Annotated in this window: 56 protein-coding genes (1 of these 56 running past the window's edge); 20 read left to right on the forward strand and 36 right to left on the reverse strand. The window is 71.4% G+C overall.

The genetic code is table 11. The annotated features are described in order from the left end of the window. Positions 1 to 122 precede the first annotated feature (122 nt). From EWH70_RS10790 to pafA, 8 genes are read right to left on the reverse strand one after another with little or no spacing between them, the layout of a single operon-like run. Entirely contained in the window at positions 123 to 1,001 is an 879-nt protein-coding gene (locus EWH70_RS10790) for a diacylglycerol/lipid kinase family protein (RefSeq protein ID WP_130475501.1), read from the reverse strand. Then, entirely contained in the window at positions 998 to 1,969 is a 972-nt protein-coding gene (tatC, locus tag EWH70_RS10795) for a twin-arginine translocase subunit TatC (RefSeq protein WP_240686921.1), read from the reverse strand. The genes EWH70_RS10790 and tatC overlap by 4 nt, the downstream gene beginning before the upstream one ends. A 33-nt stretch (positions 1,970 to 2,002) precedes the next feature. Next, positions 2,003 to 2,368, reverse strand: coding sequence for a Sec-independent protein translocase subunit TatA (gene tatA, locus EWH70_RS10800; protein ID WP_130475190.1), 366 nt, complete (start codon positions 2,366 to 2,368; stop codon positions 2,003 to 2,005). Positions 2,369 to 2,401: 33 nt separating this feature from the next. Then, the gene (locus EWH70_RS10805) at positions 2,402 to 2,620 is read right to left on the reverse strand and encodes a bacteriophage holin (RefSeq protein ID WP_130475191.1); all 219 of its coding nucleotides are present in this window, start codon (positions 2,618 to 2,620) and stop codon (positions 2,402 to 2,404) included. Positions 2,621 to 2,629: 9 nt separating this feature from the next. Continuing rightward, positions 2,630 to 3,589, reverse strand: coding sequence for a helix-turn-helix transcriptional regulator (locus tag EWH70_RS10810; RefSeq protein WP_420809052.1), 960 nt, complete (start codon positions 3,587 to 3,589; stop codon positions 2,630 to 2,632). Positions 3,590 to 3,606: 17 nt separating this feature from the next. Beyond that, positions 3,607 to 4,590 (reverse strand): helix-turn-helix transcriptional regulator, encoded by a 984-nt coding sequence (locus EWH70_RS10815; protein WP_130475193.1) that lies wholly within the window; start codon positions 4,588 to 4,590, stop codon positions 3,607 to 3,609. 30 nt (positions 4,591 to 4,620) lie between these two features. Then, on the reverse strand, positions 4,621 to 5,652 hold the full coding sequence (locus EWH70_RS10820) for a WD40/YVTN/BNR-like repeat-containing protein (RefSeq protein ID WP_130475194.1): 1,032 nt from the start codon (positions 5,650 to 5,652) through the stop codon (positions 4,621 to 4,623). Then, positions 5,652 to 7,010 carry a Pup--protein ligase gene (gene pafA, locus EWH70_RS10825; protein WP_130475195.1) on the reverse strand — a complete coding sequence of 453 codons (1,359 nt, stop codon included), beginning with the start codon at positions 7,008 to 7,010 and terminating at the stop codon, positions 5,652 to 5,654. Before pafA ends, EWH70_RS10820 begins: the two co-directional genes overlap by 1 nt. A gap of 183 nt (positions 7,011 to 7,193) precedes the next feature. On the opposite strand from pafA, the gene EWH70_RS10830 reads away from it, so the two are divergent. Then, entirely contained in the window at positions 7,194 to 8,570 is a 1,377-nt protein-coding gene (locus EWH70_RS10830) for a bifunctional phosphatase PAP2/diacylglycerol kinase family protein (protein WP_420809053.1), read from the forward strand. A 324-nt stretch (positions 8,571 to 8,894) separates the two neighbouring features. Here EWH70_RS10830 and prcA read toward each other — a convergent pair whose 3' ends face one another. The 4 genes from prcA to dop form a co-directional block, all read right to left on the reverse strand. Continuing rightward, positions 8,895 to 9,698, reverse strand: coding sequence for a proteasome subunit alpha (gene prcA / locus EWH70_RS10835; protein WP_130475197.1), 804 nt, complete (start codon positions 9,696 to 9,698; stop codon positions 8,895 to 8,897). Positions 9,699 to 9,737: 39 nt separating this feature from the next. Further along, a complete protein-coding gene (gene prcB / locus EWH70_RS10840) occupies positions 9,738 to 10,589 on the reverse strand; it encodes a proteasome subunit beta (protein ID WP_130475198.1) in 852 nt (283 codons plus the stop codon). A 56-nt stretch (positions 10,590 to 10,645) separates the two neighbouring features. Further along, positions 10,646 to 10,840 carry a ubiquitin-like protein Pup gene (locus EWH70_RS10845; protein WP_130475199.1) on the reverse strand — a complete coding sequence of 65 codons (195 nt, stop codon included), beginning with the start codon at positions 10,838 to 10,840 and terminating at the stop codon, positions 10,646 to 10,648. A 73-nt stretch (positions 10,841 to 10,913) separates the two neighbouring features. Continuing rightward, a complete protein-coding gene (gene dop, locus EWH70_RS10850; protein WP_130475200.1) occupies positions 10,914 to 12,419 on the reverse strand; it encodes a depupylase/deamidase Dop in 1,506 nt (501 codons plus the stop codon). Positions 12,420 to 12,487: 68 nt separating this feature from the next. Between dop and EWH70_RS10855 the strand changes: the two genes are divergently transcribed. Next, entirely contained in the window at positions 12,488 to 13,000 is a 513-nt protein-coding gene (locus EWH70_RS10855; protein ID WP_420809054.1) for an NUDIX hydrolase, read from the forward strand. On the opposite strand, the gene EWH70_RS10860 is transcribed toward EWH70_RS10855, so the two are convergent. The 5 genes from EWH70_RS10860 to arc all read right to left on the reverse strand — a co-directional run bounded on the left by EWH70_RS10860 (position 12,997) and on the right by arc (position 18,169). Next, complete coding sequence (locus EWH70_RS10860; RefSeq protein ID WP_130475201.1) at positions 12,997 to 13,620, reverse strand: hypothetical protein; 624 nt, start codon at positions 13,618 to 13,620, stop codon at positions 12,997 to 12,999. The genes EWH70_RS10855 and EWH70_RS10860 overlap by 4 nt on opposite strands. Before the next feature lie 79 nt (positions 13,621 to 13,699). Further along, positions 13,700 to 14,608 (reverse strand): aldo/keto reductase, encoded by a 909-nt coding sequence (locus EWH70_RS10865; protein ID WP_240686922.1) that lies wholly within the window; start codon positions 14,606 to 14,608, stop codon positions 13,700 to 13,702. A 73-nt stretch (positions 14,609 to 14,681) separates the two neighbouring features. Beyond that, a complete protein-coding gene (locus EWH70_RS10870; protein ID WP_130475202.1) occupies positions 14,682 to 15,761 on the reverse strand; it encodes a glycoside hydrolase family 5 protein in 1,080 nt (359 codons plus the stop codon). Positions 15,762 to 15,937: 176 nt separating this feature from the next. Continuing rightward, positions 15,938 to 16,270 (reverse strand): hypothetical protein, encoded by a 333-nt coding sequence (locus EWH70_RS10875; RefSeq protein ID WP_130475203.1) that lies wholly within the window; start codon positions 16,268 to 16,270, stop codon positions 15,938 to 15,940. Between the two features lie 90 nt (positions 16,271 to 16,360). Beyond that, positions 16,361 to 18,169 (reverse strand): proteasome ATPase, encoded by a 1,809-nt coding sequence (gene arc, locus EWH70_RS10880; protein ID WP_130475204.1) that lies wholly within the window; start codon positions 18,167 to 18,169, stop codon positions 16,361 to 16,363. 245 nt (positions 18,170 to 18,414) lie between these two features. Here arc and EWH70_RS10885 point away from each other — a divergent pair, with 245 nt between their 5' ends. Further along, positions 18,415 to 19,161 carry a flagellar basal body-associated FliL family protein gene (locus tag EWH70_RS10885; protein ID WP_130475205.1) on the forward strand — a complete coding sequence of 249 codons (747 nt, stop codon included), beginning with the start codon at positions 18,415 to 18,417 and terminating at the stop codon, positions 19,159 to 19,161. 4 nt (positions 19,162 to 19,165) lie between these two features. After that, positions 19,166 to 19,702 (forward strand): hypothetical protein, encoded by a 537-nt coding sequence (locus tag EWH70_RS10890; protein WP_130475206.1) that lies wholly within the window; start codon positions 19,166 to 19,168, stop codon positions 19,700 to 19,702. 385 nt (positions 19,703 to 20,087) lie between these two features. On the opposite strand, the gene EWH70_RS10895 is transcribed toward EWH70_RS10890, so the two are convergent. Beyond that, a complete protein-coding gene (locus EWH70_RS10895; protein ID WP_130475207.1) occupies positions 20,088 to 20,924 on the reverse strand; it encodes a tRNA (adenine-N1)-methyltransferase in 837 nt (278 codons plus the stop codon). 52 nt (positions 20,925 to 20,976) lie between these two features. Further along, positions 20,977 to 22,128, reverse strand: a complete 1,152-nt coding sequence (locus EWH70_RS10900) for a site-2 protease family protein (RefSeq protein WP_130475208.1) — start codon at positions 22,126 to 22,128, stop codon at positions 20,977 to 20,979. 161 nt (positions 22,129 to 22,289) lie between these two features. On the opposite strand from EWH70_RS10900, the gene EWH70_RS10905 reads away from it, so the two are divergent. The 3 genes from EWH70_RS10905 to EWH70_RS10915 all read left to right on the forward strand — a co-directional run bounded on the left by EWH70_RS10905 (position 22,290) and on the right by EWH70_RS10915 (position 25,001). Then, positions 22,290 to 23,186: a RecB family exonuclease gene (locus EWH70_RS10905; protein WP_130475209.1), complete on the forward strand. Its 897-nt coding sequence runs from the start codon at positions 22,290 to 22,292 to the stop codon at positions 23,184 to 23,186. Between the two features lie 3 nt (positions 23,187 to 23,189). Next, complete coding sequence (locus EWH70_RS10910) at positions 23,190 to 23,975, forward strand: thioesterase family protein (RefSeq protein ID WP_130475210.1); 786 nt, start codon at positions 23,190 to 23,192, stop codon at positions 23,973 to 23,975. Positions 23,976 to 24,065: 90 nt separating this feature from the next. After that, the gene (locus EWH70_RS10915; RefSeq protein WP_130475211.1) at positions 24,066 to 25,001 is read left to right on the forward strand and encodes a ParA family protein; all 936 of its coding nucleotides are present in this window, start codon (positions 24,066 to 24,068) and stop codon (positions 24,999 to 25,001) included. On the opposite strand, the gene EWH70_RS10920 is transcribed toward EWH70_RS10915, so the two are convergent. The 4 genes from EWH70_RS10920 to EWH70_RS10935 are packed head-to-tail and all read right to left on the reverse strand — an operon-like array spanning position 24,990 to position 27,892. Next, positions 24,990 to 25,802: a DUF3626 domain-containing protein gene (locus EWH70_RS10920; RefSeq protein WP_130475212.1), complete on the reverse strand. Its 813-nt coding sequence runs from the start codon at positions 25,800 to 25,802 to the stop codon at positions 24,990 to 24,992. The genes EWH70_RS10915 and EWH70_RS10920 overlap by 12 nt on opposite strands. Further along, positions 25,802 to 26,740: an AEC family transporter gene (locus tag EWH70_RS10925; protein ID WP_130475213.1), complete on the reverse strand. Its 939-nt coding sequence runs from the start codon at positions 26,738 to 26,740 to the stop codon at positions 25,802 to 25,804. The genes EWH70_RS10920 and EWH70_RS10925 overlap by 1 nt, the downstream gene beginning before the upstream one ends. A 4-nt stretch (positions 26,741 to 26,744) precedes the next feature. Next, on the reverse strand, positions 26,745 to 27,590 hold the full coding sequence (hisG, locus tag EWH70_RS10930) for an ATP phosphoribosyltransferase (RefSeq protein WP_130475214.1): 846 nt from the start codon (positions 27,588 to 27,590) through the stop codon (positions 26,745 to 26,747). Between the two features lie 38 nt (positions 27,591 to 27,628). Further along, entirely contained in the window at positions 27,629 to 27,892 is a 264-nt protein-coding gene (locus EWH70_RS10935; protein ID WP_130475215.1) for a phosphoribosyl-ATP diphosphatase, read from the reverse strand. A gap of 173 nt (positions 27,893 to 28,065) precedes the next feature. On the opposite strand from EWH70_RS10935, the gene EWH70_RS10940 reads away from it, so the two are divergent. After that, positions 28,066 to 28,872 carry a class I SAM-dependent DNA methyltransferase gene (locus EWH70_RS10940; RefSeq protein WP_130475505.1) on the forward strand — a complete coding sequence of 269 codons (807 nt, stop codon included), beginning with the start codon at positions 28,066 to 28,068 and terminating at the stop codon, positions 28,870 to 28,872. A 376-nt stretch (positions 28,873 to 29,248) separates the two neighbouring features. Here the strand turns inward: EWH70_RS10940 and EWH70_RS10945 are convergent, their stop codons facing one another. Together EWH70_RS10945 and metH are read right to left on the reverse strand one after the other, a co-directional pair. Then, positions 29,249 to 29,935 carry an HAD family hydrolase gene (locus EWH70_RS10945; protein WP_240686924.1) on the reverse strand — a complete coding sequence of 229 codons (687 nt, stop codon included), beginning with the start codon at positions 29,933 to 29,935 and terminating at the stop codon, positions 29,249 to 29,251. Beyond that, on the reverse strand, positions 29,932 to 33,495 hold the full coding sequence (gene metH, locus EWH70_RS10950; protein WP_130475216.1) for a methionine synthase: 3,564 nt from the start codon (positions 33,493 to 33,495) through the stop codon (positions 29,932 to 29,934). Before metH ends, EWH70_RS10945 begins: the two co-directional genes overlap by 4 nt. Before the next feature lie 51 nt (positions 33,496 to 33,546). Between metH and EWH70_RS10955 the strand changes: the two genes are divergently transcribed. The 3 genes from EWH70_RS10955 (at position 33,547) to EWH70_RS10965 (ending at position 36,664) form a co-directional block, all read left to right on the forward strand. Beyond that, a complete protein-coding gene (locus EWH70_RS10955; protein WP_420809049.1) occupies positions 33,547 to 34,431 on the forward strand; it encodes a PAC2 family protein in 885 nt (294 codons plus the stop codon). 75 nt (positions 34,432 to 34,506) lie between these two features. Beyond that, positions 34,507 to 36,084 carry an MFS transporter gene (locus EWH70_RS10960; RefSeq protein WP_165436233.1) on the forward strand — a complete coding sequence of 526 codons (1,578 nt, stop codon included), beginning with the start codon at positions 34,507 to 34,509 and terminating at the stop codon, positions 36,082 to 36,084. Continuing rightward, a complete protein-coding gene (locus EWH70_RS10965; RefSeq protein WP_130475218.1) occupies positions 36,071 to 36,664 on the forward strand; it encodes a class I SAM-dependent methyltransferase in 594 nt (197 codons plus the stop codon). Before EWH70_RS10960 ends, EWH70_RS10965 begins: the two co-directional genes overlap by 14 nt. A gap of 100 nt (positions 36,665 to 36,764) precedes the next feature. Here the strand turns inward: EWH70_RS10965 and EWH70_RS10970 are convergent, their stop codons facing one another. The 3 genes from EWH70_RS10970 to EWH70_RS10980 are packed head-to-tail and all read right to left on the reverse strand — an operon-like array spanning position 36,765 to position 39,356. Next, entirely contained in the window at positions 36,765 to 37,589 is an 825-nt protein-coding gene (locus EWH70_RS10970; protein WP_130475219.1) for a metallophosphoesterase family protein, read from the reverse strand. Then, complete coding sequence (locus EWH70_RS10975) at positions 37,477 to 38,772, reverse strand: MFS transporter (protein ID WP_130475220.1); 1,296 nt, start codon at positions 38,770 to 38,772, stop codon at positions 37,477 to 37,479. Before EWH70_RS10975 ends, EWH70_RS10970 begins: the two co-directional genes overlap by 113 nt. Then, positions 38,769 to 39,356 (reverse strand): helix-turn-helix domain-containing protein, encoded by a 588-nt coding sequence (locus EWH70_RS10980; RefSeq protein WP_130475221.1) that lies wholly within the window; start codon positions 39,354 to 39,356, stop codon positions 38,769 to 38,771. Before EWH70_RS10980 ends, EWH70_RS10975 begins: the two co-directional genes overlap by 4 nt. A gap of 160 nt (positions 39,357 to 39,516) precedes the next feature. On the opposite strand from EWH70_RS10980, the gene EWH70_RS10985 reads away from it, so the two are divergent. Next, positions 39,517 to 41,127, forward strand: coding sequence for an ABC-F family ATP-binding cassette domain-containing protein (locus EWH70_RS10985; protein WP_130475222.1), 1,611 nt, complete (start codon positions 39,517 to 39,519; stop codon positions 41,125 to 41,127). A gap of 8 nt (positions 41,128 to 41,135) precedes the next feature. Here EWH70_RS10985 and mshC read toward each other — a convergent pair whose 3' ends face one another. The 3 genes from mshC to EWH70_RS11000 are packed head-to-tail and all read right to left on the reverse strand — an operon-like array spanning position 41,136 to position 43,793. Next, positions 41,136 to 42,374 carry a cysteine--1-D-myo-inosityl 2-amino-2-deoxy-alpha-D-glucopyranoside ligase gene (gene mshC / locus EWH70_RS10990; protein ID WP_130475223.1) on the reverse strand — a complete coding sequence of 413 codons (1,239 nt, stop codon included), beginning with the start codon at positions 42,372 to 42,374 and terminating at the stop codon, positions 41,136 to 41,138. A 52-nt stretch (positions 42,375 to 42,426) separates the two neighbouring features. After that, a complete protein-coding gene (locus EWH70_RS10995; protein ID WP_240686925.1) occupies positions 42,427 to 43,203 on the reverse strand; it encodes a MerR family transcriptional regulator in 777 nt (258 codons plus the stop codon). Beyond that, positions 43,200 to 43,793, reverse strand: a complete 594-nt coding sequence (locus EWH70_RS11000) for a TetR/AcrR family transcriptional regulator (RefSeq protein WP_130475224.1) — start codon at positions 43,791 to 43,793, stop codon at positions 43,200 to 43,202. Before EWH70_RS11000 ends, EWH70_RS10995 begins: the two co-directional genes overlap by 4 nt. An 82-nt stretch (positions 43,794 to 43,875) precedes the next feature. Here EWH70_RS11000 and EWH70_RS11005 point away from each other — a divergent pair, with 82 nt between their 5' ends. From EWH70_RS11005 to EWH70_RS11025, 5 genes are all read left to right on the forward strand, one after another. Next, positions 43,876 to 45,219 (forward strand): cytochrome P450, encoded by a 1,344-nt coding sequence (locus EWH70_RS11005; protein WP_130475225.1) that lies wholly within the window; start codon positions 43,876 to 43,878, stop codon positions 45,217 to 45,219. Positions 45,220 to 45,290: 71 nt separating this feature from the next. After that, complete coding sequence (locus tag EWH70_RS11010) at positions 45,291 to 46,466, forward strand: S8 family serine peptidase (protein ID WP_130475226.1); 1,176 nt, start codon at positions 45,291 to 45,293, stop codon at positions 46,464 to 46,466. 44 nt (positions 46,467 to 46,510) lie between these two features. After that, complete coding sequence (locus tag EWH70_RS11015; protein ID WP_240686926.1) at positions 46,511 to 46,699, forward strand: hypothetical protein; 189 nt, start codon at positions 46,511 to 46,513, stop codon at positions 46,697 to 46,699. A 94-nt stretch (positions 46,700 to 46,793) separates the two neighbouring features. Then, positions 46,794 to 47,168, forward strand: a complete 375-nt coding sequence (locus EWH70_RS11020) for a hypothetical protein (RefSeq protein ID WP_130475228.1) — start codon at positions 46,794 to 46,796, stop codon at positions 47,166 to 47,168. Next, positions 47,168 to 48,283: a hypothetical protein gene (locus EWH70_RS11025; protein ID WP_130475229.1), complete on the forward strand. Its 1,116-nt coding sequence runs from the start codon at positions 47,168 to 47,170 to the stop codon at positions 48,281 to 48,283. Before EWH70_RS11020 ends, EWH70_RS11025 begins: the two co-directional genes overlap by 1 nt. An 8-nt stretch (positions 48,284 to 48,291) precedes the next feature. Here the strand turns inward: EWH70_RS11025 and EWH70_RS11030 are convergent, their stop codons facing one another. Next, a complete protein-coding gene (locus EWH70_RS11030; protein WP_130475230.1) occupies positions 48,292 to 50,268 on the reverse strand; it encodes a vWA domain-containing protein in 1,977 nt (658 codons plus the stop codon). Then, a complete protein-coding gene (locus EWH70_RS11035; RefSeq protein ID WP_130475231.1) occupies positions 50,265 to 51,662 on the reverse strand; it encodes an ATP-binding protein in 1,398 nt (465 codons plus the stop codon). Before EWH70_RS11035 ends, EWH70_RS11030 begins: the two co-directional genes overlap by 4 nt. A gap of 66 nt (positions 51,663 to 51,728) precedes the next feature. Between EWH70_RS11035 and EWH70_RS11040 the strand changes: the two genes are divergently transcribed. Beyond that, positions 51,729 to 52,526: a hypothetical protein gene (locus EWH70_RS11040; protein ID WP_130475232.1), complete on the forward strand. Its 798-nt coding sequence runs from the start codon at positions 51,729 to 51,731 to the stop codon at positions 52,524 to 52,526. A 7-nt stretch (positions 52,527 to 52,533) separates the two neighbouring features. On the opposite strand, the gene EWH70_RS11045 is transcribed toward EWH70_RS11040, so the two are convergent. The 3 genes from EWH70_RS11045 to fabG are packed head-to-tail and all read right to left on the reverse strand — an operon-like array spanning position 52,534 to position 55,128. After that, complete coding sequence (locus EWH70_RS11045) at positions 52,534 to 53,577, reverse strand: ferrochelatase (protein WP_130475233.1); 1,044 nt, start codon at positions 53,575 to 53,577, stop codon at positions 52,534 to 52,536. Positions 53,578 to 53,621: 44 nt separating this feature from the next. Further along, positions 53,622 to 54,389 (reverse strand): enoyl-ACP reductase FabI, encoded by a 768-nt coding sequence (gene fabI, locus EWH70_RS11050; protein WP_130475234.1) that lies wholly within the window; start codon positions 54,387 to 54,389, stop codon positions 53,622 to 53,624. A gap of 34 nt (positions 54,390 to 54,423) precedes the next feature. Beyond that, positions 54,424 to 55,128 carry a 3-oxoacyl-ACP reductase FabG gene (gene fabG, locus EWH70_RS11055; RefSeq protein ID WP_130475235.1) on the reverse strand — a complete coding sequence of 235 codons (705 nt, stop codon included), beginning with the start codon at positions 55,126 to 55,128 and terminating at the stop codon, positions 54,424 to 54,426. Between the two features lie 147 nt (positions 55,129 to 55,275). Between fabG and EWH70_RS11060 the strand changes: the two genes are divergently transcribed. Together EWH70_RS11060 and EWH70_RS11065 are read left to right on the forward strand one after the other, a co-directional pair. Continuing rightward, a complete protein-coding gene (locus EWH70_RS11060) occupies positions 55,276 to 55,926 on the forward strand; it encodes a response regulator transcription factor (protein ID WP_165436234.1) in 651 nt (216 codons plus the stop codon). A gap of 3 nt (positions 55,927 to 55,929) precedes the next feature. After that, positions 55,930 to 56,708: the 5' portion of a sensor histidine kinase gene (locus EWH70_RS11065; RefSeq protein WP_130475237.1), read on the forward strand. Its footprint extends 604 nt past the window's final position; the window shows 779 of its 1,383 coding nt (coding positions 1–779); the start codon lies at positions 55,930 to 55,932; its stop codon lies beyond the right edge, outside the window.

Consider the following 56,708-nt stretch of genomic DNA (forward strand, 5'->3'; position numbering starts at 1 on the left):
TCGAGCCAGACCACCACCCCGCCAGGATCCCCACCACCGCAACAGCGGCACACCCACCCTGACACTGACGCGAGTTCTACGCTCGAGACCAGGCCTTGACGGCCCGGCGTGACCCGGGCGCGTCAGCCGACCAGCGACAGGGCCTTGGGCACGCAGCCGATCTCCACCGGCAGCCTGCCCAGCGGCTCGCCGTCGGCGTAGACCGGCCAGTCGGTGCCGTCCAGGCGCACCGCGCGGGCCCGCAGCGTGCGGACGGCGGGGTGATCGACGTGCCGCCCGGCCCGCAGGCTCGGCAGCATCCGCAGCAGCTCCCGCCTGCCCGCCCTGCCCACCAGCGTGACGTCGAGCAGGCCGTCGGCGGGGTCGGCGGCCGGGCAGATCGGGACACCACCGCCGTAGAACGGCGTGTTGCCGACGGCGACCAGGGTCGCCTCCAGCTCCAGGTCGCCGTCGTCGGTCAGCACGGTCAGCGGCCGGGTCCGGAAAGACGCCAGTTCGGCGAGGATCGCCAGGTCGTAGCGGCGCGGCCCGGACGGCCAGCTCATCCGGTTGGCCCGCTCGTTGACCAGCGCGTCGAACCCCGCGCACAAGACCGTGCCGAACCAGGTGTCGCCGACCCGGCCCAGGTCGATCCGGCGGGCGGCACCACCGGCCAGAGCGGCGACCACGCCGTCGGCGGCCGCCAGCGGGTCATCCGGCACGCCGAGTGCCCTGGCCAGGTCATTGCCGGTACCGGCGGGGACCACGCCGAGCGCCACGTCGTGGGCGGCGCAGAACTGCACCGCCTGGTGGACCGCGCCGTCACCGCCGAGCACGACCAGCAGGTCGAGCCCACGCGCGCGGGCGCCGGTCATCAGGGCGCGGGACTCCTCGACGGTGTTGGCCGCGACCAGCTCCAGGTGGGTCACTCCCGCCCGCAGCCGCTCCGCGACCCGTCCGGCCACCCTGGCGGCCGCGCCGTGACCGGAGTCGGGGTGCACGGCGAGCGCCGCGCGGGTCAGGTGACGTCCTCGGTGCCGGACTTGGCCGCTGGCTTGGCCGGCTTGGCTTCCTCGCCGTCGATCGTGGTGGGCGTGTACTCGAACGGTGCCGCCTCGTCGTCGGCGAGATCCTCGATGCCCTCGGCCTTGCGTTCCCGCGCCTTGCGCCGGTCGTGGATCCGGGCGACCTGGATGGCCAGCTCGCACAGCACGGTCAGCGCACCGGCCAGCGCCAGCATGGAGATCGGGTCGTTGCCGGGCGTGGCGAACGCGGCGAACACGAACAGGCCGAAGATGATGCCGCGGCGCCACTTCTTCAGCATCTCGTACTTGAGCACGCCGACCCGGTTCAGCATGACCACCAGCAGCGGCAGCTCGAAGCTGACACCGAAGATGATCAGCAAGGACAGGACGAACGAGATGTAGCGGTCACCGGCCAGCGCGGTCGAGAACGAGTCACCGCCGAAGCCGATCAACAGACCCAGGGCACCGGGGATGAGGATGAACGCCAGGTAGGCACCGGCCGCGAACAAGATGCTGGCGAAGCCGACGAAGATACGCGCGTACTTGCGCTCCTTCGAGTACAGCCCCGGCGCGATGAACGCCCAGAACTGGTACAACCACACCGGCGCGACCAGCACCATGCCCGCGGCGATACCCACCTTCAACCGGATCATGAAGGCTTCGAACGGCTGAGTCTGGAGCAGCGTGCAGGCTCCAGCCTCCAGCGAGACCCGACCCTCGCTGCTGACCGGCAGTGCGCAGTAGGGCGCCAGGATGATCTGACCGAGCGACGGGATCGGCCCCAGCCGATGGGCGAACCAGAAAAACCCGAAGATGCCACCCACGACGATCGCGAGAAGGGCATAGCCCAGCCGGCGCCGGAACTCGTAGATGTGCTCGATGAGCGTCATCGTGCCGTCGGGGTTGTGTCGCCGGCTGCGCTTGCGCCGCTTCCCGCGACGGGTCTCCGGTTTCGGGTCCGCCACTACAGGTCCGTTTCTGCTGTGCTCTGCCGCTGATCAGCCCGCGTTGGCGTTCTTCTGCGCCTGCTCGGCCGGGGTGGCGGCCTGCTGCTTCTTCAGCTCGTCCAGCTGCCGCTGCAGGTCCTCGACCTGCTTGCTGGTGGCCTGGTCACTCGGCGCGGGGGCAGGCGCCGGCGCCGGGGTGGCGGGAATCTGCTTGGCCTCGGCCTGCACCGTCGGCGCGGTGGGCTCGGCGGGCGGCTGCTCGCCCTCCTCCTTGTTGCGCATGTCCTTGGTCTCGGCCTTGAAGATCTTCATGGACTTGCCGATCGACCGGGCCGCGTCGGGAAGCCGCTTGGCGCCGAACAGGATCACGACGACCAGGACCAGGATGATCAAGTGCCACGGCTGCAGTGCACCCATATCTGTGGCCTCCTCACTCGTTCGGGTTCGATATTACTTCGCCGGCGCACCGCGCGAAGGCCACCGCTGCGTCACGGCGACGCGCACGGCGGCGTAGCGGGCACGCAGCAACCCTGCCCGGTCACTGGCATCCGTAGCCACCATGCTGCTGGTACGGCGAAGTGCACGCAAGCCTCGAACCAGACGAATCAGCAGGACGACGAGCAGGACGAGCCCGGCGACGGCGAGCGCAATGCTCGGCAGGTACGACACGCGGTCAGCTTACTGTTCCGAGGTGGCCGCCAGGTGACGTGCCCGCTCCAGCGCGTCGGCCGCCTTGCGACGAACGGCCGACGCCAGCTCCGCCGGACGCTCCACGGTCGCCGACCCGCCCAGGCCCAGCACCAGGCGGGTCATCCAGGACTCGTCGCCGTACCGCATGCGTACCCGCAACCGGCCGCCGGGCAGTTCGGCCAGCTCCTCGCACGGGTAGTACTCGGCAGCCCACCGGACGTCGGGGTCCAGGACCAGCTCGGCCACCTGCTGTTCCGGCCGCTCCCGGAACGCGCCCTCGCTGATGTCGGCAGGCTCGGCGTTCGACGGCACGGACGCCGGCTCGTCGAGCACGGTCAGCTCGTCGATGCGGTCCAGCCGGAACAGCCGGACGCCCTCGGCACGGCGGCACCAAGCCTCCAGGTAGCTGAACGCCTGGATGATGACCAGCCGCATCGGGTCGACCGTACGCTCGGTGACCTGGTCCTTTGACGCGGTGTAGTAACGCATGTGCACGGCGCGACCATCCCGCAGTGCCTGCTGGAGCGTGCCGCGGGTGCGGGCCGTGGTCTCGGCCTCGCGCACGTTCAGCCCGACGACGACGCCGGACGGGCGGGCCTCCCCCGCCGCCGCCTCGATCTTGGCGATGGCCCTGCGTACGGCGTCGGTGTCGACGACGCCCGGCGTCTCGGCCAGCGCCCGCAGCGCCACCAGCAGGGCGGTCGCCTCGCCGCCGGTGAGCCGCAACGGCCTGCGCATCCCGGCGTCGTAGGTGACGGTGACGCTCTCGTCCTCGAAGGACAGGTCGATGAGGTCACCCGGGCCGTAGCCGGGCAGGCCGCACATCCAGAGCAGCTCGAGATCCTTGCGCAGCTGTTTCGGGGTGACCTCGAAGTCCCGTGCCGCCTCCTCGATGCCGATGCCCGGCCTGGCCAGCAGGTACGGCACCAGTGCGAGCAGGCGGGGCATGCGCTGGGACGCACTGTTCACGCCGTCACCCCAGCACCGTGCACGATCAGCTCCAGCCGGTGCCGCACCGCCTTGGCCAGCACGTCCGGCTCCAGGACGAGCACGTCGGGCGCGTGGCCGGCGATCCAGTCGGCCGCGCCCTCCGGGAACCGCAGGTCGATCTCCATCACGTCGCCGGCGACACCGGCCACCGTACGGGCGCCGACGTGCCTGGCCTGGCGCCGCACACCGTGGGCGCGGTCCTTGGCCACCCACACCTTCGCCGTCGATGCCGGCCCGGTCTCGCGGTCGCCGGTGCCCGCGACGAGCTCCAGCAGGTTCACGTTGTCCGGCCTGCGTACCTCACCCGCCCGGCCGGCCGAGCGGACGTCGCCGATGATGCGGGACAGCCGGAAGCACCGCGGCGCCGCCCGGTCCCGGTCGTGGCCGACCAGGTACCAGCGGGCCCGCCAGGACACCACACCCCACGGCTCGACAGTGCGGGTCATCCGCTCCGGCGACCCGCTGCGGCGGTATTCGAACCGCACCACCCGCCGGTCCTGCACGGCCGCCAGCAGCGGCGAGAACGCGGGCTCGGTACGGACCCGCGGCTCCACGACGGGCTGCGCGCTCTGGTCGACCTCGACGCCCGCCGCCCGCAGCTTCACCAGCGCACCCCTGGCCTGCCCGGTCAGTTCGGGCGAGTCCCACAGGCGGACGGCCAGCCCGACCGCGGCCGCCTCGTCCGGGGCCAGTTCGATCTCGCCCAGCTCGTAGTCGCGGCGGGCGATCCGGTAGCCCTCGATCGAGTCGAAGGACGAGTTGCGACCCGTCTCCAGCGGGATGCCCAGCTCCCGCAGCTCGGTCTTGTCCCGCTCGAACATACGGAAGAACGCCTCGTCGCTGGTGGCGTCGGCGTACCCCGGCACGATCCCGCGAATCCGTTCCGCGGGCAGGTACTGCCGCGTGGACAGGAGGGCCAGCACGAGGTTGACCAGCCGTTCGGCGCGGGCAGTGGACACCCGCCCAGCCTAGCTGAGGGGCATCGGAGTTCAGCGCACCAACGTCGCCGCGCGCCCACCCGCGCCCGACGCCCAGCACGCCCCGCGGGCGGTGCAGTCGACGGTGTCGAAGCTGCCGGTGTCGAACGAGCGCCAGGTCCGGCCGCCGTCGCGGCTCAGGTCGCTGCCCGTCGGGCCGACGGCGATCGCCGTGCCACCCAGCCAGGACAGGCCGGACCGGTAGCCACGCGGTGCCTGCGCGGGCTGCCGCCAGCTGCGGCCACCGTCGCCGGACACGGCCAGTGCGGGCACCACCTCGGCAGGCCGGGCGTAGTCGCCGCCGATGGCCAGGCCGTGCCCGCGGTCGCGGAACGCCACGGCGAACACGCCGGCGGACTGGCTGCTCAGCAGCGGGGTGTCGACCGCGGTCCAGGTGCGGCCGGCGTCGCCGGAACGCAGCACCCGGGCCCGTTCGCCGCCCCCGGTGGCGATCCACGCGGCGTCGCGCCCCTCGGTCGCCACGCACTGGCCGCTCGCGGCGAACCCGGCCTCACCGGGCAGGGCGGGCGGCATGCCCTCCGGCGGGACGACCTGCCAGCTGCGGCCGCCGTCGCCCGTGGTGAGCACCCGGAACCGGCCGTCCACCGGGTCGCTCATGGCCAGGCCGCGCCGGTCGTCGAAGAACGCCATGCAGTCGTAGAACGCGGCAGGCTCGGCGTTGCGGAACACCAGGTCCCAGGAGGCGCCGCCGTCGCGGGTGCGGTAGATGCGCGACGCGTCACCGGGACCGATGGACAGCACCACGGCGCTGTGCGCGTCGAAGGCCTGCACGTCGCGGAAGTCCAGCGTCGCCGTATCCGGCGGGCCGACCCGCTGCCAGCTACGGCCCGCGTCGACCGTCCGCAGCACGGTGCCGCCGCTGCCGCCTGCCCACGCGACCGTCCCGCTGACCGCGGACAGCCCGCGCAGCTGCGCGGTCACGCCGGTCGGGGTCAACCGCCAGGACGGTCCCCGGTCCGCGGCGGCCGGAGCCGCGGTGGCGACCAGCAACGCGGCCGCGACCAGCGCGGTCAGCCGGCGCATCACAACGAGCTGATCAGGCGCTCGACCCGCTCGTCCACCGAGCGGAACGGGTCCTTGCACAGCACGGTGCGCTGCGCCTGGTCGTTCAGCTTCAGGTGCACCCAGTCGACGGTGAAGTCGCGCTGCGCGGCCTGCGCGGCGGCGATGAAGTCACCACGCAGCTTGGCGCGGGTGGTCTGCGGCGGGGTGTCCTTGGCCAGCTCGATCTCGCCGTCGTCGGTCACCCTGCGCACCAGGCCCTTGCGCTGCAGCAGGTCGAAGATGCCCCGGCCGCGGCGGATGTCGTGGTAGGCCAGGTCGAGCTGCGCGATCCGCGGGCTGGACAGGTCCAGGTCGTGCTTGGACCGGTAGCGCTCGACCAGCCGGTGCTTGATCGCCCAGTCGATCTCGGTGTCGATCTTGCTGAAGTCCTGCTCCTCGACGGCGTCCAGGGCGCGGCCCCACAGCTCGATGACCCGCTCCGCGGTCGGCCCCGAACCGTTGGTGCGCACGTGCTCCACGGCGCGGGAGTAGTACTCGCGCTGGATCTCCAGCGCCGAGGCCTCCCGGCCGCCGGCCAGCCGGACCTGCCTGCGGCCGGTGAGGTCGTGGCTGATCTCCCGGATCGCGCGGATCGGGTTGTCCAGGGTGAAGTCCCGGAACTGGACACCCTGCTCGATCATCTCCAGCACCAGGTTCGCCGACCCGACCTTCAGCAGCGTCGTCGGCTCGGCCATGTTCGAGTCGCCGACGATCACGTGCAGCCTGCGATAGCGCTCGGCGTCGGCGTGCGGCTCGTCGCGGGTGTTGATGATCGGCCGCGAGCGGGTTGTGGCGCTGGACACACCCTCCCAGATGTGTTCCGCACGCTGGGACAGGCAGTACACGGCACCGCGGGGCGTCTGCAGCACCTTGCCCGCGCCGCACACCAGCTGCCGGGTCACCAGGAACGGCAGCAGCACGTCGGCGATCCGGGAGAACTCCCCTGCCCTGGTCACCAGGTAGTTCTCATGGCAGCCGTAGGAGTTGCCCGCCGAGTCGGTGTTGTTCTTGAACAGGAAGATGTCGCCGCCGATGCCCTCGTCGCCGAGCCGCCGCTCCGCGTCGACCAGCAGATCCTCCAGGATCCGCTCCCCCGCCTTGTCGTGGGTGACCAGCTGGGTCAGGTCGTCACACTCGGCCGTCGCGTACTCGGGGTGCGAGCCCACGTCGAGGTACAGGCGGGAGCCGTTGGACAGGAAGACGTTGGACGACCTGCCCCAGGACACCACGCGCCGGAACAGGTACCTGGCCACCTCGTCCGGCGACAACCTGCGCTGCCCGTGGAAGGTGCAGGTGACGCCGAACTCCGTCTCGATGCCAAAGATCCGCCGCTGCATGTCACAAGAGTAGGCGTAACCGGCCCAGAGACGGTGCGCCGTTCGGGCGTCGGCGTTGCGTCGGTTACGTTGCACCTTGTGTTCAGGCACATCAAGCGCCCCCTCCGGCAGGTCGGCGCGACCGACCGGGAGCTGGTGCGGCGCAGCGCGCAACTGCCCCCCACCGTGGCCGACAACGTCCTCATGGTCCTGACCCGCTCGGCCAACCACGGCAAGCTGTGGTGGCTGGTCGCGGCGGCGCTGACCACCAAGAAGGGCGCCACCCGGCGGGGCGCGATGCGGGGTGTCGCCGCCATCGCCGGAGCCAGCGCCACGGCCAACCTCATCGGCAAGCCGCTGTTCCCCCGCCGCAGGCCCGCGGCCGAGGAGGTACCCGAGCACCGCAGGCTGGAGCGCAGGCCCACCTCGTCGTCGTTCCCGTCCGGGCACGCCGCGTCGGCGGCCGCGTTCGCCACCGCCGTGACCATGGAGTCGCCCCGGGCCGGCCTGTTCGTCATCCCGGTGGCGGCCGCGGTGGCCTACTCCAGGGTGCACACCGGGGTCCACTGGCCCAGCGACGTCGGCACCGGGGCGCTGATCGGCATCGGGTCGGCGCTGGCGACCCGGCACTGGTGGCCGCTGCACCCCGACGTCCCCGCCGACACCGAGCACCGCGCCGAGGCACCGTTCATGCGCGACGGCGAGGACATGCTGGCGCTGGTCAACCCCGGTTCGGGGACCGTGACCTTCGACCCGACCGAGGAGGTCCGCTACGCCTGGCCGAAGGCCACGCTGGTCTACCCCGACCCCGGCAAGGACATCCGCAGGCAACTGGCCGAGGAGATCGAGCGGCGCGGCACCGTGCGGGCGCTGGGCGTGGCAGGCGGTGACGGCACCGTCGCGGCGGTCGCCTCGGTCGCGGCCGACTACGACCTCCCGCTGGCGCTCATCCCGGCGGGCACGCTCAACCACTTCGCCCGCGACGTCGGCGTGAAGTCCATGCCCGACGCCGACGCCGCCACCGAGGCGGGTGCGGCCGTCGGCATCGACCTCGGCGAGGTGAGCATCACCGGCAGCGGCGGCACCGAGCGGCGGTGGTTCGTCAACACCGCCAGCATCGGCGGTTACCCGGAGATGGTCCGCATCCGCGAGAAACTGCAGGACAAGCTGCCGAAGTGGCCCGCGGCGGTCATCGCCCTGGTCCGCAGCCTGCGCAGGGCCAAGCCGATCGACGTCGTGCTCAACGGCAAGAAGACGTCCATCTGGTGGCTGTTCGTGGGCAACAGCCCGTACCTGCCCAAGGGGTTCGTCCCGTCCCGCCGGCCCGCGCTGGACACCGGCCTGCTGGACATCCGGTACCTGCGCGCGGACGTGCCGTACTCGCGGCTGCGGTTCATCCTGGCGACCATCACCAACACGCTGGGCACCAGCCACGTCTACCGCGAGTACGACCTGCCGACGCTGACCATCCGGCTGCTCAGCGGCAACCGCCGGATCGCCACCGACGGCGAGGTCGGCCCGCTGGGCAATGAGTTCTTCTTCCGCTCCCGCCCCAGCGCGCTGACCATCTACCGCCTCTGAATGCCGTGAAGGCCACCTTCACCACCTCTCACGTCAGGGGCCCGGCAAAGTCCGGTGACCGCGGCCGCGGCGCTGCTGCGAAGGGCACCTTGGTTGCGAGATTCGCCAGGATGGTGCCGTTGGCTGCGAGCATGCGCATCCCGGCCCGGGTCTCGCCGCCTCGGCGAGCACAGCGTGCACAACAGGCACAACGGGCTCAGCAATCCCACCGGCCACCACGAACGAGACCCTCGCGCGTCGGGCACAACCACGTGAAGGCCACCTCCACCACGTCTCACGTAATAAAGGTGGCCTTCACGAGCTTCGCGGCCCCGGCCGACCCGGTCAGTCCTTTGCGGACTCGCCGGAGTCCTTGCCGTTCCCGGCCTTCTTCGCGTCGTCGGCCTTGTCTCCGTCGTCGGCCTTGTCTCCGTCCTTGCCGCCCTTGTCCGGCTTGGGCAGCAGCGCCTCCAGCGCGGCACCGTTGATCCGGCGGAACGCACGCCGCGGCCGCGACCGCTCCAGTACCGCGACCTCCAGCTTGCTCACCTCGGCCTTGCCGCCACCGTTGTTGCCGCTGGAGCTGGCCTGCAGGGCCTCCACCGCGACGCCCACCGCCGCGGCGAGTTCCATGCCGTCGGCGAAGGTGTCCTTCAGCTTGGCGTTGATCGGCTCGGTCTGCCCGCCCATGGCCACGTACTGCGGCTCGTCGACGATCGAGCCGTCGTAGGTCAGCCGGTACAGCTGGTCGGTCTCCGGGCCGGCACCCACCTCGGCGACGCAGATCTCCACCTCGTACGGCTTGAGCTGCTCGCTGAAGATGGTCGCCAGGGTCTGGGCGTAGACGTTGGCCAGCGCGCGGGAGTTCACGTCCCGGCGGTCGTACTGGTAGCCCTGCAGGTCGACGTACTTGATGCCACCGCGCCGCAGGCTCTCGAACTCGCTGTAGCGGCCGACCGCGGCGAAACCGATCCGGTCGTAGATCTCCGACACCTTGTGCAGCGTCGTGGACGGGTTCTCGGCGACGAACAGCACGCCACCGGCGTACTTGAGCACGACGACACTCCGGCCCCTGGCGATGCCCTTGCGCGCGAGCTCGGAACGCTCGCGCATCAACTGCTCTGGTGAGGCGTACAGCGGCATCGTCACAGCGTTGGCTCCGCTTCTACTCGAAGGATGGGTATCGGGTCAGGCCAGCCGGCCGGGACGGGCGGCGCGGTCGTTCACCACGGCCTCGGCCACCGCCGCCAGCTGCTCCTCCGGCAACGCGACCGCGCCTTCCTCGGCCGTGATCGTGACGACCGTGGGGAAGACCCGGCGCACCAGGTCCGGCCCGCCGGTGGCGGTGTCGTCGTCGGCCGCGTCGTACAGCGCCTCGACGGCCACCCGCACGGCGCGGTCCACGTCGGAGTCGGGGTCGTAGAGCTTCTTCAGCGCCGACTTGGCGAACAGCGAACCGGAGCCGATCGCGTGGTAACCGGCGTACTCCTCGTACCGGCCGCCGCTGACGTCGTAGGACACGATCCGGCCCGCCCGCTTCGGGTCGTCCACCTCCGTGTCGTACCCGACGAACAGCGGCACGACGGCCAGGCCCGCCATCGCCACCTCGAGGTTGGCCTTCACCATCATCGCCAGCTTGTTGGTCTTGCCGTCCAGCGACAGCGACACGCCCTCGAGCTTCTCGTAGTGCGCCAGCTCCACGGCGTAGAGCCGAACCATCTCCAGCGCCAGCCCCGCGGTACCGGCGATGCCCACCGCCGAGTAGGAGTCGGTCACGTGGACCTTCTCCATCTCCCGGTGGGCGATCAGGTTGCCGGTGGTGGCCCTGCGGTCACCCGCGATCAGCACGCCACCTTCGAACGTGACGGCGACGATCGTGGTGCCGTGCGGCACGTCCACGCTGCCCGCCTGCCCGGAGTACCTGCGCCCGGGCAGCAGATCCGGCGCGTGGGCGCGCAGGAAGTCGGTGAACGAGGAGGTGGTCGACGACAGAAATGCCGCGGGCAGGGCTGAGCCCAGGTGGTTCGACGTGTTGTCCATGCGTGCTCGTGGTTCCCATCAACGAAGGTCAGCGGGCGCGGGTACTGCGGGGCAGGCTACTGGCCGCCCTTCTGCACGTACGCCCTGACGAAGTCCTCGGCGTTCTCTTCCAGTACGTCGTCGATCTCGTCCAGGATGGTGTCGACGTCCTCGCCGAGCTTCTCCCGGCGCTCCTGACCGGCCGGGGCGCCACCCTCGACGTCCTCGTCGGAGTCGCCGCCGCCGTGCCGCTCGATCTTCTCCTGCGCCATCATCGCCTCCCGGTGTGGCCGTTACCCTCAAGCCTACCCAGCCCGCCCGACATCCGATGCGACCAAGCGGGCCTCACTCCGCCGGCCCCGTCAACGCCTCGACCAGCTCCTCGGCGGTCGCGGCCTCGTCCAGCAGCTTCCCGACGTGCGCCTTCGTGCCCCGCAGCGGCTCCAGCGTCGGAATCCGCACCAGCGACTCGCGGCCCACGTCGAAGATGACCGAATCCCAGGACGCCGCCGCGATCGACGTCGCGTACTTCTCCAGCGTGCGGCCCCGGAAATAGGCCCGGGTATCCGACGGTGGCGTCGTGATGGCTTCCTGCACCTCCTCCTCGGTGACCAGGCGTTTCATCGAACCCCTGGCGACCAGGCGGTTGTACAGGCCCTTGCCCATCCGCACGTCGGAGTACTGCAGGTCGACCAGGTGCAGCCGCGGCGCGGCCCAGCCGAGCTGGTCGCGGGCCCGGTAACCCTCCAGCAGCCGCAGCTTCGCCGGCCAGTCCAGCCGGTCGGCGCACTCCGCCGGGTCGCGGGCCAGCGCGTCCAGCACCTCGCCCCACACCCGCAGGACGTCCTTGGACTGGGCGTCGCCGCCGTGCTTGTCCAGATGCTCGGCGGCCCGCTCGTGGTAGGCGAACTGCAGGTCGAGGCCGGTGAACTTGCGCCCGCCCGCGACGTCGACCTTCGTCTTCAGCGTCGGGTCGTGGCTGATCCGGTGGACGGCCCGGACCGGCTCGTCCAGCTTCAGGTCGTCGAACCGCACCCCGGCCTCGATCATGTCCAGGACCAGGGCGGTGCTGCCCAGCTTGATGTAGGTCGAGTACTCGGACAGGTTGGCGTCGCCGATGATCACGTGCAGCCGCCGGTACTTGTCGGCGTCGGCGTGCGGCTCGTCGCGGGTGTTGATGATCCCGCGCTTGAGCGTGGTCTCCAGCCCGACCTCGACCTCGATGTAGTCCGAGCGCTGCGACAGCTGGTAGCCGGCCTCCTCACCCTGCGGGCCGATGCCGACCCGGCCGGAGCCGGTGACCACCTGGCGGGACACGAAGAACGGCGTGAGACCGGCGATCACCGCGGTGAACGGCGTCGACCTGGCCATCAGGTAGTTCTCGTGGGTGCCGTAGCTGGCGCCCTTGCCGTCGACGTTGTTCTTGTACAGCTGCAGCGCCGGCTGACCGGGGACGGTGGCCGCCCGCATGGCGGCCTCCTCCATCACCCGCTCACCGGCCTTGTCCCAGATGACCGCGTCCCGCGCGTTGGTCACCTCGGGGGCCGAGTACTCGGGGTGCGCGTGGTCGACGTAGAGCCGCGCGCCGTTGGTGAGGATGACGTTGGCCGCGCCGAGGTCCTCCACATCCGGGTCGTGCCCGGGACCGCCCGGGCCGGCGAGGTCGAAGCCCCTGGCGTCCCGCAGGGGCGACTCCACCTCGTAGTCCCACCGGGCACGCCGGGCCCGGGGGATGTCGGCCGCGGCCGCGTAGGCCAGCACCACCTGGGTGGACGTCAACACCGGGTTGGCCGTAGCGTCGCCCGGCACCGCGATGCCGTACTCGACCTCGGTTCCCATGATCCGCCGCATGTGTCACACCCTACGGGTCCCATGTGACACACGGGTATCGCGGCGCGCGGGAGCGAAGGAGCAAGATCATCAGCGGAGACGAGCTGGTCGCCGTCTACGACGAGACGGGCGAGGTCACCGGCACCGCCACCCGGGCCCAGGTGCGGGCGCTCGGCCTCTGGCATGCCGCCGGGGTGGTGCTGGTCCGCTCCCCCGACGGCTCGCAGGCGTACGTGCACCTGCGGGCCCCGGGCAAGGACGTCTTCCCGAGCACCTACGACTGCTGGGCGGGCGGGGTCGTCGCGGCCGGTGAGACCCCGGCCGAGTGCGCCGCCAGGGAACTGGCGGAGGAGCTGGGCGTGCGCGGGGTCACACCGGTACCGCTGTTCACGCTGGTCTACGACAAGCCACCGATCCGCTGCCACAACTTCGCGTTCGAGGTGCGCTGGGACGGGCCGTTCGTCCACCAGCCCGAGGAGGTCGTCGACGGCCGGTGGCTGCCGCTGGAGGAACTGCGCCGCTGGGCGGAGGACCCGGCCTGCCGGTTCGTCCCGGACGGCAGGCTCGGCATCCTGGAGTGGTTCCGCCGGCGGGACGCCTAGGGGCGGGCGCGGTCCAGTGCCGCGCCGGCGATGGGGGCCAGGCGCCGGGCGGCGTCCGCGGAGCGGCCCTGGCTGGCCGCCGCCACCCACAGCACGGAGACGATGCCGCCCTTGGTGAGCAGCACCGTGCACGGCGTCGAACCCGACCGCTGCGGGCCGCACCAGCCGCGCGCCGCGTCCGCTCCCCTGGGGACGGACACGGTCATCGGGCTGCCGTCGTCGCAGCGCACCCGGTCGACGACGGCAGCGGCGTCACCGGAGTAGGCCAGCACCTGCTGGGTGAACGTCGCCCCGGACGGGTAGCGCCAGCCGGTCACCCGGCGCTGCTCGGCGGGCGGAAGCCCAGGGCACCCGCTCGGCTCGTCGGCGGCGGCGCGCTCAACGCCCTCACCTGCCACGTCGGCCTCGGTGAGCAGGGCTTCGGTCAGCCGGTCGGGCGCGGCGGGCGGTGGGACGGGCGCCGGTGGCGGGGGCGACTGGACCGGGACGGCCTTCGGCTCGTCGGGTGCGCTGGGCGCCGGGTCGTCGTAGTAGGTGTCCAGGTCGTTGGGCCGGTCCGAGCAGCCGCCCGCCAGAAGTAGCGCGACGGCCGAGACGACGACCAACTGCCGTTGACGCACCGAACGGTCCCCTCAGGTGTTCCGCGTTTTCCGTTTGACACGCCGGGAAACCCGGCGCGAGGGCACCGACCCTAGTCGTTCAGTGCCACGGCAGTGCCGACCGGGTGGCCCAGTACCGCTCGGGCGGTTCGGCGAGATCGGCCGGGTAGCCGGCGGTGGTCTCGGCGAGGTTCGCGGCGAGCTGCGCGGGACTGGCCGGCCCGAGCAGGACGCCGTCGGCGAACGGCTGCCGCGCGGCGGCGCACACCGCGAGCGCGTCCGGCGTGACGCCCGCGTCGCTGGCCGCCGCGGCGAACGCGGCGGGTGGGTCGACGGCCAGCCTGCCGTTGGCGAGGACTTCCTTCAGCAGCACGGTGTTTCCCGCGCGGTGGGCCTCGTCCAGCGCGGCGCCCGCCGACGGTTCGAGCACGTTCCACGTCGACTGCACCAGGCTGAACACCCGCTCCCCCGCCGATTCCAGCTCGAACGCGCGGCGCACGGTGTCGGCCTGCGCGGGACCGGAGGTGGAGAAACCCACCGTGACGCCCTCGGCCCGCAGCCCGGCCAGCGCGTCGAGCAGCGGGGGATCGGTGAACAGCGGGCTGTCCGGGGTCAGCGAGTGCACCTGGTAGACCGAGACGGCCTGCCCGAGCAGGGCGCGGGTCTGCGCCCACTGCGTGCGGAAACGGCCGAGCGAATGCTCCTTGACCTCGTGCACCTCGGCGTCGGGCCGCCAGTCCGCGGTGTAGCGGTAACCCCACTTGCTGGAGACCCGGACGCCGGTGTGGCCGCGGTCGGCGAGCCAGCCCGCGAGGAACTCCTCGGCCCTGCCGTAGGAGCGGGCGACGTCCACCCAGCGGATGCCTGCCGCGTAGGCCGCGTCGAGCACTTCCCAGCTGGCGGCGCGCATCGCGTCGACGCCGCGGTCCGCGGGCAGCGCGCCGTCGCGCCCGATGTTGATGTAGGCGGGCCGGCCCAGCGCGGCCAGCCCGAGAACGTAGTCCGCCACACCCGGACCCTAGACGGCCGATGCCGCACCGGATCTTCCGGTGCGGCATCGGCGGTCAGCGGGGCTGGAACCGTCAGCGGTTACGGATGCGCTCACGCACCCACTTGCCCGCTTCCTTCAACACACCCTCGCCCGCGAAGCTGTTGCCCGCGCACGTACCGGACTTGAACACAGCGCCGGTGCGGTGGTCGTCGGAGAAGTTCCAGTTGGTCCAGCTGATCTTCTTCCGCGCCATCAGATCGATGTACTTCTGCGACTGGGAGAAGTTGTTCCCGCCGTCGCCCGAGGCCGTCTGGGTTCCGAACTCGGTCACGAAGACCGGAACCTGATCGGCCACAGTGGACAGGACGTTGAGGTAGTCGTCCTTGTGCGAGGCGGCATAGAAGTGGAACGTGTACATGATGTTCGAGGCGTTGATCTTGTTGTTGATCACCTCGGACGGGCTCTTGCCGTCGGAGTGGCCGAACGTCGACCAGCCGTGGGTACCGACCAGCACGAGGCTGTCCGAGTCCTCGGCACGAATCACCGGGATGACCTGCTCGGCGTAGCTCTTCACGCGCGACCAGGACACCTTGTTGGGCTCGTTGGCGATGTCGTAGATGATGTTGGTCTTGTTCTTGTGCCTGCTGGCGATCTCCTTGAAGAACGTCTTCGCCCGCGAGGTGTTGTAGTTCGGGTCGCCCGGCGTGAGCTGGTGCCAGTCGACCAGTGCGTACATCCCGCGCTTGGTGGCCTCCTCGATGTAGCCGTGCACCATGTCGGTGAACTTGCGCGGGTTGCTCTCGTAGCCGCCTTCCTGGATGTACATGGCGATGCGCAGGACATCGGCCTTCCAGTCGGTGGCCAGCGCGTCCAGCGAAGCGGACTTCACGCACTGGGAGAACCACTGGATGCCGTGGGTGCTCATGCCCCGCAGCTGGATCTCCTTGCCGTCCTTGTTGCACAGCCGGACGCCGCAGACCCGGAGCTGGCCGTTGACCGCCGCGGGTGAGCCCGGCGGCAGTGCCGCTGGTGCTGCCGCCGCGTCGACGGCGGGAGCCGCCTCAACGGCCGGCGGGGCGGCCTGCGCACCACCGGCGGCGACCAGCACGGGCGCGGCCACCACCGCGGCCACCACCGCTCCTGTCCGGCGCCAGAGCCTGTCCCATCTCATGCAGCTTCTCCTTCCGAAACGGGGGTGGGCACGCATCGGGCACGCGTCCACCCTCGAACTGGGGCGCTGGCGGCGGAATTAGATAGGAAAGTTTCCTTACTAATGAGAGAGGACTGTAGTGAGGGCGCTCACAGCTCGTCAAGGGTTCACCGTGAGTCAAGAGCCGAAGGTCGGGTTCAAACACCCTTACGCCGCAGCAGTTCCAGGAACTGATCGGAGTTGAGGACCTGCCGGTGCAGCTTCTCCAGCCGCGCGGCGGGAGCCCGTACGTACCCCTTGCCGAACACTGGCGCGATCTGCCGCAGGCTGGCGCCGGCCTCCCTGGCCGCGAGCAGTGTCCAGTCCGAGGCGTTGGCGAACGCCGTCGACGCGGACCGCAACTGCCCGAGCAACTCGATCAGCTCATCCGGGCTCACCTCGCCCCGCCGGACGGCCACGGCCACCGTCTCCAGCCATTCGGTGACCTGCGCTGACGTGATCGGAGCCGACACCGGCGACGATTCGCTCATGGCCCCGCAGTATAGGGCGTTATACACCAGTCGGTGTCCGGACACGCCGAAGTGGCCCGCCCCGACGGGAGCGGGCCACCCTGGCTTCGGTCAGAGGTACTGGCCGGTGTTCGTGGCCGTGTCGATCGCCCTGCCGGAGTCCTGGTTCTTCCCGGTGACGAGGGTGCGGATGTAGACGATCCGCTCCCCCTTCTTGCCCGAGATGCGTGCCCAGTCGTCCGGGTTGGTGGTGTTGGGCAGGTCCTCGTTCTCCGCGAACTCGTCGACGATCGCGTCCAGCAGGTGCTGCACCCGCAGGCCGGGCTGCTTGGTCTCCAGCACCGACTTGATCGCCGCCTTCTTCGCCCGATCCACGATGTTCTGGATCATCGCGCCGGAGTTGAAGTCGCGGAAGTACAGGACTTCCTTGTCCCCGTTGGCGTAGGTGACCTCCAGGAACCGGTTCTCGTCGCTCTCCTCGTACATCCGCTCGACGGTGTGCTGGATCATCGCGTCGAACGTCGCCTTCGGATCGCCGCCGAACTCGGCCAGATCGTCGGCGTGGATGGGCAGGCCCTCGGCCAGGTACTTGGAGAAGATGTCCTTCGCACCCTCGGCGTCCGGACGCTCGATCTTGATCTTCACGTCCAGCCGGCCCGGCCGCAGGATGGCCGGGTCGATCATGTCCTCCCGGTTGGAGGCGCCGATGACGATGACGTTCTCCAGGCCCTCGACACCGTCGATCTCCGACAGCAGCTGCGGCACGATCGTCGTCTCAACGTCGGACGACACACCGCTGCCCCGGGTACGGAAGATCGAGTCCATCTCGTCGAAGAACACGATCACCGGCGTTCCCTCGGACGCCTTCTCGCGTGCCCGCTGGAAGATCAGGCGGATGTGCCGCTCGGTCTCACCGACGAACTTGTTGAGCAGCTCGGGGCCCTTGATGTTGAGGAAGTACGACTTCGCTTCGGCTCCGTCGTCGTCGCCCCTGGCCAGCGCCACCTTCTTCGCCAGCGAGTTGGCCACGGCCTTGGCGATCAGCGTCTTACCGCAACCGGGCGGGCCGTACAGCAGCACGCCCTTCGGCGGCCGCAGCTGGTACTCCTGGTACAGGTCGGCGTGCAGGAACGGCAGCTCGACGGCGTCGCGGATCTGCTCGATCTGCCTGCCCAGGCCACCGATGTCCTCGTAGCTGACGTCCGGGACCTCCTCCAGCACCAGGTCCTCGACCTCGGCCTTCGGCACCCGCTCGTAGGCGTAGCCCGCCTTCGAGTCCACCAGCAGCGAATCCCCCGGCTTCAGCGGCTGCTCGGCCAGCGGGTCGGCGAGGAACACCACGCGTTCCTCGTCGGCGTGCCCGACGACCAGCGCCCGTGAGCTGCCGCCCTCGACGGACGGCGCCAGGACCTCGCGCAGCGCACAGACCTCGCCGGTCCGCTCGAAGTCGCCACCCTCGACGACGGTGAGCGCCTCGTTCAGCCGCAGTGCCTGCCCGCGCCGCAGAGTCTCCACCTCGACCGCGGGCGACACCGACACGCGCATCTTCCGGCCCGCGGTGTAGACGTCGACCGTGCCGTCCTCGTACGACTCGACGAAGACGCCGTATCCACTGGGTGGCTGCGCGAGCCTGTCGACCTCCTCACGCAGAGCGAGCAGCTGGCCGCGTGCCTCGCGCAGCGTCTCGACCAGTTTGTTATTCCGCTCGGTGAGCTGGTTCACTCGCTCCGATGCTTCGGCGAGCCGCTGCTCGAGCACCCGGTTCTGACGTGGAGACTCGGTGAGCTTCCGGCGCAGCAGGGCGACTTCCTCTTCCAGGAAGCGAACCTGTCGTGCCTGGTCATCGGGCCTGACGTCGGGTCCATTCGGATCGGTCGGGTCGGCGTCCTCAGGCCGACCTCCGGGAAGGTTGTGTTGCATGTCGGCACCTCCTCGGAGTGCTTTTCAGTCCACGGTACCGGCGATCACCGACATGAGAAGCCCTATCCGCATCACAGGATCGGCGCGTCGCGAACAAGATCGGTCTCAAGCACGGACTCCGTCGAAGCGCAATGGTCCAACCCGGTACAGGCCACGGGGAGCAAACCGCTACCGTGCGTTCATGGCAGCAGCCGGGTACCCCACCGCGGCTGCCGCAACCGTCACCAGACTTCCAGGGGGCTTCGATGACCTACCCACCGCAGCAGCCGGGTCCCTACGGCCAGCAGGGACCGTACGGCCAGCAGGGCCCCTACGGTCAGCAGCCTCCACAGCAGGGCTTCCCGCCCAGCGGCCCGCAGCCCCAGCAGGGCTGGGGCCAGCCGCAGCAGCAGGGCTGGGACCAGCAACAACAGCACGGCGGTTATGGCCAGTACCCGCAGCAGGGCGGCGGGTTCGACCAGGAACCGCCCAAGAAGAGCAAAACGGGCCTGATCGTCGGGCTGTCGGTGCTCGGCGTGCTCCTCGTCGGCGGTGCCGTCACGGCGATCCTGCTGCTGACCGGGGACGACGAGGGCAACGGCAACCAGACCGCCGCCCAGCCGCCGAACCCCAGCAGCTCCGCCCCCGCCGCGCCGGGACCGAGTTCCGGCAAGAAGTCGAGCGCGCCGACCAGCGACGCGCCCGGCGCTGACACCGGTTCGCCCGAGGACGTGTCCGCGCTGCGGACGCTCGCCGAGACGTTCTCCGACGGCCTGCTCAAGGGTGACCGGGACAAGGTCGCCGGCACCGTGTGCACGCCGGACAAGATCAAGCCGACGCTCACCCCCGCCCCGCCCGGCTCGTCGATCAAGCTGGACGGCGACCCCAAGGTCGTCGCGGGCAAGGGCAAGATCGCGCTGGTCCTGACGTCGGAGGGCAAGACCCAGAAGCAGAACCTGGACGCCGAGCGCAAGAACGGCAGCGACTGGTGCATCACCGTCCCCGGTACCTGACGCGATGACCTACCCCTGGGAGACCCGGCCCGAGGAGAAGTCCCGGGCCGGGCTGGTGGCCGCACTCGCCGGGGCCGGGCTGGCCGTGGCGGCGATCGTCGTGCTCGCCGTCCTGCTCCCGGGTTCCAGCGCGGTCGCGGGCAAGGCGGTCCCCGCCGACGCCGGACCACCGCAGCCCAGTCCCGCGCCGCTCAGCTCGGCGGCGCCGTCCAGCGCGGTACCGTCGAGCACCCGGCCGCCCGCCTCCGGCCGGGGCGAGGCCAGCCCCGAGGCGGCCGCGCAGGCCATCATCGAGGCGATGAACGCCAGGGACGCCAGGCGTTACGCCGCCATCACGTGCGTCCAGCCCAGCGAGACAGCCATTGCCAAGCTGCAGGAGACCTGGAACAAGGCGGGCGACTACCAGGCCGCACTGGTCAAACCGCCCGCCGTCCAGGACGCGACCGCGATCGTGAGCGTCCGCGTCACCGTCGGCAGCAACCACCGGGACACCGACTTTTCCCTGCTGCGCCAGTACAACCGCTGGTGCATACCCGGCTGAGCATCCTCGCTCCGTTCAAGGCACGTGAAGGCCACCTTCACCACGTGAGACGTCAGGGCCCCGGCAAAGTCCGGGGCGGGGTGATCGTGCGTGAGCGTGGAACTCGCGTGCCGGAACGCAGAACTCGCGTGCACGAGCGTGGAGTTCATAGCGTGAGACACGCCTCCCACCCCGTGGCCCCGCGAGTCCCACCTTCCTGCACGCGAGTCCCACGCTCCCGCACGCGAACTCCACCTTCACGTACACCACCCGACTGCCGGGACCGCGCGGGAACGTACAACTCGCGCGCCAGAACCTACGACTCGCGCCCCAGAACGTACGACTCGCGCGAACGGGCCGTTCACGCAGGCGATCGGCACAACGTGAGAACCCCGGTCCACATCGTTCAGGCGCCGGGGTTGGCCTTGTTCGGCCGCCGCTGGGGACGCGGCGGGGTGACGCCGTCGGCCAGGCGGCGTGCCGTCAGCAGGAACGCCGTGTGCGCCACCATGCGGTGCTCCGGCCGGACGGCCAGCCCGACCACGTGCCACGGCCGCAGCAGCGTCTCCCACGCCTGCGGCTCGGTCCAGTTCTGCTGCTCCCGCAACGCCTCGGTCACCTTTGACAGCTGCGTCGTGGTCGCCACGTAGACCACCAGCACCCCGCCGGGCACCAGGTGCTCCCGCACGGTCGGCAGCACGTCCCACGGCGCCAGCATGTCGAGCACCACGCGGTCGACCTCGCCGGTGTGCTCCGCGACGTCGCCGACGGTCAGCGACCAGTTCTCCGGCTCCTCGCCGAAGAACCGCCGCACGTTCTTGCGGGCGTGGTCGGCGTGGTCGTCCCGCACCTCGTACGAGGTAACGCTGCCGGTCGGCCCGACCGCCCGCAGCAGCGAGCAGGTCAGCGCACCCGACCCGGCGCCTGCCTCCAGCACGCGCGCGCCGGGGAACACGTCGCCCCACATCACGATCTGCGCCGCGTCCTTCGGGTAGATGACCTGCGCGCCCCTCGGCATCGACAGCACGTAGTCGGCCAGCAGCGGGCGTAGCGCCAGGTACGACGTACCGCCCGCCGAGACGATCACCGATCCCTCCGGCTTGCCGATCACGTCGTCGTGCGCCAGCGCCCCGCGATGCGTGTGGTACTCGCCCCCCTCACTGAGGACGATCGTGTAGTGCCGCCCCTTGGGGTCGGTCAGCTGCACACGGTCACCGACGCGAAACGGCCCCCCTGCGGACACCGAACCTCCCTGCGCTCTGCGAATCAGCGCACGATCCTCGCAGAGGCCCGGATCAGGCCGGACGCCACCCGGTCATCGCCGCCCGCAGGTCCTCCCTGCGCAGCACACCGGACGGCCTGCCCTCCTCGTCGACGACGAGGAACTGCCACGCCGGGGTCTCCCGGACCCGCTCGGCGATCTCCTCCCCCGGCTCCGACGACAGCAGCACGGTCTCGGCCCGGATCGGCTCCGCGGCCAGCTCCGCCGGAGCGTTCGGCGACTCGGCTGCCAGCCGCTGCGCCGCGTGCTCGTCGAGCAGGCCCGCGGCCACACCGTCGGCCCGCACCAGCACCACTCCCCTGCCCGCGGACGCGGCGAGCGCGTCACCGACCGGGCTCTCCGCGGGCAGCTGCAGCACGGGCCGGATCAGCTGGGCGGGCTGCAGGTCCTCGGGCCAGCTCCGCCTGCCCTCGGCGGCCATCTCCGACCCGGCCCCCGCGACGACGAACCACGCCGTCACCACGCAGACGCCCAGCCGCAGCCAGCGGTCGTCACTGCCGGCGGCCATCCCCCACAGCGCCCACACCATGAGCGCACCCGCGACGATCCAGCCGCCGACGACGGCGGCCTTCGTCCCCCGGGCCCGGGTCCCGGTAAGAGCCCACAGCCCGGCTCGCAGCATGCGGCCGCCGTCCAGCGGCAGGCCGGGAAGCAGGTTGAACACCCCGACCGCGAGGTTGGCGACCGCGCACTGCGCAACCAGCAGCCAGGCCGCGCCACCGGGCGGCACGGCGAACAGCAGCAGCCCGCAGAACCCCGCCAGCAGCACCGACACGATCGGACCCGCCGCGGCGACGACGCCCTCGTGACTGGGCTTACGGGGCGTTCTGGTCATTTCGGACAGCCCGCCCAGCAGGAACAGCCGCAGCCGCCGGACCGGGATGCCCAGCCGCAGCGCGACGACACAGTGCCCCAGCTCGTGGGCCAGCACCGACAGGCCGAGCAGCACCGCGAACGCCGCCGCCAGCGCCCACGACGTGCCCACCCGGGCACCCGGCAGGAGCCGTTCCACCAACGGCGCGTACAGCACGACGACGATCAGCGAGCCGATCCACCAGGACGGCGCCAGCAGCACCGGCACCCCGCCGACGCGGAACAGCAGCAGGCCGCCGTCCACCCGGACGGCCCTGCGGCCGGGTGGCACGTGTTCGCTGGTCGCGGCCATGCAGGCATGGTAAGCGCCCAGGTGTGGGACGGCGGTAATCACGGCACCCGAACGGTGAACTCGCGCGGGAGAACGTACGACTCGCGCGGGGGAACGTACGACTCGCGCGGGGGAACGTACGACTCGCGGGAGCGTCGTACCCCTGCCCTACGCTCTGGGGCATGAGCACCGCGGGGACAGCTGCCGAGCCGTCGGCAGAGACAGAGGAAGACTCGAAACCCCGCCGGCCTGCCCTCTCGCCCTCGCGGGCCAGCGACTTCAAGCAGTGTCCCCTGCTGTACCGCTTCCGGGCGGTCGACCGGCTGCCCGAGCGGCCCACCAAGGCCCAGGTCCGCGGCACGCTGGTGCACGCGGTGCTGGAGAAGCTGTTCACGCTGCCCGCCGGGCAGCGCAGCCCGGACCAGGTCAAGGCCATGCTGGAGCCCGCCTGGCAGGAGCTGTCGGCCGAGCGGCCGGAGTGGGCCGAGCTGTTCGCCTCCGGCGAACCGGACGAGGTCTCCGACTGGCTGGCCTCGGCGGGCACCCTGGTGGACAGCTACTTCGGCCTGGAGGACCCGAACCGCTTCGAGCCCGAGGCGTGCGAGCAGCACGTCGAGATCGAACTCGGATCCGGCGTGCTGCTGCGCGGGTACGTCGACCGCATCGACGTCGCCCCGACCGGCGAGATCCGGGTGGTCGACTACAAGACCGGCGCCGCGCCGAGGCTGATCGGCGAGGCCAAGGCCATGTTCCAGATGAAGTTCTACGCCGTGGTGCTCTGGCGGCTCCGCGGCGTGGTGCCCCGCCAGCTCAAGCTCATGTACCTCACCGACGGCCAGTCGCTGGTCTACTCGCCGGACGAGGCCGAGCTGCGCCGCTTCGAACGCACGCTGGAGGCCATCTGGCAGGCCATCCTGCGAGCGGGCAAGACCGGTGACTTCCGGCCCAGCCCGAGCAAGCTGTGCGGCTGGTGCGATCACCAGGCACACTGCCCCGAGTTCGGCGGCACACCGCCGGAGTACCCCGGCTGGCCGGAGCCGGACAGCGGGGAGGAAAGCCCACTGGACAGAGCGGACTGAGTAGTGACAGAGGCGTTCTACCTGCCCGAAGGCCCCGAAGGCGAGGGCCGTTACCGGGCGACCGAGCACACCGCGGGCCCGTGGTCGCCCGACGCGCAGCATTTCGGGCCGCCGTCGGCGCTGCTGGTGCGGGCGCTGGAGGGAATCGAGGCCGACCGCGAGTGCCAGCTGGCCAGGGTGACCGTCGAGATCCTCGGCCCGGCACCGATCGCCGAGTTCACCGTGCGGGCCCGCATCGAGCGGCCGGGGCGTTCGGTCGAGCTGCTGTCGGCGGAGCTGGCCAGCGGCGACCGGCCGGTGGCCAGGGCAGCGGCGTGGCGCATCGCCACCTCGGACTCGACCGAGGTGGCCACCGCCAAGGGCGACGTGCTGCCGTCCCCCGACTCGCTGGGCCCGGCGTCCTGGCCGGACACCTGGCTGGGCGGCTACCTCAACGCGATGGACTGGCGCGTCGTCACCGGCGGTCTGGACCACCTCGGCGCCACGGCCGTGTGGGCCCGGCAGCGGATCCCGCTGGTCGCCGGCGAGCAGCCGTCGCCGCTGCAGCGGCTGTTCACCGTCGCCGACTCGGGCAACGGCGCGTCGAACTTCCTCGACCCCCGCGAGTGGTGGTTCATCAACAGCGAGCTGACCGTGCACATCCTGCGCCCGCCGGCGGGCGAGTGGATCGGCCTGGACGCGCAGACGCTGATCGGACCGCACGGCATCGGCACGGCCAGCAGCGTGCTGCACGACGTGTCCGGTCAGGTGGCGGGCGGGGCGCAGGCCCTGATGGTGCGGCGCCGCTGACACGCACGCGCGGCGTCCCACCGCTGGAGTGCCCGATCGAATAACCTTCGACGCCTGCGGTGTACTTCCGACGAGCCTGGAGTTTCCTGCATGCAGATCACCTCGGTGGTCAACCAGAAAGGCGGGGTCGGCAAGACCGCGCTCAGCGTCGGCGCTGCCGCCGCGCTCGCCGAGCAGGGACACCGGGTCCTGCTCATCGACCTCGACCCGCAGGGACACGCCACGACGGAGATGCTCGGCCTGCCCGAGGTGCCGCCCGAGGCACCGAGCATGGCCAAGGCACTCACCAAGATGTGGAAGGGGCCGGTCGAGGAGCTGGCCGTGACCCACCCGAGGGCGAAGATCGGCAGCGGCGGCACGTTCGACGTCATCCCCACCTCCCCCGGCATGTTCGACCTGATCCGCAGGCTCGACCAGTTCCGGGTGCCGGGCTGGCAGCTGGCCAGGGTCATCCAGTTCGCCAACTACGACCACGTGATCATCGACTGCCCGCCGGCGCTGGACGTGCTCACCAACAACGCGCTGACCGCCACCTCGGGCATCCTCGTACCGGTGCAGCCGGACCGTACGAGCATCCGGGCGCTGCGGCTGCTGCACGACCAGCTGCGGTTCGTCGAGGGCTCGGTCAACCGGGAACCCATCCCGATCTTCGGGCTGGTGCCGGGCCTGTACCGGCGGCCGATGTCCGGCTACGCGAACGCGGCGCTGGCCGAGCTGGCCCAGACCGGCTTCCCGATCCTGCCGCACGTGCCGCTGGGCGTGGTGATGAACGAGGCCGCCGCGCACGGCGTCCCGGTGACGACATTCGCCCCGGAGACCGTGCAGGCCGTGGCGTTCCACCAGATCGCGCAGGCGCTCGAACACCGCAGGCGGGAGCAGCCCGCGACCAGGGTGGTGCCCGGCGAGCAGGAGTTCTCCTTCGAGGACTTCATCACCGAGGTGGCCGAGGCCCGCAACGTCAACGACAACGGCACCCGCAAGAAGCTCTACGACCTGCTGCCGAAGAAGCCCCGGTCAGCGCGCTGAGCCGAACCTGGCCACGTAGTGCCAGACCCGCTTGAGGGCCTGGCGGTCGATGCGCCCGCTGTTGGCGGCGGCGCCGATCACGGCGGCGTCGAGCCGGCCGTCCACCGCCAGCGCGACGGCGAGGTCGACGATGTCCTGGCCGCGGTAGGCGGGATGTTCGCGCAGGACGTCGACGGACACCCGGTAGCCGTCGTGCCATTCCACCGGGCAGGGCAGCAGTTCGGCGAGTTCGGCGACCTCGGTGCCGCGGAAGCACGGGTCGAGCACGAGTGCCTCGACGTCGGTGTCGATCCGCAGCGGCCCGTGGATCTGGGCTTCGACGTAGTCGTCCAGCGGGTCGGCGAGGCTGCCCGGCCCGGGTAGCTCCATGGCCGCGGCCACCCCGACCGTCGACGGCTGGTAGACGCTGTCCGGGAAGCAGAACGTGGCCCGCTCCAGCACATGCCCGGCCAGGCGCAGGTAGGCGGAGCCGAACCGGGGCGCCAGCCTGCCCGGCAGGTCGAGCGCGCCGTACTTGGGCCGCTCGGTGGCGGGCGCGGCGTCGTAGGCGCCGCCGAACATCCGGCTCTCCCAGCGCCAGCGGTCGCCGCCGGGAAACGCGGTCAGCCCGCCGTTGCTGGTGCCGGTCTCGAACTGCGAGCGGTACACGCCGTCCTTGGCCAGCGCCGCCAGCAGCGGCACCCCACCTGCCAGCCGCTCGGGGTGGAAGTGGACGACGACGCGCCGGGCGGGGTCGATCGGCGGCCCGGCGGCGCGGGCCGCCACGTGGGCCAGCGCGCGCTCGTGCGGACCGGCACCCATCACAGCACCGCCGCGCCGAGCAGCCAGGCGATCAGGGAGAGGGTGACCATGGAACAGAGAGTACTGATCAGGACACAGTCCCGGACGAACCGCACCTCCACCGCGTAACGGCCGGCCGCGATGAAGATGTTCTGCGCGGTCGGCAAGGCCGAGCACAGCACGGCGGCGAACAGCAGCGGACCGGGCAGTCCCAGCAGCAGGCAGGCGCCGAACGTGACCGCGGGCTGCACGACGACCTTCAGCGCGACCATGGTGACGATCTCCCACCGTCGTGCGGGCGCCGGGCCGTCCGCCCGGTCGCCACGCAGCGACATGCCGAGCACCACCAGCGCGCACGCCACCCCGGCGTCACCCAGCGTGTGGATCGGCTCCAGCAGGACGGTCGGCAGGTCGAGACCGAGGCTGCCGACGATCACCCCGAGCAGCGACGCGGCGATCACCGGGTTGCGGACCGGCAGGGTCAGCAGCGTCCGCACCCGGACACCCTTACCGCCGGCCACGCCGGTCTCCACGACCGCGAGCATCAACGGCATCATCACCAGCGACTGGAACAGCAGCACGGCGACGATGAACGTCGAGTTGCCCAGCACCTGCAGCGCGACCGGGATGCCGAGGTTGCCCGCGTTGACGTAGGACGCGACGGCCGTGGACAGGGTCCGCTCGGCCAGCTTCCGCCGGAACACCAGCAGCGACACGGCGAAGCCGAGCGCGGCGGCCACGACCGTGCCTGCCACGAAGGCGAGCACGCCTTCGTTGACCAGCGCGGTGAACGGGGTGCCGATCAGCGTGCTGAACAGCACCGCCGGCATGGCGACGAGGAACACGAACCGGGTCAGCACCGCGTCGGCCCGCTCGCCGAGCACGTCGAACCGCCGGAGCAGGTAGCCGAGGCCGGTCAGTACCCAGATCGGCGCGAACGCCGCCAGAGCGCCGGTCACAGTGTCACAGGCGGCAGGCGCGGATGTCGGAGGCCAGGATGGCCTTGGCTCCCACCTCGGCCAGCTCGTCCATGGTCCGGTTGACGTCCTTGCGCGGCACCATCGCGCGCACGGCGACCCAGTCCTGGTCGGCCAGCGGCGCCACCGTCGGGGACTCCAGGCCGGGCGTGATGCCGATGGCCGCCTCCAGCAGCGTCCTCGGGCAGTCGTAGTCCAGCATCATGTACTGCTGGGCGAACACGACCCCCTGCAGGCGCGCGACCAGCTGCGACTTGGGCTTCGCCGGCTCGCTGCCCGCGCGGTGCACCAGCACCGCCTCCGACACGCAGATCGGGTCGCCGAACGCGACGAGGTTGTGCTGGCGCAGCGTGCGACCCGAGCCGACGACGTCGGCGACCGCGTCGGCGACGCCGAGCTGGATGGAGATCTCGACGGCGCCGTCCAGGCGGATCACCTCGGCCTCGACACCGTGCCGGGCGAGGTCCTGGCGCACCAGCCGCGGGTAGGACGTGGCCAGCCGCTTGCCGTGCAGGTCGGCGACCTTCCAGTCGTGACCGGCGGGCGCGGCGTAGCGGAAGGTCGAGCCGCCGAAGCCCAGCGACAGCAGTTCCTCGACGGGAGCACCGGAGTCCAGCGCGAGGTCACGCCCGGTGATCCCCAGGTCCAGCTCACCGGAACCGACGTAGATCGGGATGTCCTTGGGGCGCAGGAAGAAGAACTCGACGTCGTTGGCCGGGTCCAGGACGGTGAGGTCGCGCTGCTCATGCCGCTGCCGGTAGCCCGCCTCGCCGAGCATCTCCGCGGCCGCCCCGGCCAGCGCTCCCTTGTTCGGCACCGCGACACGCAGCACGTCCGCTCCTTCGTCTCGTTCGTCTCGTCCCTGCCCGGTCACAGGTACCGGTAGACGTCCTCGGTGGTCAGGCCCCGGCCCAGCATCAGGACCTGGACCCGGTACAGCAGCTGGGAGATCTCCTCGGCGAGCCGGTCGTCGGACTCGTGCTCGGCCGCGATCCACACCTCGCCGGCTTCCTCGAGCACCTTCTTGCCCTGCGCGTGCACGCCGGCGTCGAGTGCCGCGACGGTGCCCGAGCCCTCGGGCCGGGCACTGGCCCGTTCGGTCAGCTCGGCGAACAGCTCATCGAAGGTCTTCACGGCCTGTAGATCCTTCCATCCGGCCCGGCGTGGCACGCGGCGGGATGCCCGGGGTGCCGTGCGGGTCACACCGCCGAATGGCGGACAGCAAAGTTGACGTTTCCCCGGAATTCCACTTGGCTGGCAAGGAACCAATCGATGCGCACCGCGCTGGTGAGCAGAAAGGAAGTGATATGGAAAACCGTGATCTACCTGACCGAAAGACCGACGTAACCCCGGCGACCCCGGGGAATCTGAGGATCAAGCTGCCCGAACGCCCGGAGGAGGTCGACCAGGACGCCGAGTACTGCTCGGTTTGGCTCGACGGCGAATGGCGGGATATCAGGTTTCACGATTATGCCGAGATCTACCGCATTCCCGGAATGTACGAACAGTTGTTCCACGACATTCTCGACTGTCAGTCGCCCGATGTGATCGCGAAGACGCTGAAAGAACAGCTGCAGCGCGACGGCTACGAGGCCGAGGACCTGCGGGTGCTGGACCTGGGGGCAGGCAGTGGCCTGATCGGCGAACAGTTACGCAGCGTGGGCGTCGGCGGGCTCGTCGGCGTGGACATCATCCCGGAGGCACGGGACGCCGCGATGGCCGAGCGGCCGTCCGTGTACGACGCCTACCACGTCGCCGACGTGACCGCGCCACCCGAACCGGTCGCCAGAGCACTGGCCGAGGCCAGATTCAACACGCTGTGCTGCGTCGCCGCGCTGGGGTACGCCGACATCCCACCGCAGGCGTTCCGCGCCGCGTTCAACCTGATCAGCGACGGTGGCTGGATCGCGTTCACGATCAAGGACCGGTTCCTGGAGGACGGCGACACGTCCGGGTTCGCGCGGCTCATCAAGGCCTGCGAGGACCAGGGCATCCTGGAACTGCGCACGTCACAGCGCTACCGGCACCGGGTGAACATCGCCGGTGAGCCGCTGTACTACGTCGCCGTGGTCGGGACGAAGAAGTCCGACATCCCGGCCGAGCTGGTTTCCTGACCCGTCCCGGCACGCTCGTGAAGGCCACCTTCATTACGTGTGACGTGGTGAAGGTGGCCTTCACGGCGTCTCACGCCAGGGCCCCGGCACAGTCCGGGTGCGGCAGGGCGAGGTGGGTGGTCCCGAGTGCAGAACTCGCGGGCCGGAAGGTAGAACTCGCGTGCGTGAGCGCAGAACTCACCATGTGGACCGAGTTCTCACGTAGTGCCGGTCGCTCGCGCGAACGGGCCGGTCGCGCGAGTCGTAGGTTCTGAAGCGCGAGTTGTACGTTCCCGCCCACCTGGTCCCACTGTCCGGCACGCCGATTCCAGATCGCGAGACCAGCCCCGTCCTCGCCTGGCCGCCCTCACGGCGTCTCATGCCGTGAGGGCCCCCTTCACGTGCTTGGCAGCAGGGCCGCGAGCGCGGGTACGTCCATGCCGACCAGGGTGTCGCGGAAGATCCGGCGCGGGCCGGGCTCGACCGGGACGTCGTTGGGCACCACCAGCACCGTGCAGCCCGCCGCCGCGGCCGACGCCGCACCCGGCGGGGAGTCCTCCACCGCCACGCACCGCGCCGGGTCCACACCCAGTTGGCGAGCCGCCAACAAGTACGGCTCGGGGTCGGGCTTGTTCCGGCCGCCGACCTCGTCACCGCAGACGATCGTGTCGAAGAACTCCCGGCCGATGGTGTTCAGCGCCCGCTCGGTCAGCGACCGCTCGGTCGAGGTGACCAGCGCCGCCGGGACACCGGCCGCCCGCACGGCGGCCAGGGCCTCCCGGGCACCCGGCCGCCAGGGCAGCGCGTCGTCGAACAGCCGCTCCGTGCGTTTGCGGATCCACTCCCCCATCCACGCGACCGAGTCGGCGTCCGGCTCCCGCCCCGCCACGCCGAGCAGGAACCGCGCCGTGTGGTCCATATTGGACCCCACGAGGCTGAGCCGCTGCGCGTCGGACAGCCGGGTGCCCAGCGACTCGGCCGCCTCGTTGAGCGCGACGTCCCAGAGTTTCTCCGAATCGACGAGCGTGCCGTCCATGTCCCACAGCACGCCCGCCAATGTGTCCACAGTAGACTGTTCTGTCACGTGTTGAAGTACTTCGCTTCCGGGTGGTGACACACGATGGCGTCGGTGGACTGCTCGGGGTGCAGCTGGAACTCCTCCGACAACTTCACCCCGATTCGCTCCGGCTGGAGCAGGTCGATGATCTTGGCCCGGTCCTCCAGGTTCGGGCAGGCGCCGTAGCCGAGGGAGAACCGCGCGCCACGGTAACCGAGCTTGAAGAACTCCTCGACGTCGGCCGGGTCCTCGCTCGCCACGGCTGTCCCGCCGGCGAAACGAAGCTCCTCACGCACCCGGCGGTGCCAGTACTCGGCCAGCGCCTCGGTCAGCTGCACGCCCAGACCGTGAACCTCCAGGTAGTCGCGGTAGGCGTTGCTGGCGAACAGTTCGTTGGCGTAGTCGGCGATCGGCTGGCCCATGGTGACCAGGGTCAGCGGCAGGACGTCGACCGTGCCCTCGCGCTCGGCCAGCTCGCGCGGCCGGTAGAAGTCGGCCAGGCACAGCCGCCGGTCCCGCTTCTGCCTCGGGAAGCTGAACCGGGTGCGCTCGGCGGCATCCACGCTGGGCTCGGCCAGCACCACCAGGTCCTCACCCTCGGCGACGACCGGGAAGTAGCCGTACACCACCGCCGCGTGGGCCAGCACGCCATCCGCGGTCAGCCGGTCCAGCCAGTGCCGCAGCCGCGGCCTGCCCTCGGACTCGACCAGCTCCTCGTAGGTCGGCCCATTGCCTCCGCGGGCGCCCTTGAGGCCCCACTGGCCCATGAACGTCGCCCGCTCGTCGAGCATCGCGGCGTACTCGGCCAGCGGAACGCCCTTGATCACCCGGTTGCCCCAGAACGGCGGCGTCGGCAGCGGCACGTCGACCGCGACGTCGGAGCGGCCGGCGGGCTCCTCCTCGCCGCGCTCGGCCTCCTGCTTGGCCTTGCGTGCCTCGGCGATGCGCAGCGAGCGCTCCCGGCGGGCCTTGCGCTCGGCGCGCTTGGCCTCGGCCTCCTGGTCGACGATCGGCGACTCGCCCCGCTTGGCGGCCATGATCGCGTCCATCAGCCGCAGGCCCTCGAACGCGTCGCGGGCGTAGCGGACCTCGCCGAGGTAGGTCTCGGTCAGGTCGTTCTCCACGTAGGAGCGGGTCAGCGCGGCACCGCCGAGCAGCACCGGCCAGCGGGTGGAGACCCCTCGGGAGTTCATCTCCTCCAGGTTCTCCTTCATGATCACCGTCGACTTCACCAGCAGGCCGGACATGCCGATGGCGTCGGCCTTGTTCTCCTCCGCGGCCTCGAGGATCGTGGTGATCGGCTGCTTGATGCCGAGGTTGACCACCTCGTAGCCGTTGTTGGACAGGATGATGTCGACCAGGTTCTTGCCGATGTCGTGGACGTCGCCCTTCACCGTGGCCAGCACGATCCGACCCTTGCCGCCGGAGTCGTCCTTCTCCATGTGCGGCTCCAGGAAGGCCACCGCCGCCTTCATCACCTCGGCCGACTGCAGCACGAACGGCAGCTGCATCTGACCCGAGCCGAACAGCTCGCCGACGGTCTTCATGCCCGACAGCAGCGTGTTGTTGATGATCTCGAGCGCCGGCCTGGTCTTCAGCGCCTCGGCGAGGTCGTCGTCGAGGCCGTTGCGCTCGCCGTCGACGATGCGCCGCTCCAGCCGTTCGAACAGCGGCAGCTTGGCCAGCTCCTGGGCCCGGGACTCCTTCGACGACGACGCGGTGACCCCCTCGAACAGGGCCATGAACTCCTGCAGCGGGTCGTAGCCCTCGGCCCTGCGGTCGTAGACCAGGTCGAGCGCGACCTTGCGCTGCTCGTCCGGGATCTTCGACATCGGCAGGATCTTCGACGCGTGCACGATGGCCGTGTCCAGCCCGGCCTGCACGCACTCGTGCAGGAACACCGAGTTGAGCACCTGCCGGGCCGCGGCGTTGAGGCCGAAGGAGATGTTGGACAGCCCCAGCGTGGTCTGGACATCGGGATGCCGCTGCTTGAGCTTGCGGATGGCCTCGATGGTCTCGATGCCGTCGCGGCGGGACTCCTCCTGGCCGGTGGCGATGGTGAAGGTCAGTGTGTCGACGATGATGTCGGCCTCGTCGAGCCCGTACTCGCCGGTGATCTGGGCGATCAGCCGTTCGGCGATGGCGACCTTGTTGTCCGCCGTGCGGGCCTGGCCCTCCTCGTCGATGGTCAGCGCCACCACCGAGGCGCCGAACTCGGCCACCAGCTGCATCACCTTGGTGAACCGCGACTCCGGCCCGTCGCCGTCCTCGTAGTTGACCGAGTTGACCGCGCACCGCCCGCCCAGGTGCTCCAGGCCGGTGCGGATGACGTCGATCTCGGTGGAGTCGAGCATGATCGGCAGCGTGGACGCGGTGGCGAAGCGGGAGGCGATCTCGGCCATGTCGGCCGAGCCGTCGCGGCCCACGTAGTCGACGCAGACGTCGAGCATGTGCGCGCCGTCGCGGGTCTGGTCGCGGGCGATGGCGACGCAGTCCTCCCAGCGCTGCTCCAGCATCGCCTCGCGGAACGCCTTCGAGCCGTTGGCGTTGGTGCGCTCCCCGATCATCAGCACGGTGGAGTCCTGCTGGAACGGGACCGCCTGGTAGAGCGACGACACACCCGGCTCGTGCCGGGGCCGCCGGGTGGCCGGCTGGAGGTCGGCGACCGCCGCGGCCAGCTGCCGGATGTGCTCGTCGGTGGTGCCACAGCAGCCGCCGACCAGTCCGACGCCGAACTCGCGGACGAACCCGACCAGCGCCTCGGCCAGCCCCTCCGGGCCCAGCGGGTAGACCGCGCCGTTGGGGCCAAGCTCGGGCAGGCCGGCGTTGGGCATGACCGACAGCGGCACCCGCGCGTGCTTGGAGAGCTGCCGCAGGTGCTCACTCATCTCGGCGGGACCGGTGGCGCAGTTGAGCCCGATCAGGTCGATGCCCAGCGGCTCCAGCGCGGCCAGCGCGGCGTTGACCTCGGTACCCAGCAGCATCGTGCCGGTGGTCTCCACGGTGATCGAGGCGATCACCGGGATCCGCCGTCCCTCGGCGGCCATGGCCCGGTGCGCGCCGATGATCGACGCCTTGGTCTGCAGGATGTCCTGGGTGGTCTCGACGATCACCGCGTCGGCGCCGCCTGCCAGCAGGCCGCGGACCTCCTCCTGGTAGGCGTCGCGCAGCGTGGCGAACGGCGCGTGCCCCAGCGTGGGCAGCTTGGTGCCCGGCCCGACCGAGCCGAGGACGAACCGCGGCCGGTCCGGCGTACTGAACTCGTCGGCGACCTCGCGGGCCAGCCGGGCGCCGATCTCCGACAGCTCGAAGATGCGCTCCGGGATGTCGTACTCGGCAAGATTGGCGAAGTTGCAACCGAAGGTGTTGGTCTCCACCGCGTCCGCGCCAGCCTCCAGATAGCCGCGGTGCACTCCGCGCACCACGTCCGGTCGCGTGACGTTGAGGATCTCGTTGCAGCCTTCCAGCCCGGCGAAGTCGTCGAGGGTCAGGTCGTGTGCCTGCAGCGCGGTGCCCATCGCGCCGTCGGCCACCACCACGCGCGAGGACAGAGCGTCTAGCAGCGGAGAGGAGAGACGATCAGCCATGCCCACCAGCCTACGGTCCGGATGCCCTGGAAAGGGTCGTAGGCTGACCACGTGATTGACCCCGATGAGCCGACCACCCAGTCCGCCGACCACGTGAACGACACCCAGCCGGTGATGATCGTGGCCTTCGAAGGCTGGAACGACGCAGGTGACGCCGCCAGTACCGCCGTGGAGCACCTGCAGCTCAACTGGGATGCCAGCCCGCTGGTCGAGCTCGATCCGGACGACTACTACGACTTCCAGGTCAGCCGCCCGACCGTCCGCATGGTGGACGGGGTGACCAGGCGGGTCGAATGGCCGACGACCCGGCTGTCGGTCTGCAAGCCCGCCGGCTCCGGCCGCGACGTCGTGCTCGTCCAGGGCCCGGAGCCGAACATGCGCTGGCGGAAGTTCTGCGCTGAGCTGATGGCGCACATGGAGGAGCTGAACGTCGCCACGGTCGTCACACTGGGTGCACTACTCGCTGACACAGCGCACACGCGGCCGGTGCCGGTGACCGGGACCGCCTACGACCAGGCCGCCGCCAGCCGGTTCGGCCTGGAACGCAACCGCTACCAGGGCCCGACCGGCATCGTCGGGGTGCTGCAGGACGCGTGCGTGCAGGCCGGGATACCGGCGGTATCCGTCTGGGCCGCGGTCCCCCACTACGTCTCCCACCCGCCCTCGCCGAAGGCGACGCTGGCACTGCTGCACAAGCTGGAGGACATCCTCGACATCGAGATCCCGCTGGGCGCGCTGCCCGAGCAGGCCGAGGAGTGGCAGCGCACGGTCAGCGAGATGGCCGGCGAGGACGAGGAGATCAGCGCCTACGTCCGCCAGCTGGAGGAACGCGGTGACGACCAGCTGCACGTCGACGAGGGCAGCGGCGACAAGCTGGCCGCGGAGTTCGAGCGGTACCTGCGCAGGCGCAGGCCGGAGGGGCCGGCCGGCGGGTAGTCAGCCCAGAGGATGACTGTGGAATCAGACTTTTCGCCGTCGCCGGGGGAGCCGGCGGATCGGGACGATGGAGGCATGTCCCAGCAAGCTCAGCTCGGCAGTGCTGCCCCGGATGAGCCCGGTGCCCCGATGTCGACGCTGGTCCGCCGCCGGTGGGCCGTGCTGGCGATCCTGTGCACCAGCCTGCTGCTGGTCTCGATCGACGCCACCGTCCTGCACATGGCGCTGCCCGCGCTGTCCGCCGACCTGCACCCCACCGCCACCGAGCAGCTCTGGATCATCGCGATCTACTCGCTGCTGGCCGCGCCGCTGCTGCTGGCGTTCGGCACGCTCGGCGACTATTTCGGCAGGCGGCGGATCCTCGTCATCGGCTACGTGGTGTTCGGGCTGGCCTCGCTCGCGGTGGCGTTCGCGCCGAACGTCCCGGTGCTGATCGCCTCCCGGGCCCTGCTCGGCGCCGGTGGCGCCATGATCATGCCGGCCACCCTGTCGATCCTGCGGCAGGCGTTCCCGGACCGCGACGAGCGGCGCACCGCCATCGGCGTGTGGAGCGGCATCGCCGGGTCGGGCGCCGTGCTCGGCCCGCTGCTCGGCGGGTTCCTGGTCGAGACGTTCTCCTGGCACGCGGCGTTCCTGATCAACGTGCCGGTGATGGTGGTGGCGCTGCCGCTGACCTACTGGCTGATCCCGGAGTCCTCCGACCCGCCCGGCGAGCGCTGGGACCTGACCAGCGCGGTGCTGGCCGCGATCGGTGTCCTCGGCGTCGCGTTCGCCATCAAGCAGACCTCGCACGGCGGGATCATGTACGTCGCCGGGCCGGTGGCCGGGGTGCTCGGCCTGGCCGTGCTGGTGGCGTTCGTCCGGCGGCAGCGCAGGCTGCGGGTGCCGCTGCTGGACGTCTCGCTGTTCCGGCGCAGGACGTTCAGCGTCGCCGTGGCCAGCGTGCTGCTGGTGATGATCTCGCTGGTCGGCCTCGGGCTGCTGTTCGCCCAGTACCTGCAGCTGGTGCTGGCGCTGGAGCCGATGGCGGCGGCGCTGCGGCTGCTGTTCGTCATGGTCGCCGCGGTGGCGGGCAGCCTGCTGGCCGGGCCGCTGCTGCGGCGGTTCGACAACCGCGCGGTCACCGTCTGGGGGTTCGCCCTCGTCGCCGCCGCGCTCGGGGCTGCGGCGCTGTGGCTGACCACCGTGGAGAACCTGTGGCTGCTCGGCCCGGTGCTGGTCGCCGTCGGCGCGGGGGTGTCGGTGGCGCTCACCGCAGCCTCCGACGCGCTGCTGGCCTCGGCGCCCGCCGAGCAGGCCGGTGCGGCGTCGGCGGTCGAGGAAACGGCCTACGAGCTGGGCGCGGGGCTGGGCGTGGCCGTGCTCGGCAGCGTCGCGGCCGGGGTGTACGCGGCGACGCTGCCCACCCTGCCCGCTCCCGGCGTCCCGGAGGAGGCGCTGCGGCAGGCGCAGCTCGGGCTCACCGAGGCGACCGGCGCGGCAAGCCACCTCGGCGGCCAGGCCGCCCAGACCCTGCTCACCGTCGCGCGGGACTCCTTCGTCGAGGGGCTGTCGTTCGCCCTCGCCGCCGGGTTCTGCGCGTTCGTCATCGCCGCCATCGCGGCTGCCAAGCTCATGCCCAGATCAGGAGGAGTCCCCCATGACCACGCTTGACGACAAGCCGAAGGTGCGGGCCGGCTGGCGTACCCCCGCGGCGCTGTACCGGCTGATCAGCAGCCCGGCGCTGCGCGCGGTCCTCGGCTGGGACCTGCCCAGGCGGGACGTGAAGTGGGTCCGCCGCGAGGAGGGTATGACCTGCCTGGAGGTCGGCAGCGGTGGCGGGTTCTACACCGCCGCGCTGCGCGAGCACCTCGGCGAGGGCACGGACCTGATCGCGCTCGACCCGGCGGGCGAGAGCCTCGACGCCCTGCGGGACAAGCTGGCCGGCACCACCGGCGCGCGGATGAGCTACCTGGTCGGCGACGGCTGCAAGCTGCCGATGCCCGACGACAGCGTCGACGCGCTGTTCTACGGCTACAGCCTGGAGGAGTTCCCCGACCCGCTCGGCGCCGTGCTGGAGGCGCAGCGGGTGCTGCGGCCCGGCGGGCAGCTGGTGCTGTTCCTCTGGCGGCCGGTGATCACCAAGGGCCGCCGGATGCCGGTGGCCAAGCTGCTGGACCAGACGTTCGACCGGCAGCAGCACAGCGCAGGCCCGCAGAACATCCGGATGCGCTACATCAAGCGGGCCCGGTAGCCGAGCGCTGCCGCCCCCAATGTGGCATTGGGGGAGTTCAAGTACCCCAATGCCACATTGGGGTACTTGAACGCGACGAAAGCCGCATTGGCCGCCCGGCTCACAGGAGCTTCGTCAGCGGGACTGGGCCGCGGGCGCGTTTGCGCCACTCGCGCGGGTAGCCGAGCGAGACCTCGCGGAACGGCACGCCGTCGGCCTGCGTGTTACGCGGGATGTGCAGGTGACCGAACACGGCCATCTCGGCGCGGTAGCGCAGGTGCCAGTCGGCGGTCTCGGTGGTGCCGCACCACAGGGCGAACTCCGGCCAGTACAGCGGGTCGGTCGGGTGCCGGTGCAGTGGCCAGTGCGACATCAGGATCGTGCGCCGGTCGGCCGGGATGGCGTCCAGCTTCGCCGTGGACACCTTGAGCCGCTCGGCGCACCAGTCCTGCCTGCTCGGGTACGGGTCCGGGTGCAGGAAGTACTCGTCGGTGCACACCACCCCGGCCTCCCTCGCGTCGGCCAGCGCCTCGGTGATCGTCCGGCCCTCGGTGCGCGGCACCCGCCAGCTGTAGTCGTAGAGCACGAACAACGGCGCGATCGTGAGCGGCTCCGGACCATGCGGCCAGGTGACGAACTCGTCCTCCGGGGTCAGCACGCCGATCTCCCGGCAGCGGCGCACCAGCTCGTCGTACCGCGCCTGGCCACGCAGCTGCACCGGGTCCTTCGGCGTGGTCCACAGCTCGTGGTTGCCCGGCGTCCAGATCACCGTGTCGAACCGGTCGCGCAGCATGGTCAGCGTGTCGACGATCGCCGGTACCTGCTCGGCGACGTCACCGGCCACCAGCAGCCAGTCCCGCGGCGACTCGGGCCGGATCGTGTCGACGATCTCGCCGTTGCCTTCGTGGGTCACGTGCAGGTCGCTGGTCGCGTAGAGGTTCGGCACGACGTCCACCGTAAAGGACCACGACCCCGGCAACGACGAACAACCCTGCCTGCACGTCCAGGGCGCCCACCACACCCAGCGGCCCTGCCAGCACGGCCGCCAGCTGCATGCCGGCGACCTGGCACAGCGCGCCGCCCGCGAACACCGTGCTGAGCACCCGCCCGGCCAGCTCGGACGGCGTCGCGGCCTGGACCGTCGCGAGCTGCCCCGCGCCGACGACCACCGCCGGGCCGCCCGCGACGGCGAACAGCCCGGCGAACACCGCGAGCGCCGTGGTCAGGTGCGAGCTGTTCCACAGCACCGCGCTCACCACGCCCATCGCCACCCCGCCCCAGCCGAGGACCTTCGCCGGCGCCACCCGCCGGCCCCAGGCCGCCAGCGCCGCCCCGGCCGCGAGCCCGCCGACGGCCTGCACGCCACGCAGCAGGCCGACCTCGCCGTCTCCCCCGGCCAGCACACCGGTCACGAACAACACGAACAGGACCACGAACATGCCCTGCGCCACCGACATCACCGCGACGGCGGCGCCGACCAGCCGCAGCCGGGCGTTCCCGCCGATCTCGGCCAGTCCGCCTGCCCAGTCCCGGACGACCGAGCCACCCCGCGCACCCGGCACCGGTGTGCCGAACCGGCCCAGCAGCAACCCGAACGCCGCCGCCAGCGCGATCAGGTAGCCGGACAGCACCGCGGCCGGTCCCCCGGACCCGAGCAGCACCCCGCCCAGGCCCGCCCCGGCCAGCCGGGCCAGGTTGGCCGTCACGCTCATCAGGCCGTTGGCCGCGACCTCGTTGCCCGCACCGGCGACGGTGGGGACGAGGGCGTTGCGGGCGGGCTCGAACACCGCGGCCGCCGCGGCCTGGGCCGCGACCACGGCGAGGACGACGCCGGTCTGCCCGGCGTCGCGCACCAGCAGCAGCGGGACCGCCGCGACGGCCTGGGCCGCCACCACCCAGCACAGCACGCGCCGCCGGTCCAGCCGGTCCGCCAGCACCCCGGCCACCGGGCTCAGCGCGACCACGGGCAACAGCCCCAGCGCCATGCTCAGCGCGGTCGACGACGCCGAACCGGTCAGGCGGTAGACCAGCAGCGGCAACGACACCTGCAGGATCCACTCGGCGGTCTCCGAGAACAGCGACGCCAGCCACAGCCGGACGAACGCCGGGCGGCGCAGCGGGGTACTCACGTGCTCGGCTTGCCGTCGGCCTCGACGCGCGGGAACGCTCCGAGGCTCACGTGCACCGGCCTGGCCTCCCCCGGCGCGTCCTCGCGCACCGTGGTGACGTACGGGCGCAGCAGCCCGTCCAGCCGCTCCAGCAGGCCGGTCAGCTCCTCCGGGGTCACCCGCAGGCTGTAGGAGTTGAGCGCCGACGCCTCCCGCCACCGCTCGTCCAGCCGGTCGACGCTGTCGAAGAACCGCTGTGCCAGCAGCTGGTCCTCGGCCAGCCGGGCCGACGCGGCGGCCACCTGCACGGTCCGGTACGCGGGGTCGGGGGCCAGCTCGCCGAAGTCCAGCCCCACCACCGCCGCCCGCCACGGCCGCTCCCTCCCGTCACCCGCCTCGGCCCGCTCCACCAGCCCGTACTCGGCGAGCTGGCGCAGATGCCAGCTGCAGTTGGACGGCGTCGACCCCACCGCCGTCGCGCACTCGCTGGCCGTCCGCGGGCCGACGGCCAGCAGGTAGTTGAGCAGCGACGTCCGCAGCGGGTGGGCCAGCGCCCGCATCACCTGCACGTCGCGGACACGGCGCCGGGCCGGCAGCTCAGACATGAAAGAGGCCTTTCGAAAGAGTTCTTTCAAGACTAGCACTTGCTATCGCTACAGTTGTCGCGTTAAGCTGTGTCCATCATGAGGAACTGACACCGTTTCCTGCCCGCGCCCGAGGCCGTCGCCCGGCGGGCTTCCTTCTTCCGGGATCCGGTGATGCCTCGTGTCTACCTCCACTTCCCTGCTGGCCAGGGACCTCGTCTTCGCCTACCGCGACCGCGTCGTGCTGGACGGCTTCTCGCTCACCGCGAGCCCGGGGCAGCGGATCGGGCTGGTCGGCGAGAACGGCGCCGGGAAGTCGACGCTGCTGCGGCTGCTGGCCGGTACCCTCACGCCGCTCGGCGGCACGGTCCAGCGCGGCGGTGATCTCGGCTTCCTCCACCAGGAACTGCCGTTTCCCGCGTCGGCGACACTCGCCGATGTTCTCGACGACGCACTCGCCGAGACCCGGGCGACAGCCGCCCGGCTGGACGAGCTGGCGGGACGGCTGGCCGAGGACCCCGGCGACGAGGCGTCACTCGACGAGTACGGCCGGGCACTGGAGTGGGCGCAGGCCCACGACCTGTGGGACGCCGACCGCCGGGCCGGCCTGGTGTGTGCCGGGCTGGGCCTGGGCGGCATCGCACCGGACCGGATGGTCGGCACGCTGTCCGGCGGCCAGCGCAGCCGGCTGGGGCTCGCGGCCCTGCTGATCCGCAGGCCGGCAACCCTGCTGCTGGACGAGCCGACCAACCACCTCGACGACCCGGCGATGGAGTTCCTCGAACAGCATCTCGCGGCGTTGCCGGGCACGGTGGTGCTCGCCTCGCACGACCGGGTGTTCCTCGACGCCGTCTGCACCGACATCGTCGACCTCGACCCGGCCCTCGGCGGCCCGGCCCGCTACGGCGGCGCCTACACCGCCTACCTCGGCCACAAGAAGGCCGAGCGGGCCCGCTGGGAGCAGCGTTACGCCGAGGAACAGGAGGAACTGAAGCGGCTGGCCGAATCGGTGCGGGTCACCGCCCGCGCCGTCGCGCCACACGACCGGGCGCCCCGCGATCCGGCGAAGATGCTGTACGACTTCAAGACCGGCAGGGTGCAGAAGCAGGTGTCCCGCCGGGTGCGCAACGCGCAGCAGCGGCTGGACAGGCTGGAACGCGAGCAGGTCCGCAAACCGCCCGCACCGCTGCGGTTCGCCGCGCCGCTGACCGGGAACTCGCGGGTGGACCGGGCGGTGTCGGTCCGCGCGGTGACGGTGACCGGGAGGCTCCACATCGGACACCTCGACGTGGACGGCGCCGCCCGCCTGCTGGTGACCGGTGGCAACGGCGCGGGCAAGTCGACGCTGCTGCGGCTGCTGGACGGCGCGCTCAGGCCGGACCGGGGCATGGTGTTCCACGGCCCCGGCGTGCGCACCGGCCTGCTCGAACAGGACGTCGAGTTCGCCGACCCGGCCCGCTCACCCCGGGAGCTGTACCGGCGAGCGGCCGGCGAGCGCGCCGTCGCGCTGGCCGAGCTGGGCCTGGTGGCGCCGAGGGACCTGGACCGGCCGGTCGGCAGCCTGTCGGTCGGGCAGCGCCGCCGGGTGGCGCTGGCGACGCTGCTCGGCGACCCACCGCAGGTGCTGCTGCTCGACGAGCCGACCAACCACATCTCGCTGACGCTGGCCGAGGAACTGTTCGCCGCACTGGACAGCGCGCCGGGCGCGGTGGTGGTGGCCTCGCACGACCGGTGGCTGCGCCGCGGCTGGGACGGCGCCGAGCTGCGCCTGCGCGACGGCGAGGTGGCCTGAGCCCGGGCCTACAGCGCCACGCCCAGCAGGGCGTCGACGGCGTCGCGCACGGTGCCGGGCGCGGCGGTGTCGCCGCCGCGCCTGGTCAGCGCGTCCTGCGCCCAGGCGTCGACGGCCACCAGCGCCTTCGGCGTGTCCAGGTCGTCGGCGAGGTGCTCCCGCAGCCTGCCGACGGTCGCGGCGGCGTCCGGTCCGCTGTCCAGCGCGGCGGCCTCGCGCCACCGGGCCAGGCGTGCCTTCGCCCGGTCCAGCAGGTCGCCGGTCCAGGCACGGTCGGTCCGGTAGTGCCCGTCGAACAGGGCCAGCCGGATGGCGGCCGGGTCGACGCCGTCGGCCCGCAGCCGGGACACGAACACCAGGTTGCCGCGTGACTTCGACATCTTCTCGCCGTCCAGGCCGATCATGCCGGCGTGCACGTAGTGCCTGGCGAACGGGTGCGAGCCGGCCAGCGCCTCGGCGTGGGCCGCGCTGTACTCGTGGTGCGGGAAGGCCAGGTCGGAGCCGCCGCCCTGGACGTCGAACCCCATGCCGAGCCGGTTGGCCGCGATGGCGCTGCACTCGATGTGCCAGCCGGGCCGGCCGGCTCCCAGCTCCGACTCCCACGACGGCTCGCCCGGCCGGGCGGCCCGCCACAGCAGGGCGTCCAGCGGGTGCCGCTTGCCCGGCCGGTCGGGGTCGCCGCCCCGCTCGGCGAACAGCGTCGTCATGGTGGGCAGGTCGTAGTTCGACTCGTAGCCGAACCGGCCGGTGGCAGTGTGGTCGAAGTAGACGTCCGGGTACCGCGGGTCGTCGGCCCGGTAGGCCGCGCCGGACGCCAGCAGCTTGCCGATCACCTCGACGATCTCCGGGATGCTCTCCACGGCGCCGACGAACTCCCGCGGCGGGAGCACCCGCAGCGCGGTCATGTCCTCGCGGAACAACGCGGTCTCCCGCATCCCGAGGACCACCCAGTCGTCCTGGTCGCGTTCGGCGCGCTCCAGCAGCGGGTCGTCGATGTCGGTGACGTTCTGGACGTAGTGCACGTCGTGCCCGGCGTCCAGCCACAGCCGGTGCACCAGGTCGAACGCCAGGTAGGTGGCGGCGTGGCCGAGGTGGGTGGCGTCGTAGGGGGTGATGCCGCAGACGTACATCGTCGCCGTCGCGCCGGGCGCGGTGGGCCGGACCTGGCCGGTCGCGGTGTCGTGCAGCCGCAGCGGGCTGGGCTTTCCGGACAAACTGGGCACGGCGATGGACGACCAGGTCTGCATGCCAACCAGACTAAGCGTACGGCCGTCCCGCTTTCCCGTCCGGTGGGATGGCTCACGCGTACCGCGCGGCGTTGGCCGTCGCGGCGTCGGCGAGATAACGGCCGATGCCCGGGCGCTGGTCGGGCTCGCGGATCAGGAACGCCAGCTGGACCGGGTCGGTCGCGTACAGCTCGGTGAGGTGGCGGTGCAGCTCGTGGTCGCACTCCCCCATGAACTCCGCCAGCATCCGGCGGTGCTCCTCCAGCAGGTCCATCGCCGCCGGGCTGCCGGGCGCGGCGCCGGAGTCCACAACGGACAGCAGTCTGCCGACCCAGTCCCGCCGTACCTTCTCGGCCTTCTCCCAGTCCTCTTTGGTCATCGGACCGCGGTTGTCCCGGGCCCAGCGCCACTGCGGCGTGTCGCCCCAGCGGGCGACCGCCTGCTCGCTGTAGCCCTCGGGTTCGCGGTAGCCGCCGAACACCTCGAGCTTCTCCTCGGCGGTGAGCGCCTCGCCGAGCCGCTTCGCCTCCAGCGTGCGGTCCACCGTGGCGACCATCCGCCCCAGCCGCTCGATCCGTTCGGTCAGCAGCAGGCGCTGGCGTTCCAGGTGTGCCACCGCGTCGGCGTCCGGGTCGTCGACGATCGAGGCGATCTCGTCCAGCCCGAACCCCAGCTCGCGGTAGAACAGGATGCGCTGCAACCGGTCCAGGTCACCGCCCGAGTAGCGGCGGTAGCCCGCCGCCGTGCGCCCGCTCGGCGACAGCAGGCCGACCTCGTCGTAGTGGTGCAGGGTCCGCACCGTCACCCCGGCCAGCTCCGCCACCTGCCCCACCGACAGCCCCGCGCTCACACGGTCTCCCTGCGCGTGCCCATCGACGCCGACCAGAACAGCCGCAGCGCCGCGATCATCTCCTCCGCGGTGGGCGCGCCCTCCGGGTCGACCAGCCACTGCACGGACAACCCGTCGCACGCGGCGATGATGAAGCTGGCCAGCGCGACGCACCGCGGCTCGTCGGGCTCGATCCCCAGCGTCCTGGCCACCAGCCTGCTCACCCGCGTGCGGGCGCGGCGGTAGTGCGTGGCGAACTGCTCGCGCAGCGCGGGAACCCGCTCGGCCTGCGCCAGAGCCTCCACATAGGACAGCAGGGTGTCCCGCATGCGGTCGAGATCGGCGAGGACCGCACTCCAGGTGATCTCCGCCCGGCGCGCAGGCGTGGCGGCCGGGTCGGCCATCGCCAGCCCGGCGATCCGGTCGGTCCACTCCTCGAACACCTCGCCGATGACGGCGTTGAGCAGCCCTTCCTTCGAACCGAAGTGGTAACCGATCGAGGCCAGGTTCGTGCCCGAGGCAGCCACCAGATCCCGTGCGGTGATCCGGGCGTACCCCTTCTCCTCCAGCAGCCGCCGCGCCGCGGCGAGCAAGTCCTCGCGATGCCCCACCGCCACAGCCTAGCCCTGGACACCCTATCTATACGGACGTATAAAACGTATGTGTAGCTCAATCGCCGGAAGGGGACGGCCGATGACGCTCGAAACGCCAGTCGCACAACTGCCCGCGCCGCCGGGCCCGTCGGCGCCGGTGTTCCTCCAGACCATGCTGTTCGGCTACGGCCGGCACCGGATGCTGCCGGTGTGGCGCCGCCGCTACGGCGACGTCTTCCGGCTGCGGATCTTCCCGGAACGCAACGTCGTCGTGCTCGCCGACCTCGCCGACATCAAGTCCGTCTTCGGCGGCCCGGCCAGCACGTTCCACGCCGGCAAGGGCAACATGATCCTCAAGCCGATGATGGGCGAGCACTCCGTGCTGCTCACCGACGAGGGCGAGCACCTGCGGGCCCGCAAGCTGCTGATGCCCGCGTTCAACGGCACCGCGCTGCGTGGCTACCGCGACCTGGTGACCGAGCTGGCCGAACGCGAGATCTCCCGCTGGCCGTCCGGGGTGGCGTTCCGTTCGCACGCCCGGATGCAGGCGCTGACCCTGGAGGTCATCCTGCGGGTCGTGTTCGGCGTCGCCGAGGGCCCGCGGCTGGAGGAACTGCGGGGCCTGCTGACCCGGCTGCTCGACATCGGCCCGCTCGACCTCTGGGGCTGGCACGACGAACGGCTCCAGCGTCACGGCCGGTGGCGGCGCAACGCCGAGGGGCAGGCGCGGGTCGACGAGCTGATCTACGCCGAGATCGCCGAGCGCCGTACGGCAGGCGACCTCGGGTCGCGCACCGACGTGCTGTCCCGGCTGCTCACGGTCACCGTGGATGGTGACGCGCTCACCGACGCCGAGCTGCGCGACCAGCTGATCACCCTCCTGCTGGCCGGGCACGAGACGACCGCGACCGCGCTGGGCTGGGCGTTCCACGAGCTGGCCCGCGACCCGGTGACACTGGCCAGGGCGACCGAGGCAGCCGACAGCGGCGCCGACGCCTACCTGGAAGCCGTGGCCAAGGAGTCGATGCGGCTGCACCCAGTCCTGTCCGAGGTGGCCAGGGTGGTGACCGAGGACGTCCGGATCGGCGACTACCTCATCCCGGCAGGCCACGCCGTCCTGCCGTCCATCCTGCTGGTCCAGCACGACCCCGCCCACCACGACGATCCCGGCGTGTTCCGCCCGGAGCGCTTCCTCGACGGCGGGCCGCCCGCAGGGACCTGGTTCCCGTTCGGCGGCGGCGTGCGCCGCTGCCTGGGCGCGGGCTTCTCGCTGATGGAGGCGACGGCCGTGCTGCGAGCGGTCCTGACCCGCTTCCACCTCGCACCCGACCGGGCCCGCCGCGAGCACACAGAACCCCGGCACATCACCCTCGTACCGGGCCGCGGCGCCCGGATCGTGGTCACTCCGCGGAGTCATTTGCTATCGAACCGTAATCAAAGGTAGGTTTCAGGTCACCCTACGGTGCCGATTCACCTAATGGTGCTTGTGTCGACGAGGGGAAGAGGGTGGCGAAAATGACGAACGCGGCAGGTGGATCCGGGCGGTACCTGGTGCTGGTGGCCCGGGGTGAGAGCGCGGCGGGAATCGACAGCATCGCGCAGGTGGCAGGCCTGCGGCCGACCCGGTCCGCGGAGCTGGCCGGGGCCTCGGTGGCCAGCGTGCTCAACGAGTCGGACGGGCTGCTGTTCGACGAACTCGGGGTGGCGGTTCTGAACGCGGGCCCGGACCAGGCGGACGCGCTCACCGCGACGTCGCTGCGCGAAGGCCCGATCACGCTGGTCGAGGCCGAACGGACGGTCTACGCCTACGGCGCGCCGGCCGCGCAGCCCGCCGCCGTCGACGAAACCCAGTTCACCTGGGGCCTGCAGGCGGTCGGGGCGCCACAGAGCCCGATGACCGGCAAGGGCGTGCGGGTGGCGGTGCTCGACACCGGCTTCGACGCGGCGCACCCGGACTTCGCCGGCCGCGTGGTGGTGACCAGCTCGTTCATCCAGGGCGAGGACGCGGCCGACGGCCACGGGCACGGAACCCACTGCATCGGCACGGCCTGCGGCCCGCGTGACGCCGCGGAGGGCCCGGGCTACGGCGTCGCGCACGAGGCCGAGATCTACGCGGGCAAGGTGCTCAGCAACGCAGGCACCGGCTCCGACGGCGGGATCCTGTCCGGGATCTCCTGGGCCATCAGCAACGGCTGCGCGGTCGTGTCGATGTCGCTGGGCGCCGACGTGCAGCCGGGCACGCCGTTCTCGCCGCTGTTCGAGCAGATCGCGCAGCGTGCCCTCGCGCAGGGCACGCTGATCATCGCGGCGACCGGCAACGCCAGCAAGCGGTCGCAGGGCAGCATCGCCCCGGTCGGCCACCCGGCGAACTGCCCGTCGATCTTCGCGGTCGGGGCCGTCGACGTCGCCGGTGCCATCGCCGACTTCTCCTCGGGCACCGCCGACGACATCGGCGCGGTCGACCTGGCCGGGCCGGGCGTCGACGTCTACTCCAGCTGGCCGGGCCAGCAGCGGTATCACACGATCAGCGGCACCAGCATGGCCACGCCGCACGTGTCCGGCGTCGCCGCGCTGCTGGCGCAGCAGGGCGCGAAGGGCATGGATCTGTGGGCCAGGCTGTCGCAGACGGCCCGGCGGCTGCCGCTGCCGTCGACCGACGTCGGTGCCGGCCTGGCGCAGGCGCCGCGCTGACCTTCGGGAGGTTCATGGTGGCCGACACCAGGGTGGTTGTCTCGGTGAGCGACCAGCGCTCGCCGCTGGGCCCGGTGGTCTCCGCGCTGGAGGCCGCCGGGCTGCGGGTGGACGAGGTCCTGGAGCCGATCGGCGTGGTGACCGGTTCGGTCGGCTCCGGCGGCCTGGACGGCCTGCGGGCCGTCCCCGGCGTCTCCCACGTGGAGGAGCAGCGCGAGGTCGGCCCGTCATAGCCCCGCCGTCAACCAAGATCAAGTTCAAGATTTCCGCAAGTCCAGTCGCCTAGCTTCATCGAACAACACCTGCTGGCGACGAAGGAGAGTGTCGGTGACCACTGGCATCCAGGTGAACCCGGACATCTTGCGAGCCGGCGCGCAGAACGTGGTCAATTCGGTCGTGGCCCATCTCCAGGCGCAGCGCCAGTCATACCAGGAGGCGTATGACTTAGTCAGTTCCCGGGTCTTCTACTGGACGGGCGGACACGGCGGCAGCGGCCGGATGCCGGACGCCGGTGACAAGTTTCTCAACTGGCTCGCCGGCATGATCAGCGCCAAGATCACCGAGTTGGACAGCTTCATCAGCGGGTTACAAACTCATTCGGCCAACATGATCGAACTCGCCGATCGCACCCACGGCGCTGACCTCAGGGCAACGGAAACGCTCAACAAGATCGCTCGCGGACTCGACGGGCTCGGTGTGTGATGGCGAAAAAACCACCCAAGGATCTCGCTCCGCACGTCGAGTTGTATCACGAACCATTCGATGACCACGTCGCGGACGTAGCTACCACCTTCGGAAGCTGGATCGAGTATCTCACGAGACCCGACCTGCACGACGGTCCCCGCCGTTATACTTGCACCAAGTGCGGGTACGGTGAAGAATTTGACAGAAAGAGCCAGGACCCGAACTACTCACTGGACTGCGAATGCACCCTCGGCATACCACCGAGGAACCTAGCGAACGAGAGCTTTCCCGAGATCGACTCCAGTATCGAACTTCGCTCGGTGTTCGACGGAATCGACCCGGCACGCTTCTTTCACGCATTGCATGCACTGTCCAATGTTTGGCACAACCCTCCCGGCGAAATCGGGCAGACTTTCGCCAAACTGGTACATCCTTTCCTGCTGAACTCCGCGGCAACCCGGAAGAATGAAGGCGACTACCCACTTTCCCCTTCCGGATCGCTGGAAAGTGTACGTGACGCACTTTCGGACGTGCGGGACGGAATACTCGACGAGCGCAGATTCGAGATTCTTAAATACCATCAGCGTGCGATCGAGTACAGCATCGGCCACGAGAACCAGATGTTGACACTCGCCGAAGCACTCGGGCGATACCGGTCCATCCATCTGGAAGCACTGAACAACGTCCGCGACCTCATGGACAAGATGACCGAGAGGTTCGATCAGAAAGTTCACCCTCCAGAGGCCGGAGGCGGCGGCGAAGGCATCAGTTTCGTCGCGGCTGCCATCGCCGCACTCGTCGGCGCCGCAACGACCGTGGCTACCGGCCCCGGCGGAGCTGCCGCAATGGTGGGGATCCTGTCCGCCCTGGGGTCGATCGCCACCGACGCAGCCAAAGGCGCTGAGAAGGAACGGCCGATCCAGGGCGAATCCTGGAATGAACTCGCCGAGGACTTCCTTCGTGAATGCACCCGAATCGGCAACGAAGCCTACGACGCAGTGACCAGCCTGGCCGAAAGCATCACCTCTCAGCTCGAAGCGATTCGCAACAGGCCTGTGTGGATCGCCAACGACGCTCAAAACGGGGGCAATGAGACACCGCGGCTGCAGCCACCACAGGTTCCGTTGCTTTGACGTGAACGTCAGCGACCGGGGCGCCGCGAGCGCAGGTAGTCGCCGACCACGGCCGCGCCGAGGTCGTCGTCGCCCTGGTCGTCGGGTGCGATCACCCGGCCGCCGGAGCGGCGCGCGATCAGGTCGACGAACGCCGTCAGCCGGGGGTCATCGCCCAGCCGGAACACCGTGACCGTCGCGCCCAGCTTGGCCAGCCGGTCCACCTCGGTGGTCGTGCGGCGCAGCGTCGCGGGCAGGGGCGGGTAGTGGAACTCCGCCGTGCCGTCGGGCTCCAGGTGCGCGGTGGGCTCGCCGTCGGTCACCAGCAGCACCACCGGTTTGGCGTCCGGGTGCCTGCGCAGGTGCCGTCCGGCCAGCAGCAGCGCGTGGTGGGCGTTGGTGCCCTGCTCCCACACGCCCTCCATGCCGACCAGCTCCTCCAGCTCGACCGTGGCGGCGTGCCTGCCGAACGTGATCAGCTGCAGCGCGTCGTGCCGGAACCGGGTGGAGATCAGCTGGTGCAGCGCCAGCGCGGTGCGCTTCATCGGCAGCCAGCGGCCCTCCTGCACCATCGACCACGACGTGTCCACACACAGTGCCACCGCGGCGCGGGCCCGGTGCTCGGTCTCGGCGACCTCGACGTCGGCCACGTCCAGCCGGACCCGGCCGCCACCGGCGGACGCCGTCCGCAGCACGGCGTTGCGGACCGTCCGGGACACCTCCCACGGCTGGGTGTCGCCGAACCGCCACGGCCTGCTGGACCCGGTCGGCTCACCGGCCGCGCCGGCCGACGCCGTCTCCCGCTGGCCACCGCGTCCGCGCAAGGTGCGGAACACGTCGGTCAGCACCGTCTCGCCCAGTCGCCGCAACGCCTTGGGCGACAACCGAAGCGACCCGTCGGGCGCCCGCTCGAACAGTCCCTGAGCCCGGAGCTGACGCTCCAGTTCGGACAGTCGCTTCGCGTCGACGGCCGCGTCCTCGCCGAGCTGGCGGGTCAGCGCGTCGAGGTCGATGTCCTCCAGCCTGGCCCCGGCGTAGGACTGCGCGAGCTGCTCGGCGAGCGCGTCCAGCTCGGCGAGATCGGCCATGGCCTGGGCACCCTCACCGAGCCCGAGCGGCTGGTCACCCCGCATCCGCGCGGCGGAGTCCCAGTCGTAGTCCGGCCGCAGCGCCCGCAGCTGACCGTCCAAGTTGGACAGCTGCTGGGCGAGTTCCGGACTGCCGAACGCCTGCTGGGACAACTGCGCCAGCTCGGCCCGCTGCTCCGGCGTCATCGAGTTCAGCATGCGCTGGGCCGCGGCCGCCCGCGCCGCCAGCACGTCGATCAGCTCCTCCACCGTGCGCGGGTTCTCCGGGAAGAACTCCCCGTGCCTGCGCATGAACTCGGCGAACCGTTCCGGCACGTCGTCGAAGTTCTGCGCGTGCGCGGCCAGCAGCAGGTTCAGGTCGGTCAGCATCTGGTTGACCCGCGCGACGTCCTCCGGCGACGTCCCGCGCAGCGCCTCCTTCATCCCCTCGAACCGGGACTCCAGCAGCTCGCGGCCGAGCAGGTCGCGGATGCGTTCGTAGTTCTGCCGTGCCTCGTCCGAACGCCACTGGTAGCCGGACAGCTCGCGGACGGCGGCCGCGGTACCGGTCGGCAGCGCGTCCAGCTCGGCCTCGGCCAGGCGCGCGTCGTCGCCGGGGTCGGGGAACAACGCGCGCCGCTCCGCCTCCAGCGCCTCCGACAGCAGCCTGCGGACCTCGGCGAGCGTGCCGTCGAGGTTGTGCCTGCGCTGGATCTCCGACCGCCGCTGCCAGACCCGGCGGGTCAGCTCGTCCAGTCCGGCGGTGCGCGGCGTTCCCCGGCGCAGGAGTTCCTCCAGCGCCGCCCTCGGCGACGCCCCGCCCATGACGTCGCGGCCGATCTCGTCCATCGCCTCGCGCAGGTCGGCGGGCGGGGCGAGCGGGTCGGGGCCGTCGTTCCACGGCCCGTAGGAGTAGCCGTCCGGCAGGGGAACCGTCATGGTCCGTACACCGTGGCCGTGTCGCCTGCCTCCTTCGCCAGGCGCCGGGACAGGAACAGCGACTCCAGCGCCAGCTCGACGGCCGCCGCGATCCGGCCGGCGGGCTCGTCGGCGGCGACCCCGGCCCGCTGGGCGACCTCGTGCAGCACCGGCAGCTCGGGCAACGCGGCCAGCAGGTCCTTGCCGGGCACCCGCTCGCCGGTGGCGACCAGGTGGCCGTCGGTCACCGCGTCGGCCAGCGGCCGCAGGTCCAGTCCGGCGAAGCGGGACCGCGCGGTCTCGGCGATCGCCATCCGCAGCAGGTGGACCAGGTGCTCGGTCTCCCTGCCCTCCTCCCCCGGCTCGAACTCCAGCTTGCCGCGCAGGACCGCGGGCACCGCGTCGAGGTCGACCGGCCGGGCCACGGCAGGTTCCTCACCAGTCAGCGCCGAGCGGCGCAGCGCGGCCGCGGCGACGGTCTCCGCGGCGGCGACGGCGAACCGCGCCGACACCCCGGAGCGCTGGTCGATGACGCTGGCCTGCCGCAGGTTGCGGACGAACCGGGCCAGCACCTCCAGCAGCGGCTCGCCGACCTCGGCGACCAGCCGCGACTCCTGCCGGACCACGCCGATCTCGGCTTCGACGTCCAGCGGGTAGTGCGTGCGCACCTCGGCGCCGAACCGGTCCTTGAGCGGGGTGATGATCCGGCCGCGGTTGGTGTAGTCCTCGGGGTTGGCGGTGGCGACCAGCAGCACGTCCAGCGGCAGCCGGAGCGTGTAGCCGCGGACCTGGATGTCGCGCTCCTCCATGACGTTGAGCAGCGCGACCTGGATCCGCTCGGCGAGGTCGGGCAGCTCGTTGACCGCGACAATGCCGCGGTGCGCCCTCGGCACGAGTCCGAAGTGGATGGTCTCGGGGTCGCCGAGGCTGCGGCCCTCGGCGACCTTCACCGGGTCGACGTCGCCGATCAGGTCACCAACGGAGGTGTCCGGGGTGGCCAGCTTCTCGGTGTAGCGCTCGCCGCGGTGGACCCACCGCACGGGCAGGTCGTCGCCCAGCTCGGCCGCGCGCCGCCGGGCGGCCGGGGTGATCGGGTCCAGCGGGTGCTCGGCCAGTTCCTCGCCGTCGATGGCGGGGGTCCACTCGTCGAGCAGGCCGGCGAGCGTACGCAGCAGCCTGGTCTTGCCCTGGCCGCGCTCGCCGAGCAGCACCACGTCGTGGCCGGCCAGGATGGCGCGCTCCAGCTGGGGCAACACGGTGCGGGAGAACCCGACGATGCCGGGCCACGGGTCCCGCCCGGCACGCAGTGCCGCGAGCAGGTTGTCGTGCAGTTCGGTCTTGACACCGCGCGGCTCGTAGCCGGCGGCGCGGAGTTCCCCGGCGGTGCGGGGCAGGTCGGATGGTGCGGAGTTCACCCTGCCGACGCTACTGCGCCGTCGCGGTGCCGTCGACGTGGAGCAGCTCCAGTAAGCTGGACGGCCGTGTGTTGTCCCAGTGCCACCTTCGCCGTCTGGACCTCCGCGTGGCTGCACGGTGCGGCCGCGTCCGACGACGCGCTGGACGCCCTGCGGGTGTGGGCGGAGGCCAACGAGGTGGTGGCGGCCGACGAGGCCGTCGCCGCCGCGTTCGAGCTGCCCCTCACCGGTGACCGTCCCTACGGCCCCGCGCGCCTGCTGACTTCCCTGCGCCGCCGCGATCCCGGTCCGGCGCGACTGGTGCTGCCCGCCGCTGGCGACGTCCGCGGCCTCGGCGGTGGCGGCCCGTTCACGACCGCGGCGTTGCGGGCCGGTGAGGCCGTGCTGTGGCCGTCGTCCGGGCACGGGCTCGTCCCCGAGGCGGTGGCCGACGGCGTGCTCCGGTGGACGGTGTTCGACCTCGGCGGGCCGGTCGCGGTCGAGCACGTCGGGCTCGGCGAGGCCGAGCACGGCCTGACCGAGGCGCTGCGGGAGAGCGCCGGGGCGTTGCAGGCACTGCGGGTGGCACGGGAGCGGCCCGGAGTCCGCGACGAGCTGGCCGCCAGCCTCCGCGCCCGGCCGCGCCCGGACTGGCCCGCCGGTACGCCCGGCCGTGCGCTGCGGGTGCTGCAGCGGGCCGAGGAGGTCGCGGCCATCCTGGCCCTGGCCGACAGCGACGACCCTGGCGGCGCCCTGTCGGCGTCCGCCGCCGACGGCCGGGCCGCCGCGCTGCGGCCGCTGTCCCACGCCGTGCGCACGGCCCGCACCGCCGCGGTCGCGGAGACCGTGCGGGTGTTCAGCGAGCAGGCCGACCGCCAGCCCTAGCGCTCAGCTAAGCGGGACGGCGCGCGGGCGGCTCACAGCACAGGGGTGCACAGGGGGCGCCGTTGAGCGTGCAGCCGGCGGCCGGGAAGTCCGACAGCTTCCGCGCCGGCGCGTCCGCGACGTGTTCCCGCACCAGCTCGACGACCAGCTCCGCGAACCGCGGGTCGGTGCCCGGGGTGGCCGCCCTGGCGAACCCCATGCCCAGCTCCGCGGCCCGCTCGGCGGCCTCGTTGTCGAGGTCCCAGATCACCTCCAGGTGATCCGACACGAACCCCACCGGGCACAGCACCACCGCGGGCACCCCGTCGGCGTGCAGCGCGTCGATGTGGTCGACGATGTCCGGCTCCAGCCACGGCACCTGCGGCGGCCCGGAACGCGACTGCCAGACCACGTCGTAGGACTCCACGCCCAGCTCCGCGGCGACCAGCCGGGACGCCTCCGCGATCTGCCGGGAGTAGCGGTGGCCGCCCTCCTCGCCGGGCCCGGCGGCGGCGTCGGCACTGACCGGGACCGAGTGCGCGACGAACACCAGCCGCGCGGCGTCCGGGTCGGCCAGCGACTGCCTGGCGGTACGCACGGCGTCGGCGAACGCGGCGACGAACAGCGGGTGGTCGAAGAACTGCCGCAGCTTCACCAGGTCCGGCGCGCCCTCGCCGCAGGCCGCGCGGGCCCGCTCGATGTCCTCGTCGTACTGGCGGCAGGCCGAGTAGCCGCCGTAGGCGCTGGTCGGGAACACCAGCGCCCGGCGGACGCCGTCGGCCGCCATCCGCGCGAGGGTGTCCTCCACCATCGGCCGCCAGTTGCGGTTGCCGAAGTACACCGGCAGCCGGACGCCCTCGGCGTCGAGCTGCTTCTCGACGGCGGCGATCGCGTCGCGGTTGAGCTGGTTGATCGGCGAGACCCCACCGAAGTGCTGGTAGTGCTGCGAGACCTCTTCCAGGCGCTCGCGCGGCACTCCCCTGCCCCTGGTCACGTTCTCCAGGAACGGCATGACCTCGTCGGGCCCCTCCGGTCCGCCGAACGACAGCCACAGCAACGCGTCATAGCTCACGGTCACCATCCTGCCCCCGTGGCGGGCAGCACAGCGATCCGGGGTTACTGACCCGTGGCGTGCAGCCCGCCGTCGACCATGATCATCGAGCCGGTGGTGGCCGGCAGCCAGTCCGAGAGCACCGCGCAGATGGACTTCGCCACCGGCGTCGGGTCGGCCGGGTCCCAGCCCAGCGGCGCCCGCTCGCCCCAGCCGCTCTCCAGCTCACCGAAGCCGGGAATGGACTTGGCCGCCATCGTCTTCACCGGCCCGGCCGACACCAGGTTGACCCGGATGCCCCGCGGGCCGAGGTCGCGCGCCAGGTAGCGGTTGACCGACTCCAGCGCGGCCTTCGACACGCCCATCCAGTTGTAGGCCGGCCAGGCGACCCTGGCGTCGAAGTCCATGCCGACGACCGAGGAACCCTCGCCGAGCAACGGCAGCACCGCGACGGCGAGCGACTTGAACGAGTACGCCGAGACCTCGAACGCCACCGACGTGTCCGCCCGCGGGGCGTCCAGGAACGGCGCGCCCAGGCAGGTCTGCGGGGCGAAGCCGATCGAGTGCAGCACTCCGTCGAGGCCGTCGACGTGCTCACGCACGCGGTCGGCCAGCGTCGCCAGGTGCTCGTCGTTCTGCACGTCCAGCTCCAGCACGGGCGCGGGCTCGGGCAGGCGCTTGGCGATCCGCTCGACCAGCGACAGGCGCCCGAAGCCGGTCAGCACCACCTTCGCGCCCTGCTCCTGGGCGACCTTGGCCGCGTGGAACGCGATCGACCCGTCGGTGATGACGCCCGTGATGAGCAGCCGCTTGCCTTCGAGCAGTCCGGACAACAGTGCCTCCAGTTCGGTGTGTGGTTGGAAAGTCTCAGTGGCCCATGCCGAGGCCGCCGTCGACCGGCAGCACGGCACCGTTGACGTAGCTGGCCTCGTCGGAGGCCAGGAACCGGACCGCGGCGGCCACCTCGGCGGGCTCGGCGTACCGGCCGGCCGGGATCTGCGCCACCATCGCCTCGCGCTGGCTGTCGCTGAGCGAGTCGGTCATGTCGGTCTTGATGAAGCCGGGCGCGATGACGTTGGCGGTGATGTTGCGGCTGCCCAGCTCCCTGGTCAGCGACCGGGCGATGCCCACCAGCCCGGCCTTGCTCGCGGCGTAGTTGACCTGCCCGGCCTGCCCGGACAGCCCCACCACGGAGGAGATGAACACGAAACGGCCCCACTTGGCCCGCAGCATGCCGCGCGACGCCCGCTTGGCGACCCGGTAGGCGCCGGTCAGGTTCGCGTCGACGACCCGGGTGAACTGCTCCTCGCTCATCCGCATCAGCAGGGTGTCGTCGGTGATGCCCGCGTTGGACACCAGCACCTCCACCGGCCCCTGGTGCTCCTCGACCTGCTTGAACGCCGCGTCGACCTGCTCGGTGTCGGTGACGTCGGCCTGCACACCGAACAGCCCCTCGGGCGCGCCGGAACCACGGTGGGTTACCGCCACCTTGTGCCCGGCCTCGGCCAGCTCCCTGGCGATGGCCAGGCCGATGCCGCGGTTGCCTCCGGTGACCAGAACGGACCGTCCCACGTGCTACTCCTCGCGCGTTGATGCTGTTCGGTGAAGTGGTGCTGCCGCCGTGGAGGTTATCCGTTACCCGCCGTGCGGGCGTAGCCGCGCCGCGCCTACCGGGCGGTAGCGGAGCAATGTCACAGCGAGCGCGGCAGAATGGCCGTCGTGCGGGTACTGCTCGTCGAGGACGACGCCGGGATGGCAGGCGCCGTGAGCGAGTCGCTCGCGGACCGCGGCCACGTGGTCACCCGGGTCGCCGGCGGCGCCGACGCGCTGGCCGGCCACGGTGCGGCGGAGGTGGTCCTGCTCGATCTCGGCCTGCCCGACATGGACGGCCTGGAGGTGCTGCGCCGGATTCGCCTGACCTCGCAGGTCCCGGTGCTGGTGCTCACCGCCCGGGGTGACGAGCAGTCCGTCGTCCTCGGCCTGCGCCTGGGCGCCGACGACTACCTGACCAAGCCCGTGCGCCTGGCCGAGCTGGTGGCCCGGATGGACGCCGTCGCACGCCGGGCCGCCGCCGGCCACGACCCGGTCGTGCGCCTCGGGGACGTCGAGATCGACCTGGACGCCCGCACGGTGCTGGTGGCCGGGTCCGACGCCGGTCTCACCGCCACCGAGTTCGACCTGCTGGCCGTGCTGGCGGCGCGTCCGGGGACCGCGGTGAGCCGCCAGCAGCTGATGGACGAGGTGTGGGGTGACGCCACCGTCGCCGTGTCCCGCAAGCTCGACGTCCACCTCACCCAGCTCCGGTCCAAATTGGACCGTCCGGGGCTGGTGACCACGATCCGCGGTTTCGGCTACCGGCTGGGTGGCTGAGCGGTGCGCGCCCGGCTGCTGCTGGTCCTGGTGGTGTTCGCGCTCGCCGCGGTCGCCGGTTTCGCCGTTCCGCTGCTGTCCAGCACGGCCGAGCAGCGCACCCAGCGGCTGGTGATCGACCGCACCGCCGACGTCGAACGCTTCGTTGTGCTCACGCAACAGGCCGTCGACTCCGGCGACCACGGCGTGCTGGCCGCCGAAGCGGAAGCGTATACGACGTTATACGACGAACCGGTCGTGGTGGTCGACGCCCACCGCACCCCGCTGGCCCAGACCGGCGGCCTGTCCATGGCCGACGGTCAGGTCCGCTCGCTCGTCGAGGCCACACTGCGCAACCAGTCGGCACCGCCCCCGCCGACCGTCACCCCCTGGGCCACCGAGCCTGCCTTCTTCACCCGGCCGGTCGGCCCGGGAACCAGGGTGACCGGCGTCGTGGTGCTGCGGGCGTCGGTGACCAACGCGGCGGCCGACGTCACCGGGTACTGGCTGACGATCGGCGCTGGCGCCGTCGCCGCCGCGCTGGTGTTCGTGCTGGTCGCGCTGCTGCTGGCCCGCTGGGTACTGCGGCCGCTGCGCCGGCTGGAAGACGGCGTGCTGGCCGTCACCGCCGGTCAGCGGGCCGAGGTGCCCGCCCGCGGCGGCCCGGCCGAGCTACGCACGCTGGCGGCCGAGTTCAACCAGATGTCCGACGCCGTGGTGTCCGCCGCCGAGCAGCAGCGCAGGCTCGTCGCCGACGCCTCGCACCAGCTACGCAACCCCATGGCGGCGCTGCGGCTGCGGGT

The organism is Amycolatopsis suaedae (assembly GCF_004214935.1).
Classification (GTDB): domain Bacteria; phylum Actinomycetota; class Actinomycetes; order Mycobacteriales; family Pseudonocardiaceae; genus Amycolatopsis; species Amycolatopsis suaedae.

Bases quoted from the DNA above. Each gene is read 5' to 3' on its own strand.
- EWH70_RS11010 (WP_130475226.1), top strand. From the start codon at position 45,291: ATGACGAACGCGGCAGGTGGATCCGGGCGGTACCTGGTGCTGGTGGCC.
- EWH70_RS10870 (WP_130475202.1), bottom strand. From the start codon at position 15,761: ATGAGATGGGACAGGCTCTGGCGCCGGACAGGAGCGGTGGTGGCCGCG.
- EWH70_RS10810 (WP_420809052.1), bottom strand. From the start codon at position 3,589: ATGCCCCGCCTGCTCGCACTGGTGCCGTACCTGCTGGCCAGGCCGGGC.
- EWH70_RS10940 (WP_130475505.1), top strand. From the start codon at position 28,066: ATGGAAAACCGTGATCTACCTGACCGAAAGACCGACGTAACCCCGGCG.
- tatA (WP_130475190.1), bottom strand. From the start codon at position 2,368: ATGGGTGCACTGCAGCCGTGGCACTTGATCATCCTGGTCCTGGTCGTC.
- EWH70_RS10890 (WP_130475206.1), top strand. From the start codon at position 19,166: ATGACCTACCCCTGGGAGACCCGGCCCGAGGAGAAGTCCCGGGCCGGG.
- EWH70_RS11030 (WP_130475230.1), bottom strand. From the start codon at position 50,268: ATGACGGTTCCCCTGCCGGACGGCTACTCCTACGGGCCGTGGAACGAC.
- EWH70_RS10885 (WP_130475205.1), top strand. From the start codon at position 18,415: ATGACCTACCCACCGCAGCAGCCGGGTCCCTACGGCCAGCAGGGACCG.
- EWH70_RS10900 (WP_130475208.1), bottom strand. From the start codon at position 22,128: ATGGCCGCGACCAGCGAACACGTGCCACCCGGCCGCAGGGCCGTCCGG.
- EWH70_RS10830 (WP_420809053.1), top strand. From the start codon at position 7,194: ATGGTCCTGACCCGCTCGGCCAACCACGGCAAGCTGTGGTGGCTGGTC.
- EWH70_RS11025 (WP_130475229.1), top strand. From the start codon at position 47,168: ATGGCGAAAAAACCACCCAAGGATCTCGCTCCGCACGTCGAGTTGTAT.
- dop (WP_130475200.1), bottom strand. From the start codon at position 12,419: ATGCGGCGGATCATGGGAACCGAGGTCGAGTACGGCATCGCGGTGCCG.
- pafA (WP_130475195.1), bottom strand. From the start codon at position 7,010: ATGCAGCGGCGGATCTTTGGCATCGAGACGGAGTTCGGCGTCACCTGC.
- EWH70_RS11005 (WP_130475225.1), top strand. From the start codon at position 43,876: ATGACGCTCGAAACGCCAGTCGCACAACTGCCCGCGCCGCCGGGCCCG.
- EWH70_RS10915 (WP_130475211.1), top strand. From the start codon at position 24,066: ATGCAGATCACCTCGGTGGTCAACCAGAAAGGCGGGGTCGGCAAGACC.
- EWH70_RS10845 (WP_130475199.1), bottom strand. From the start codon at position 10,840: ATGGCGCAGGAGAAGATCGAGCGGCACGGCGGCGGCGACTCCGACGAG.
- metH (WP_130475216.1), bottom strand. From the start codon at position 33,495: ATGGCTGATCGTCTCTCCTCTCCGCTGCTAGACGCTCTGTCCTCGCGC.
- EWH70_RS10920 (WP_130475212.1), bottom strand. From the start codon at position 25,802: ATGGGTGCCGGTCCGCACGAGCGCGCGCTGGCCCACGTGGCGGCCCGC.
- EWH70_RS10820 (WP_130475194.1), bottom strand. From the start codon at position 5,652: ATGCGCCGGCTGACCGCGCTGGTCGCGGCCGCGTTGCTGGTCGCCACC.
- EWH70_RS10980 (WP_130475221.1), bottom strand. From the start codon at position 39,356: ATGTCTGAGCTGCCGGCCCGGCGCCGTGTCCGCGACGTGCAGGTGATG.
- EWH70_RS10965 (WP_130475218.1), top strand. From the start codon at position 36,071: ATGACCACGCTTGACGACAAGCCGAAGGTGCGGGCCGGCTGGCGTACC.
- arc (WP_130475204.1), bottom strand. From the start codon at position 18,169: ATGCAACACAACCTTCCCGGAGGTCGGCCTGAGGACGCCGACCCGACC.
- prcB (WP_130475198.1), bottom strand. From the start codon at position 10,589: ATGGACAACACGTCGAACCACCTGGGCTCAGCCCTGCCCGCGGCATTT.
- EWH70_RS10875 (WP_130475203.1), bottom strand. From the start codon at position 16,270: ATGAGCGAATCGTCGCCGGTGTCGGCTCCGATCACGTCAGCGCAGGTC.
- EWH70_RS10960 (WP_165436233.1), top strand. From the start codon at position 34,507: ATGTCCCAGCAAGCTCAGCTCGGCAGTGCTGCCCCGGATGAGCCCGGT.
- mshC (WP_130475223.1), bottom strand. From the start codon at position 42,374: ATGCAGACCTGGTCGTCCATCGCCGTGCCCAGTTTGTCCGGAAAGCCC.
- EWH70_RS10905 (WP_130475209.1), top strand. From the start codon at position 22,290: ATGAGCACCGCGGGGACAGCTGCCGAGCCGTCGGCAGAGACAGAGGAA.